Consider the following 57,671-nt stretch of genomic DNA (forward strand, 5'->3'; position numbering starts at 1 on the left):
ACGTTAATCGCGCCGCCAATACGGGTAGCAATCTGAGCGAATGGCATCAGGCTCATGCGGTTGCCTGCGGTCAGGATCGCCACATCACCGGTACCGCCCTGGCCGCTCTGGCAGCAAGAGACGATGGCGACATCAATCGGGTGCATCCCAATCTTTTTACCGACGAAGAACCCGGTCGCGACCAGCGCAGAGACGGTGCTCACAATCACCAGCAGGTTGCTGATGGTGAACGCAGCCACCAGTTCGTGCCACGGGGTGATCGCCACACCGACGGCAAAGAGGATTGGATAGGTCACAGAGGTCTGGAAGAATTTGTATACCACCTGAGAGCCCTCAAGCAGACGCGGGGAGGCGCCGTTGCAGAGCTTCACCAGCACCGCCATAAACAACATGCCAACTGGTGCAGGCAGGCCAATCAGCTTGTGGCCGAGCATCCCGAGCATGTAGAGCAGCACCGCCAGCAGCGCACCAGAGGCAATAGTGGTGACATCGGCTTTTCCAGAAAACGCAGGCTGAGCCACGGTTGCATCAGCATTGGCGCGGTTTGGCATCAGCTGGCCTTCACCGGTCAGATGCGGGTAGCGTTTACCGAGCTGGTTCAGGCAGCCAGAGATAATGATGGCCGTCAGACCGCCGAGCATCACCATCGGCAGCACGCGGCCGAGCGCAACGCCCTGGTCCATATGCAGCAAGGTGGCATAACCAATCGAAAGCGGAATAGCCCCTTCGCCTACGCCGCCGGCCATGATTGGCAGAATAATGAAGAAGAAGATCTGGAAGGGTTCAAGACCCAGCGCCAGGCCAACGCCCATCCCGACAATCATGCCGACGATTTCACCGCACAGCATCGGGAAGAAGATACGCAGGAAGCCCTGAATCAGCACCGTACGGTTCATACTCATGATGCTGCCGACGATAATGCAGCAGATGTAGAGATAGAGGATGTTGGTGGATTTGTAGAACTTGGTTGTGGATTCGACCACCACGTCCGGCAGCAGACCATAATAGACCAGCGCAGACGGGATAAAGGTGGCGCAAATCGCCGCCGCGCCCAGCTTGCCGATAATCGGCAGGCGTTTGCCAAATTCACCGCAGGCAAAGCCGAAGAATGCCAGCGTCGCCACCATCACCACGATGTCGCTTGGCAGTTTGCCACCCAGACAGTCGATGGCAATCAGCGCGCCCGCCAGAACAAACAGTGGCAGAGGAATAATCCCGACTTTCCAGGTATCCATAATATGCCACCAGCGCTCCTTGAGCGATGGTCGCTGAATATCAATCGGGTCGTGGGTAACAGAGAAAGAATCGTCAGTCGTGCTCATAATAAGCCCCTTGGTTATTTTGTGCGTTCAGCTTAAAGTCACAAAGGCTTACTTTATGTGAGGAATGGCATATTAAAACCGAAGTTTTAATGGCAGCTATGGTTTTAATGGTTTCTTTTATTTAGTGTGATTTATGCCTTATTAATCGCCGTGGTTTTTATGGTTTCTTTTCTAAATTGAACAAACAAATAACATTTATGAATTTCGTTCCAGGGCGATAAACCTTTCAGATAAATCTTTTACAGGCCGTGCTGTGCAAGGGATCACAAGTTTTTGGCAAACCGGGGGCTGGCGCGAGAAAAGATGATATATTGGCGCTTCTCATTGATACCTTGCGTGATAGTTATGAAAGTATCGTTTCAGATTAAGCTGTTTATTTCGCTGGTAGCCTTTTTCTCAGTGCTATTTACTTTACTGGGGGGATATTATTATGTCGACGTTGGCAGACAGCTTTATCAGGAAATGAGTGCACGCGCTAAAATACAAGCTGAAGAAATTGCGCTTATTCCGACTTTACGTAATGAAGTCGAACAAAAAGATATCAAGTCAATCCATGACTTTATGCAAAAAATAGCCGCCCACAGTGATGCCAGTTTTATTGTGATTGGCGATAACAAAGGGCAGCATCTGTTCCATTCCGTTTTTGCTGACCGGGTCGGTACCACGCTTGTCGGCGGCGATAACGAAGAAGTGCTGCAGGGGAAAAGCACTACCACCATTCGCAAAGGCGGGCTGGGCATTTCTCTGCGCAGCAAAGCGCCCATCTTTAACGATGCCGGGCAGGTGGTGGGGATTGTTTCGGTGGGGTATCTCACCAGCTATCTCGATACCATTACAGTGAATAAGGTCGTCAATATTCTGATTGCCGCGGTGCTGCTGCTTATCGCCCTGTTTATCTTCTCGTGGTTTTTCACCCGCAGTATAAAGAAGCAGATCTTCTCCCTGGAGCCACGCGAAATCGGCCTGCTGGTGCGCCAGCAAAAAGCGATGATGGAGTCCATTTATGAAGGGGTGATCGCCATCGATGATGACCTGCGCATTGAAGTGATCAACCAGGCGGCCAGAAAGCTACTGGGTTTAAGCCAGCCCGCCCGGGAGCTGCGCGGCCAGCTGATTAGCCAGGTTATCGATCCTGTTCCCTTCTTCGCTCCACAAACCATGCTGGCGAAAGACACTCACGATGAAATCTGCCGCTTTAACGATCTCACGGTGATCGCCAGCCGGGTCCGCATCATGCTGGAAAATTCGCTTCAGGGATGGGTGATCACCTTCCGCGATCGCAATGAGATAGACACCCTGAGCGCCCAGCTCAGCCAGGTAAAACGCTATGTCGATAACCTGCGCATTATGCGCCATGAGCAGCTTAACCGCATGACCACGCTCTCTGGCCTTCTGCATATGGGCCGCTATGAAGAAGCCATTGGCTACATTCAGGCGCAATCGGAACACGCCCAGGAGCTGCTGGACTTTATTTCGTCCCGCTTTAGCTCACCCACGCTGTGCGGCCTGCTGCTGGGTAAAACAGCCCGTGCACGTGAAAAAGGGGTCGAGCTGAATTTCGATCCGGCCTGTCGGATGGACACCGTGTTCCAGCCCCTGCACGAAGCCGAGCTGATCTCAATCATTGGTAATTTGCTGGATAACGCCATCGAAGCGACGCAACGCTCTGCGCTGCCGCACGCCCCGGTGGAGGTGTTAATTAAACTGAACGAACAGGAACTGATCGTTGAAGTTGCCGATCAGGGCGTGGGCATCACGCCGGAGATCCGTGAGCGGATTTTTGAGCGCGGCATCACCACCAAAACACGCGGCGATCATGGTATTGGCCTGTACCTGATCGAAAGCTATGTCACGCAGGCTGGCGGCTCGATAGAAGTTGCCGATAACATGCCGCGTGGCGCAATTTTCTCATTGTTTATTCCCGCCACGGGAGCCGCCCGGCGTTCCGTACAGGAACTGGAAGATACCGATTATGCAACATGAACTTATCGACGTACTGATTGTTGAAGACGAGAGTGCGCTGGCACAGCTCCACGCCGAGCTTATCAGCAAACACCCGCGACTGCGCCTGGTGGGTATTGCATCATCCCTGGCTGACGCGCAGGTGCAGCTCGAAAGCAAACAGCCGCAGCTGATGCTGCTGGATAACTACCTGCCCGATGGCAAAGGGATCACGCTTATCAGTAACCCGATGCTGACCCGCGCCAACTGCTCGGTGATTTTCATCACGGCCGCAAGCGACATGGACACGTGCAGCCAGGCCATTCGCAACGGCGCGTTTGATTACATTCTGAAACCCGTCTCATGGAAAAGGCTCAGCCAGTCACTTGAACGCTTTGTGCAGTTCGCCGAACAGCAGCGGGTCTGGAAGATTGTCGATCAGCAGAACGTTGATTCGCTGTATCAGTTGCAGGCCAAAAACTATCGCCAGGATAATGGCAGTAAAGGTATTGAAGAGAACACGCTGGCGCTGGTGCAGAGCCTGTTTAACCAAAAATCGGCCCACTTTTTTTCCGTTGACGAGGTGGTGACCGAGACGGGATTGAGTAAAACGACAACCCGGCGCTATCTGGAGCACTGCGTGGAGGCGGGGTTTTTGAGTGTGGAAATGCTGTACGGCAAGATTGGGCATCCGAGGAGGATGTATAAACGGGCAGTATTGTAGGCCCGGTAAGCTTGCGCCACCGGGCAAAACGCCGGGTGACGCTAACGCTTACCCGGCCTACGTTAGCGAGAGGGGTTACTTCAACACATACCCATACAACCGCTTGATCCCGTCGGCGTCTTTTTCGCTGTAAACGCCCTGCAACTCCGGCGAAAAGCCCGGTAACAGGTTAACGCCCTCTTCCAGCGCCAGGAAGTAACGCTGCACTGCCCCACCCCAGATTTCGCCAGGCACCACGCACAGCACACCCGGCGGGTACGGCAGCGCCCCTTCAGCCGCAATGCGCCCTTCGGCATCACGAATACGCACCAGTTCGACGTTACCGCGAATGTACTCCTGGTTAGCATCCTGCGGGTTCATCACTACCGCAGGCAGGCTCTCTTTGCGGAACATCGCCTTTTGCAGATCTTTCACGTTAAAACTGACGTACAGATCGTGCATCTCCTGACACAGCTGACGCAATGTGTAGTCGCGATAGCGCACCGGGTATTTCTGATAAATAGTCGGCAGCACGTCCGCAAGCGGGGTGTCATCTTCAATGTGCTGTTCAAACTGCCCCAGCATCGCCACCAGCTGCGCCATCTTCTCGCTGCTTTCGGCAGGCGTCAGCAGGAACAGGATCGAGTTCAGATCGCACTTCTCCGGCACGATGCCATTTTCACGCAGGTAGTGCGCGAGGATGGTCGCGGGGATGCCAAACTCAGTGTAGTGACCGGTTTCCGCGTCAATACCCGGAGTGGTCAGCAGCAGCTTGCAGGGATCGACAAAATATTGCTCACGGGCATAGCCTTCAAAACCATGCCACTTCGCGCCTGGCTCAAAGCTGAAGAAACGACGCTCGCTGGCGATGGCGGATGTCGGGTGATCCTGCCACGGACGCCCTGCCACCACAGGCGGAATAAAGGGTTTGATCATATGGCAGTTCGCAATGATCGCCTTACGCGCTTCAATACCCAGCTCCACGCACTCCGCCCAGAGCCTGCGACCACTTTCGCCTTCATGAATTTTGGCATTCACATCAAGCGCTGCGAACAGCGGATAAAACGGGCTGGTCGAGGCGTGCAGCATAAACGCGTTGTTAAGCCGCTTGTGCGGGCAGAAACGCGCCTGACCGCGAATGTGGTTGTCTTTTTTATGGATCTGCGAGGTTTGAGAGAACCCGGCCTGCTGCTTGTGCACAGACTGGGTCACGAAAATGCCCGGATCGTTCTCGTTGAGTTCCAGCAACAGCGGAGACGTTTCCGCCATCATCGGGATAAATTGTTCGTAACCTACCCAGGCGGAGTCAAACAGGATGTAGTCACACAGATGGCCGATCTTGTCGATCACCTGACGGGCGTTGTAGATCGTGCCATCGTAGGTGCCAAGCTGAATGATTGCCAGGCGGAACGGGCGTGCCTCATCGGCCTTTTCCGGCGCCGCCTCGCGGATCAGCTCTCGCAGATACCCATCGTCAAAGCAGTGCTCATCGATACCGCCGATAAAGCCGAACGGGTTACGCGCCGCTTCAAGATACACAGGCGTAGCACCGGCCTGGATCAGTGCACCGTGGTGGTTGGACTTATGGTTATTGCGATCGAATAACACCAGGTCGCCACGGGTCAGCAGCGCGTTGGTGACTACCTTGTTGGCGGCAGATGTTCCGTTGAGCACGAAGTAGGTTTTATCCGCATTAAAGACTTTCGCCGCGAACTTTTGCGCGTGCTTGGCAGAACCTTCGTGAATTAACAGATCGCCGAGCTTCACATCGGCATTGCACATATCGGCGCGAAACACATTCTCGCCGAAGAAATCATAGAACTGCCGTCCCGCGGGGTGTTTTTTGAAAAACGCGCCATGCTGATGCCCCGGGCAGGCAAACGTGCTGTTCCCCATCGCCACATACTGACTCAGGGTGTCAAAAAACGGCGGCAGCAGATCCTCTTCATATCGACAGGCGGCCGTTTCCAGTTCCAGAAACTCCTGTGCTTTACCGGCAATAACTGCCGTCACGCCATCAGGAACATCCGTTGGCTCCTGTGAGAACATAAACACCGGTAACTGGAAGCCGGTACGCTTCAGTAACGCAAGGATGCCGCTGCAACTCTCAGCGACCGTAATGACGACTGCCGCCACGTCGGTAAAATCGGTATTGTCCAGCGTCACCTTTTCGCGGTGAGTAGACACGGTGGACACCAGCTCGCGGCTGACGGCAATTTTCATTGATTTCATAAGCGCAAATACCCGTTTCAGGGGAGAAAAGGCCCCGGACAGGGTAAATACCCTGCCCAACGAATGTGTCTGATCGGAATCAGCTCCGACCGCCAGACATCAGTAAAATCAGAACGCGTCTGGTTTTACTGTTGTCCTGCAGTGAGCCAGCGTTACCCTCACCGCACGGTGAGACAAGAGTAGAATAACGTGATACGGACAGGCATTCGCGCAGCGGTAAGCAGTGTCAACATTGGCGGCTCCGTATCAGAAGAGGAGAAAATTCGCGCAATCATGTCACCTTTTATTTTAGGGTGCAAGAAGGAATCATTATGCACTTAATCATCTAAAGCTAAGCCTTTGTTAGCGAGTCCGTGCAATAATAATGCAATATCAATGATTAAATAACAGGAGCTTACTTTGGTTATCGGTCCTTTTATTAATGCGGGTGCCGTATTACTGGGCGGCGTACTTGGTGCCGTATTAAGCCAGCGGTTACCGGAGCGTATTCGCATCTCCATGCCTTCCATTTTTGGTCTTGCATCGTTAGGTATTGGTATTCTGCTGGTCATTAAATGCGCCAACCTGCCGGTGATGGTGCTCGCGACCCTGCTCGGCGCGCTGATTGGCGAATTTTGCTATCTGGAAAAAGGGATCAACAACGCAGTAAGTAAAGCGAAGAACCTGATTACGCGCCCGGGCAAAGCGAAGCACGGCAACCACGAGTCGTTTATTCAAAACTATGTCGCGATAATTATTCTGTTTTGCGCCAGCGGGACGGGGATATTCGGCTCGATGCAGGAAGGGATGACAGGAGACCCCAGTATATTGATTGCTAAAGCATTTCTGGATTTCTTTACCGCCACTATTTTTGCGACCACTCTCGGCATCGCCGTGGCAGCGATTTGCGTGCCGATGCTGCTGATCCAGCTGGCGCTGGCAACCTGTGCGACGCTGATCCTGCCGTTGACCACTCCGGCGATGATGGCAGATTTTACCGCCGTGGGCGGTTTGCTGCTGCTGGCAACCGGGTTGCGGATTTGCGGGATTAAAATGTTCGCGGTAGTGAATATGCTGCCTGCCCTGCTGATAGCAATGCCGCTTTCTGCACTCTGGACGCACTTTTTCGCCTGAGATGGCCGCAAACTGGCGAGAGAGTGTGCAGTCTGTAACGAAAACAACAAATTTCGTTGACGGCAGAAGGTGGATCGGGTTTAATGCGCCCCGTTGCCCGGATAGCTCAGTCGGTAGAGCAGGGGATTGAAAATCCCCGTGTCCTTGGTTCGATTCCGAGTCCGGGCACCACTTCTTCAGAGCCTGTTCGTTAAGAGATGAGATCCTTAACGGGCAAGACAGTAGTCCCCAGACGGCATGATGATGGTATTTGTGTTACCGCATCAGTTGAACACGGGACTTAAATCCAGAGGATGTTATCGCATCCTCTGGATTTCTCACGCCCACAATTTACCCCACGAACGTATTTACCTTCAGATCCTCCTTGTGTCAATCTTTTGTAAATCAAACACCCCATTTTTTTCTATTTTTAATATCATCGACTTAGATTTAACTTAAGATTAGTCTCATGCTGTATCCAGCTCCTCAAGCATATCCCTGACCTTATCCAGATCGCTTTCAACATACTCAAGCGTGACTGCCGGCGTGGAATGGCCCAGCAGGTCCTGCGCCATTTTCAAGTTACGATCCGGTAGCCTCATCAGGTTTGTCGCGATGGTGTGGCGGAACCGGTGTGGACTGACAGCAAAACCACACTCTCGCGACAGTCTCCTGAAAAATGCACGTAGTGGCGGGTGATCCATGTTGCTGGAGACCTGATTCTTCCGGCCATCAAAGCGGGCTACATTGAATAACTGATCCTGCATTTTCGCCCCACGTTCGAGAGAAAGATTGTAGAGTCTTTCGAGCCGTGGACGGAGGCTCTCAGTAATGGGAACCCGGTGTTCCTTATGGTTTTTGGCTCCCTCTGGTCGGAGGTTAATCCACCAGTGTTCAAAATTCACATCTTCCAGGCAAATGTGCAGCAGCTGGTTCTGACGCATACCTGTCCGCCTCAGTGTATCCAGTACCGTGAACCAGAACCAGACTGGCCGTAAGGCGTTCTTCGCCCCCATCAGTCCCAGCCGCTCGTCCTGCTCTCTGGCCTCCATGTACAGATAGATTTTATTCATCTGAACATCGGTCAGCGTTTTTTTACGTTTCACATCGGGTCGGGTAATCACGCCATTGAACGGATTTTCCCGCATGGATACCAGCCCATTATTAATAACATGGTTGAAAATAGCCCTCATGTGGGTCACTTTATTATTCCATGTTATTCTGCTCAGCCCATCTTCCTGGATAATTTTCCGTCGCCACGTTAAAACAAGCTTCTTGTCAACCTGCTCAGGTGAAATACCGTCACCGGTATAGGACATGAATGACCTGACCACCTTCCTGTAACTCCACTCCGTTGCCGGACGTAAAGATTTACTGAAAAAATAGTCATCCAGCACTTCCTCAAATGCATTGTTCATATTCACCTCGTTTATTGTTATTTTAATTTAATGCAACAGCATTAATTTCTTCGTGCAAGCCATACACTGTCCGGTGGACAGGTTCCCTTTCTGTAAATAATGTCAGCACTGAGCATATAACCTGACATTTTGGTATAACGACCGCTTTTGTCCGGCATATCGTATTTATGGTAATGCCACAGGCCTTTACCATTTCGTGAATAATGAGCATCGAGCGTTTCAAAACTTTTTTGCAGTTCCGTTTTATCGACTGACGTATTACTGCTCAGCGATAAATATTTATAAAAACACTCCGGCGATACAATAAATACAAACTGAGCCAGAATATGAGCGAAGCTGTCGCGCTCATTGACACTGACCGTTCCATCAAGGACAGAAGATTTAAGCCAGGTCAGAAACGCTTCCCCTGGATTACTGCTTTCCTGCACGACCGTTGCATCACCTTTCGTTGCCGGCTCTGTTTTAACAGGTACTGTGGTGCCGGAAGCCGGGGAACCGGACATCTGATCAAGCACACTCAAAAGCTCTGTAGTCGATACTGATCCATCCGTGTCGGATTCTTCAGCTTTACCCTCATGGGTCTCAGTATCGCGATTATCAAATGCCGACAGCAATGTAACCTGCTCTGTAACGCCCCCGGCAGCAGCATTATTTGTCCGGGTCTGGTTTGCATCGTAACCCGCTGATGCAGGCTCAATGGAGTCAGGAACCGGTGTTATATTTTTGTTACTGGACGATTGTTTCATATCATCGTCTATTAAATCTGGGAGGCTGTTTTCCCCTGTTTTTTCATGATCATGCAGCCCACTGACCGGTGAAGAAGATACCACTGCTGAAGGTACCGGGACAGGCACGGCTCCTGCAGTAAAAGCAACACTGGCAAGCGCATCACTGATGATACTGTTCAGAATGCCTGACTGTGCTTTCTGACCACTGAGATACAAAAAAAGCGCGCCGGAAATCGCAGGCCAGCGCTGCAGCCAGACTGCGGCAATGTCCGGGATTAACCTGCTGGCAATGTACATACCGTTCATCGCCCCCGCGCTTCCCTGACGTGGACGAACCCGCCAGCCAGCCCCTGGCATTTCCATGCCCGGATACCAGGGTTTACCCCCCGCCAGACTACCTTCTACCTGCGACAGCCAGTCCAGGTGATGAAAAAGTCCCGCCCAGAATACGGCACATAACCAGGCTGGCCCCTGTTCTGACTGTTCTTCAGGTGTAGCTCCCGGAGGTAACATCATGCCACGAACCAGCCTGACTGAACCTGCAGCCACTGACAGGCTGAGGTCAATAAAGCCCCCGGGAGAAGAGTACTGCCCGACCCATGCTGCCGGTATCTCCTGAACACGTCCCGCCAGCTGCTGAAGCGGTTTTAACCAGAATTCATCACAGGCTGCCTGTGACAGCGGGCAATTCTCCCTCAGCATCCTGATGAGTTTCTGTCGTTCCACTGTTTCCAGCAGTGCCTGACCGGGCCGCACGCTCCTGTAGTCTCCCGCCTGTGATGGCTGTACGGAAGACCTGACTCTGACGGTTTGTTCTTCCCTGCCTGACTGGCCCAGACCTGTTAACCACTTTAGCCCCCACATCACCGCCCCTATAACCTAATCCTGAATTGAGGCTACGCTATGGGGGCTATTGTTTTTTGCAAGGCAAAAGCCTGAGTACCTGAGTAAACAAAACGAACTTGCATTAATCCTTCAGGACCAGTTCACAGTTTTCCCGTGAAGTGAATTCATCTGTGTGATTCCTTATGCGCCATCAGAAATCTGACTGGAGCGACAGGAATGCAAAGAGTAGTGGTCTGTGGAATTATCCTCTGCTGGGGCCTGATGAGTTACGGAATAAGCGCACTCATTACGGGGTATCAGGACGGGATGGCATATATCTGGGCGCTTGTCTTATTGTCCCCTTTTTCTTTACGCGCAGTGTACCTGGTACAACGCAGACTCATCAGCCGGCCCTGCATCCTGAGCCACCATAAGCATAAATCCCGGACGTTCGTACACCTGTCCCCCAGTCAGCCAACCGTCAATATTTCATCCAGGCGCGTAGTCTGGTTCTGGAATGGTGTGCTGGACAGCGTGGCAGAAGCCCTCAAAGAAAATGAAAACTCCGTCGTGGTTGCATCCCACCTGCTGACTTCCTGCCGGATTAAACGTATCAGAAGGCATCTTCAGCCTGGCTGTTACCGGAGCCACTTCATACACGTTCCCTTCACACCCGCTGCGCGTGCAGTTATGCAACTCGAAATTCTTCTGGCTCAGTGGCGCTGGCGGGTCCCGTCGAGAACGGTATGGCCCGTTCTCGTCATCCGAAAATCTTTTCATCCGGAAAAATAAAATCCCCTGTTTTGATTTTCAGGTTGTCATCACACTGGCTACATCAATGTAGTCGATCTGAACGATCGATTTTCATCGTTATACATCCAGTGTGACGCGCGATAACGTATCCACAGTGGATACAAAAACAAATAACTTAAGCCAAATTATTGTGTTAGGCGACACCGGGAAACGTTATGAACCGTCTGAACATCACCTCCATTCTGGCCAGCATCACCACTGAACGGGATGAAGAATTGCAGCAGCTGGTCGCCCGGCTTTCCGGCGGAAAGAAAACGTCTGTCAGCCCTGTTGCGATACGTTTTAAACCTGCCGTAAGGGACTTCGTCACCCTGGTATCAGGCCGTCTGGGTATCTCATCAGCTGAGCTGGTTAATATTCTTGTCGAGGGCATCATGCGTGAGACGCTTATCCCCCGGCAGGCTGTAATTACACACATTCATGAACGGTTCTGGCTGCTGATGGATGAACACCGGCTTTCGGTTCTCGATGTGGCCCGACTGCTCTCGGACTGGAACATCGGCCTGAGCGTTCTGGAAAGCCGTGAAAGGACGATGGATTATTTAACTGCACCTTTGCTGAAGCAATTATCGGAGTGGTTTTATGTCAGTCCTCAGTGGCTGGAAGGAAATGATACTCGGCCCATGCATCTGACCGCTTTCAGCGAATGGATGCAAGTTGCCTGGGAAATAAAAAAAAGAGTTCAGGAGTCAACATCTGACGGCACGCCTCCTCCCGGTATATTTCTGGTAAGAGAAAACAAACATTTTTCTTCGGATATGGCAGATGCGGACGGAAATATTTTCATTTTTACTCGCCGCTACAAAACAATTAATGACGTAATGGTCAGTGGCGTTGAATGTGTCGGATATTGCCCGTCCACGGGAGACAATAAGAAACAACTTAATTCATTTTTGAGCATGATCAACATTATTTTCAGGACTCACCTGCTGAACAGCTTCGATATTTTTTATGCTGCCAGTTATTTGATGGATGCACTGAAAGAAGGCGAAACACTTCCAGTCTCTGCACTTCGGAAGATTCAGGAAAATAACAGTAAAGAGTCAAGCCATTTTTTTAAAAACATATGGACCAACAAGGAAAAAAGTCCGTTTCTTTTCCCTTTTAAATATCTGACACAAGAATGGAGTGAATTAACCAGAGAAATAACAGCACTCAGTATTCCGTAAATTACAAATCAGACAAGTTATTTTTATTGGTGCGCCTGCACCAGGGGATTCTTTTGCCTTAAAAACCTTAAATGAGAAAGGAATAAATGATGAAAGCCTCAATTTCAATGATTACACGCAGTATTTCTGTCGCCCTGCTGGTTTCCGCTGTACCTTCAGTCCATGCGGCCACAAGCTGGATGGAAGCACGGGGTGATGCAATGGGAGGTACCGGCATAGCATCAGCACACTACGGTACCGCTGCGCTGTCTAACCCGGCGCTGCTGACACATTTCGGCCCAACCGATGATTTCAGTCTTGTATTGCCGTCTGTGGGCGCTCAGGTCTCTGATCCGGATAAAGCCGTAGACAGCGCTGATGATGTGAAAGACCTGTGGGACCGTTTTGACGCGGCAGTCGACAGTCAGTCCGGCGTCAGTGAAAGCGCGGCCGCGCTGAAAAGTAAACTCAGCGATCTGAAAAACGCACATGCCAGTGGCCAGGTCGGTGCTTCCGTTATTGCCACAGTTCCGAACCAGACCCTGCCGTTCGCCGTCGTGGTGAAATCATGGGGTACCGTCTCCGTCAACGGAAAGGTCAGCGAACATGACCTGGAGTATCTCGATAAAGTGGCAGACGGCACAATTCCATCGTCTGCGGTGGACACTGATGCCCTGACATCCAGAGCTTACGGACGTGCGGCTGTGATCACCGATGTCGGCGTGGCCATGGCACATGAATTCAAAACTGCAGGACAGGCATGGTCATTTGGTATTACACCTAAATACCAGCGCGTTGATCTGTTTAACTACAACGTTTCTGTCAGCAACTTCGACAAAAACGACATTGATTCCAGTGAGTACCGCAATACAAAAACCGGTTTTAACGCCGATGTCGGTCTGGCGACGAACCTGAATGAAAACTGGACTCTAGGTCTGGCCGTTCAGAACGTCATACCGCGCTCAATCGATACCAGAGAAGTTAACGGTGAAAAAGAAACCTTCAAAGTTAAACCTCAGGCCACTGCCGGCACTTCATGGCACAACAGCGTCATCACAACCGCGCTCGATGTCGATCTGACTGAAGCGAGTGGTTTCACCGGTGACCGGAAGCGCCAGTTTACAAGCCTGGGGGCTGAGATCAATGCATGGAACTGGATGCAGGTGCGTGCGGGTTACCGCCAAAACATGGCTTCCGGCGAAGATAATGCCTTCACTGCAGGTCTGGGTTTCTCCCCGTTTGATGTGGTTCACCTGGATATCACGGGTATTGCAGGTACCGATCGCACCTACGGCGCAGTCGCGCAACTTCAGTTTACTTTCTGATTCTGACAGCAGGGGGAATGAGAACGTCCCCCTGCTATTCCCCTGTAAATGATTGAGGATTAGCCCATGTTTAACTTAAATAAATCCATTGTCGTTATTTTTAAAGTATCAACGCTGGCTGTTGCCCTGGTTGTGGCGGGATGCAGCAACCAGGGCGTAAAAACAGATAAAATCACATACCACACTTCCCCGGCTCCGACTTATAAAGATCTTTCCACTTTTCCAAAAAACAATAGCTGGTTAGCCGAAATTAATACACAAAAAGTCCCGGTGGATGTAGACACAGCCGCAAACCGGTTAAAGAAATATTATAAATTCCCCTCAGCTGAAGAAGTCACGATCGCAAAAAACTGGGTATTCCGAATGCAGTTAGCTCAGGCGTGGAGTGGTCTTCTGTGCCAAGAAAATACTATCGGATGGGGTGAACCTGGAACGAAACGGACCACCTGACTATTCGGATGCAAAAAGTGGGGGCTCAGACTGAAATTGTCACCACCTATATGACCTATAACGTTAAAAACGTTTCATCGGGAGAATTAAAAAAACTCTGTGATGAGATCAATGCAGATGACTGCACAGACTGATTCCATCAAACAGTAAATACATTAAAACGCCCGTAATTCGTCAAGTATCACTGAATATAAGACATCCCTACAGCCAGTGGAGCGATGTCTGTTTGAATCGCCACGGGTTTAACAGACACCTCGGAGTCATTTAAGATGGCTTAAAGAGAGGTGCCCATGAGCGGTAAGCGTTATCCCGAAGAGTTTAAAATTGAAGCAGTCAAACAGGTTGTTGATCGTGGTTATTCTGTTTCCAGCGTTGCAACACGTCTCGATATCACCACCCACAGCCTTTACGCCTGGATAAAGAAATACGGTCCGGATTCTTCCAATAATAAAGAACAGTCAGATGCTCAGGCCGAGATTCGCTGTCTCCAGAAAGAGCTGAAGCGGGTTACCGACGAACGGGACATATTAAAAAAAGCCGCGCCGTACTTCGCAAAGCTGTCCGACTGAGGTACGCCTTTATCCGTGATAACACCTGTTGCTGGCCTGTTCGCCTGCTCTGTCGGGTGCTGAATGTTCATCCCAGTGGCTTTTACGCCTGGCTTCAGCAGCCGCATTCACAACGCCATCAGACAGACCTGAGACTGACAGGACAGATTAAACAGTTTTGGCTGGAGTCGGGATGCGTCTATGGTTATCGCAAGATCCATCTGGATCTGCGGGATACCGGGCAACAATGTGGGATTAACCGGGTCTGGCGACTGATGAAACGTGCCGGGATAAAGGCTCAGGTCGGATACCGGAGCCCGCGGGCACGTAAAGGCGAGGCCTGTATCGTGTCGCCCAACAGGCTCCAGCGACAGTTCAATCCGGATGCTCCGGACGAGCGTTGGGTAACGGACATCACCTACATCAAGACCCACGAAGGGTGGCTGTATCTTGCCGTGGTTGTTGATCTGTTCTCACGCAAAATTATCGGCTGGTCAATGCAATCCCGGATGACAAAAGACATTGTCCTGAACGCATTGCTGATGGCTGTATGGCGGCGTAATCCCCAAAAACAGGTGCTGGTTCACTCTGATCAGGGCAGTCAGTTCACAAGCCATGAGTGGCAGTCGTTCCTGAAATCACATGGTCTGGAGGGCAGCATGAGCCGTCGCGGTAACTGCCACGATAATGCGGTTGCAGAAAGCTTTTTCCAGTTGCTGAAGCGTGAACGGATAAAGAAAAAGATCTATGGAACGCGGGAAGAAGCCCGCAGCGATATTTTTGATTACATCGAAATGTTTTATAACAGTAAGCGCCGGCATGGTTCGAGTGATCAGATGCCACCGACGGAATATGAAAATCAATATTGTCAACGGCTCAGAAGTGTCTAGATTATCCGTGGCGATTCATACAGCTGGCTTACTTAATTACTTAGTAATTAAAACTCGCTAATATTACAGACGCAATTACCCTCTTATGATCCATATATAATATTTTATCTCCTTCCACTTATCTTATTCAGTAGTCAGCCTGTCTAAAATTGCTTGTGCTGTATTCACATCAGTAACAAGGGCGTTAATCATCCCCGACCTGATAGCGCCAATAATACCCGCAGCCTTTTCTGGCGTTGCAGCCACACCAATAGTAAGAGGAGTTCTCCGCAATTGCTCTGGTGACGCTGCCAACATCCGTTCTTCTCCTTCCCAATGAAGCGCTTCGCCAGTTTCTGTGACATAGTGTCGAAGCACATCTCCGGCCGCTTGCTTAAGTGCCTGCTCGTCCAATGTTGCAGTGCTGAGCTCACTAGGCTTGGGTGCATGTGTCAGACCAACACCGACAATGGCAACGTCCATTCGATCCCATAGAGAAATAATGTCTTGAACGCTGGAGTCGGTTAAAAAGGCCTCACGAAGTTCGGGAGAGGAAATGTAAGGAGCATGCAGAAAGTACGGTTTACCTTCCATGTGTTCTGCTGCCTGGCGAACAAATTCATTTATTTGGAAATGGGGGGCAGCCTGCTGCATACCACCATTAAGCGCCACAGTGATAATACCAGGAATGCGCGGAAGGCCTGCCTGTGTCACTTCACGTATAGCTCGCCCCCATCCAATCCCTAGTACGGAACCCGCACCAAGGTTAGCCTGCTGCAGGATCGTTGCCAGTGGAACAGCCAGAGAACCCAGAATGTTAGCCGGTGGCGTTTCGACAACCGCGGCTGTTTTTATGCCAAGGCGTTTAATCAAGTCTGTAGACATATCTTCCGGGGACGTCAGATTTATGACTTCGATGCGTATAATTCCCGATGCTCGTGCTTTACTCAACAACCGAGAAACAGTCGCTGTTGACATACCAAGTTTTCTGGCGATATCCACCTGAGATAAATCAGATTCATAGTGTAACTTTGCCACCATATGCATTAACGCTCGGGTGGCGGTTACATCTTGTAAATTAGGCTCTTTCAGTTTGAAATTCCTTTCCGTAAGGTATTACAATGTTTTTTTGTGTAGAGGAATTATTGCGCACTGCCTATGAAAAAGCAACAAAATACATGGCCTAAAAAGGCTGCTAACTCGTTAAATAGCGTGGGTTTGAACCAAGGTTGTACTCGTTATTAAAATGAGATCGTCTTCACAATTTATGTGTGATGGAATTAGTTTAGTACAACCTTTTTTATAGTAAAAGTTTAGATGACGATGATTACCCTTTGATGTTCTTTGAATCGGCACGTCATTATTATCGAGTTAGATCGCTGGGTCGATGGACAAAGGAGATTTTATTAACGTGAGCAGCATAAAAACTACCTCTTCTATGCCTGATACATACGATTCTGGTCATGAGCCTTTCGCTTTAAATTCAAGCAGCCAAAATCATTACAAAAGAGTTGTTCTGGTAAATGGTGTTCCTGCTTCTGGTAAAAGTCGCATTACAGAGCAACTATCGAATTTAACAGGGTGGCTACAACTTTCTCTCGATGGAATAAAGAACCCCTTTCTACAACGAATACCCAATGTTACCAGAGAGTTTAATCGAGTTCTTGGACTGGCAAGTTACCAGACAATGTGGTCCATTGTTGAGGGAGCCCCTGTACAAAGCACATTCATTTTGGATGCATGGTTTGGGTTTCAGCCAAAGGAAGTACTTCAACAATATCTATTCAGTTCTGGCGTCACGCACCTTGTTGAAGTTTGGTGCGAAATTCCCGGAGAACTCGCCGCAGCACGTTATGAATCAAGATTAAGTCAACGATTGCCAGGACACCCGGGAGAAGAATACATACCGGAACTCATTGCCTTGGCTAGCCGTGCCGTTCCTATGCAGATAAGTCCGGTATATAAAGTCGATCAAACTCAACACCATGAAATAGAACCACTATATCAATGGATATTGGATTCATGGGGTTTTCCTGACATGAAAAAATAGCACAAAAGATTATCACGAAACAACTTAGATATAAATTCCGATTAATCAGTTGCGACACACCGCATTATTATGTTATGCATGTTTATTTTTCTCAAAAAAAATCTGCCCTCCATAAGCGATACATTATTCCAACCGGGATATCACAGGGGCAATTAGGCATAATTTATTTAAGCCAGAATCTATTTTTTAATTTAATACGATTATTTGAGGTAAATAGTGAATACACGTAAACAATTAACTAATGCTATTCGAGCCTTGGCAATGGATAGCGTACAGAAAGCCAAATCCAGTCACCTAGGTGCCTAGATGGGGATGGCGGATATCGCCGAGGTCCTGTGGCATGATTTCCTGAAGCACAATCCGGGCAATTCGGCCAGGACAGACCGGGACAGCTTTATTTTCTCCAACGGTCACGGTTCAATGCTGATTTACAGCCTGCTGCACCTGACTGTCTACGATGTTTCACTCAATGATTTGCAGAGCTTTCGCCAGTTACACTCCAAAACGCCGGGTCACTCGGAAGTGGGTTACACCGCTGGCGTGGAAACCACCACTGGCCCGCTGGGTCAGGGCATTGCGAATGCGGTGGGCATGGTGATTGCTGAGAAAACTCTGGCGGTGCAGTTCAACCGTCCGGGCCACAACATTGTTGACCACTTCACGAATGCCTTTATGGGCGACGGTTACATGATGGAAGGCATTTGTCATGAAGTGTGCTCACTGGCCGGGACCCTGAGACTGGGCAAACTGGTTGCCTTCTACGACGACAACTGTATCTCCATCGGTGGCCACATTGAAGGCTGGTTCACCGATGACACCGCAGCACGCTCGAAGCCTACGGCTGGCACGTGGTTCGCGGCGTTGACGGTCAAAATGCAGACTCCATCAAACGTGCGGTAGAACGAGTTTATGAGCTTTATCAGATACAGAGCAATGGAGGCTTGTGAAATCAGTCAGGACTCAAGATCAGAAGCCATAAGCACATGCAATGCAATGCAATGCAATGCAATGCAATGCAATGCAATGATTGTATGAAATAACAGAAATAAATTTCATGCCCATCCCAGATAGTGTACGTGATGAGAGTACATTCTTGGGCGACAACTCATAGCCATTCATTCACATCAGGTCAAACAGATCCCGATGTGAAAAGTGAGATACAGCATCCTTATGCTTCCTAGATGGGAATAATATAACAAATTGATATTATTTATCATTTTATTCATTTCGACATATTTCCCTGCACGGATGATGCTACCTTAAAAAGGTTCTCTTTTTATACATGACCTGTGGAGTGAAAGTGGTCTGCATGTATCGGTCACCACATGTACAGAAATTTAAGACTTGGATCACATCTTGTAGAGGATGATCAATTTATCTATTGCCTGAAAAGAATTTCAGAAATATATTTCACATCAGATGTTCGATAACACAACCCATGGTTCGATGACTAGAAGGCATGAGTAAGAGGCATCATATAATGAAAGCAGGTTATTACGTTGGTGACAGAAAATATCAGGTTCGGGACATTCAGGAACTGATACCCGGTGATAATGATGTAAAAATAAAAGTTGCATGGTGTGGATTATGCGCGACTGATGTGCATAAATTTAATGGTAAAAATGGTGCAAGCCCAGTAATCCCCCCAATTATTTTAGGGCATGAATGTTCTGGTATTGTTGTTCAGGTTGGCAAGGCTGTAACCCGATTCAAACCAGGTGATAGAGTCGCCGCAGACCCCAGTTTTCATTGCGGGCATTGTGAATTCTGTCAGCAGGGACTGGTTAATTTCTGCAAAAACCGTCATGGCGTTGCAAAAGGTTTTGCCGAATATATATGTCCCCCAGAAAAAAATGTTTATCCAATTCCTGACTCATTAGATCTCAGAACGGCTGCGTTTGCAGAACCTTTATCATGTATAGTTCACGGCTTAGATTTAATTAATATCAAAAGTGGCTCAACTGTAGCTATTTATGGCCTCGGAGCAATCGGAAGCTTGCTCGTGCAACTGGTAAGATATTCAGGTGCAGCAAAAATCATAGTAATCGAACGGGAACCAGAAAAACTCCTCCTTGCTAAGCATCTAGGAGCTAATATTGCGGTGGATGATGTTGAAATCCTTAACATCTATAAAGACATTAATATCGACTATGTTATAGAGTGTATTGGTAATACCAAGACAATGGAACAGTCCTGTGAAATCGCAGGGAAGAACGCCAAAATATTATGGTTCGGTCTGGGCGATCCGGAACAAGCGGTAAAAATAAATCAATATAATGCATTTACAAAAGAACTGAGCATTTTCACCTCTTATCTGAACCCTTACTCTACGAAACGGGCAATTGATATTTTATCTTCGGGAATATTAAACACCAAAGACATTATTAGTGCAGAACTAACCCTTGAGAACATCGGTGATGAGCTTGATAATTTGGCATTTTCCAGACAAGGCAAGGTAATGTTGAAGCTATCTGGTGAGCTGTAACAACCTTTGTATCCATAATCCTACACAGTAAATCGTTATATATAATAATTATTGAGGCGAATTATGATAATAGAAGCGGTATTAATAGGCCTGCTTGCCACTGTTGCCCAATGGTGGTTCTTCGGCCCAATAACCAAGTGTTTAGTGTATCCGCTCACTACGGGATTATTAGTCGGTATCATTATGGGTGATCCCATTCTCGGTATGATGGCTGGTGCGAACATCCAGTTGATTTATTTAGGCTGGATCTCTGCTGGCGGTACAATTCCAAGCAATACTATGGTCGCCGGTATTTTAGGTACCTCGATGACTATTTTATCAGGCGCATCTCCTGCGCTGGCTGTTACCTTCGCAATTCCATTCAGTATGCTGGGCTTGCTTAGCCATCAGTTGTATATGACATTCAACTCTTTTGCTATCCATAAAGCGGATACCTACTTAGAAAAAGGTAATCTGGATGGCGTCTGGTTCATGAACTTTATCCCGTCATTCTGCTTGAGTTTGCTACTGAACGGTGTACCAGCTTTCTTGTTGGTGTTCTTTGGTAAAGACTGGGCCATGGGTCTGCTGAACATGGTTCCAGAGCGTTTCATTCACGCACTTGAAGTTGTCGGTGGAATCATGCCTGCACTCGGTATCGCAATGTTGCTTAGCTTCCTTTATAAGCGTGAAATCATTGCCTTCTTCTTTGCAGGATTTTTCCTTACCATCTATCTGAAACTGGATACGATGTCCGTGGCCATCTTTGGTTCCGTCATCGCAACTCTTGTCTACATTGCAAGTACACGTCGCCAGGCTTCTGAGGCTGATGACGCATTCTCAGGCAACACTAACGAAGCAGATACCCCAGATACAACGTCAGGTATCAGACTGAGAAAACGTGATTTGGTGAAAACATGGCTGTATACGACTTCAACGGAGGCTTGTTACAACTATGAACGCCTTCAGGCATTAGGTGCCGCAACACTGATGCTGCCAGTAGTAAAAAGACTCTATCCGACGAATGAAAAACGTGTCGAAGAGCTTAAGAAGTACATGGTTTTTTATAACTCAGAAGTGTTCACTGTCGGACCGGTCATCAATGGTATAGCGGCTTCAATGGAAGAAGCTCGTGCAAATGGCGGTGACGTTTCTGCTGAAGACATCAATGCCGTTCGTACGGGCCTGATGGGACCAGTAGCAGGAATTGGTGATACAGTTATGCAGGGTATTCTGTTCCCAATTCTCGCGGGTATCGGCTGTACGATGGCACTTGACGGCAACCTGTTAGGGCCAGTGTTCTTCACCGTTGTTTTTGAAGTCCTGATTTTTACCTGTGGTTATAACATGTTCATGCTTGGCTATAAGCAAGGTAAAAACTCAATCCTGCGCATTTTGAAAAGTGGAACCATCGACAAAATCACCAACGCTTTCTCGATTGTGGGCTTAATGGTTGTTGGCACGATGGCTGCGAGCCGCGTGAATGTGATTACCCCCGTAGTATTGAGTTCTGGTCAGGACAAAGTGCTGACATTGCAGGGCGTTCTGGATAGCTTGTTACCTGGGTTGATTGCTTTAGTGCTGACACTGGGTATCTGGAAAATGCTGCAGAAAAAATTCAATGCTATCTACATTATTATCGCAATCTTTGTTGTCGGTATCCTGACGTCATATCTTGGCATACTGGGAATTAAATAAGTCTGTAGGCGGAGGCGATTCAGATGATTCATATTGTAGTTGTCAGTCATGGTTATTTTTGCCGTGAAATTAAAAATAGCCTGGACATGATAATCGGAGAAACCTCCGGCATTACAAGTGTTCCACTGATTCCGGGGGAAGCCCCGGAGTCATACCGGGTAAAACTGGAAGAGGAAATTGACAGAGTTTATACAGAAGACGGCATTGTCGTACTCTCAGACATTCTGTCAGGAACCCCATATAATAGCGCATGCTTCTTGGCAAGAAATTATAAGATGGCGATTTTTAGCGGTATGAACTTACCTATGCTAATTACGATTGCCCTCGAAAGAGAAAATAACTCATTGTCCGAACTGGTTGAATTACTGAAAGATGAAGATGTTATTGGCATAAAATCAATTATTAACAACCAAATGGGGAAAACTCATGGAAAATCTAGCGTTAACCAGAATTGATGACCGTCTGATTCATGGGCAAGTAGTCACCGCTTGGATGAAATATACCTCTGCCCGTAAAGTTATTGTCATCGACGATCAGGTAGTTAAAGACGAATTCATGATGTCTGTTCTGGAAATGGCTGCACCTAAAAATATCTCTATTGAGATTCTTTCCGGTGCGCAAGCCGCCGAACGTCTGAAAGAGAAGCTTGCAGTTCCTACAATCATTCTCGTGAAAGGACCCGCTATCCTGAACTATCTGATGGATAATGGTGTGGATATCCCTGAGGTTGATCTGGCAGGGATGGGCGCGAAACCGGGCCGCTCAGTATTGTTGAAAAACATCTCGGTCAATAAAGATGAAAAAGATGAATTCCAAAAGATAATTGACCGTGGTGTGGAGCTTTTTATTCAAGTTATGCCAAATGATAAACGCGTCAGTGTGGCAGATCATTTACATAAAATTAATTAGTAAGGAGAGATAAATGAGCTTAATTCTCGAAAGTACAGTATCAGTAATACTCGGCGGAAGCGGCGGGATTGGTGCTGCCATTGCGAAGGATTTTGCATCTAAAGGCGCAAAAGTTGCCATTTTCGATCTTCATGAAAAAGCAGCGCAAAATCTGGTTGATGAAATTAAAAGTGGGGGTGGAGAAGCCGCTTCTTACAAAGTTGATGTGACGAATAAAAAAAGTATTGAAGATGCTGCCGACCAGGTTGTCGAACAATTCGGGGAAATCAATTCGTGGATCAACTCTGCGGGTGTATCAAAAATGGCTCCGTTCCTGGAAAGCTCCGAAGAATTATGGGATATCACCCTAAATGTAAACCTGAAAGGGACATTCTTTGGTTGCCAGGTAGCCATTACGCACATGCTAAAAAAAGGCAAAGGGACAATTATCAATATCTCGTCTCTGTCTGGAAAAAAAGCCAGTTCCTGGCAAACGGTATATTGCGCAAGCAAATTCGGTGTACAGGGCCTGACACAATCTATTGCTAAAGAATATGCTAATAGTGGTATCCGCGTTAACTCCATTTGCCCTGGGATCGTTGAGACTACGATGTGGGACAGCCTTAAACTGGATTACGCGAAGAAACGTGATCTGAAACCAGAAGAAGTCATGCCTTACTTTACCAAAAACATCCCAATGCAGCGCCTTGTTGCGCTCAAAGATGTAACGGATACTGCTCTGTTCCTGACTACAGACCAGTCCAGCTATCTGACTGGGCAGTCAATAAACTTAGTCGGTGGGGAATGGATGGATTAAGGATGTGTTTTATTAATCGCATCTGACCTGATATTCCCTGGTTACCTGGTCAAAGCCAGGTAACCAAACCGTAGCAGATTCAATACGTAATTTTGACGAAATATTTGAAGAAGTGTACGGGAGACGAAAATGTACTATGACTTGATTCGAAGCGAACTGAATGAATCAGCATTGACGCTTGAGAAATTTCTGCAGCAAGACGCCAACATTCATAATATTCAGAAAGCAGGGATGATGCTGGCTGATAGTTTTAAGAACGGTGGAAAAGTTCTGTCTTGTGGCAATGGTGGCTCACATTGCGATGCCATGCATTTTGCTGAGGAGTTATCAGGTCGTTACCGCGAGGACCGCCCAGGATACCCTGGTATTGCGATTTCAGATCCCAGTCATATCTCCTGTGTCAGCAATGATTTTGGATACGATTATGTATTCTCGAGGTATGTCGAAGCAGTAGGTCACCAGGGCGATGTTTTACTGGGTTTCTCAACATCCGGGAATTCTGTCAACGTGATAAATGCCATCAATACAGCAAAAAGCAAAGGCATGAAAGTAATTGCTTTAACCGGCAAAAACGGCGGTCGAATAGCTGGTAGTGCAGATATTGAGATAAGAGTCCCTCACTTTGGTTATGCTGATCGCATTCAAGAAATTCATATTAAAGTAGTGCATATACTTATTTTATTAATAGAACTTGAGATGACAAAAAAAATAAACACCTGAGTGATTAGCCTCAGTAATATTCAATATTCATCAGGGAAGCCTTTATCTAATTCCAATGGTGAATATAAGTTATTATTTAGCACGTCAAAATTACAAGCATTGAAAATTAACGCGCTTTATTATAGTGATGGGTATCTTAAACACGTAACAATAAGTTACGTCTTTAAGATTACCTGTTCTAATTTTATTAAGTTTGGAATAATTGCAAAAGTAATTTAAGTCTGTAACTGAGATGTACTCATCATCATCTTAAAATTATTTGTTGGTATATCATGAAAAAAGTCATTATTGTAAATGGAATACCTGCTTCAGGGAAAAGTTATATTTCCAGATTGGTATCGGAACATTACGGCCTTCCGATCCTGAGCATTGATGAAATAAAAGAACCTTTCATGGTGCAGTTTTCGGACATCATCGATAGACCGTTTAACAGAAGACTGGGGCATTCTGCTTATGAGTCGATGTTTAAAATTGTTGGTGCTGCTCCAGAAAATATCACATTTGTCATGGATGCCTGGTTTGGTTTTCGAGAGAAAGAGGTGCTGGCCAATTATCTGTCCCTTGCCGGAATAGAGAAAGTTTTAGAAATATGGAGCCAAATTTCACCAGACCTTGTTGCTCAGAGATATCAGTCCCGATGTGGGGAAAGAATTAAGGGGCATCCAGGTGAAGAATATATTCCGGAGTTAATTGCTCTGGCAAGAAAAGCTGTACCAATGCGTCTGGGAGACACATTGGTTGTTGATCAAGATGCCGGAATAGAACCGGAAAAAATATTTAGCTGGGTGAACAACCACCTTAATTAATGAATTTATTTAATTATCAGTACATGCAAAATGAGGAGTAATTATGAATAAAATGACAACATCTGAACGCCGCGGATATCAGATGATTTGCGACAACACCGGCTCAATGATGGTTGTTGCTTGTGACCAGCGAGGCGGTATGCGTACTCTCCTGGCATCTGACCCTGCCGAGCAGGCGAAAATCGGTAACGATGTGCTGGGTCTGACCAAATACGACATCACCAGTTATCTCGCTTCCGAGGCGGGCTGTGTGCTTGTAGACCCTCTTTGCGCTGTACCGGGCATTGTTGATGAAGGCGTTCTGCCACGCGACACTGCGCTTCTTATTGGTCTCGATGCATCTGGCTGGAAAGAATCACCGGAAGGCTACCGTATCTCCACTCTGGTTGACGGAATTGATGCGCGAAAAGTACGCGAATTAGGTGCGACTGGTGGCAAAATCATGGTTTATCTGCGTACAGATACACCTCAAGCCAACAGCGAAAACATCCAGACGTTGCGAGATGTCATTGCTGACTTCGCCCAGGAAGATCTGTTTTTGGTTGTCGAATTCCTGACTTACAAACTGAATGATGAATCTCAGGAAGACTTCGAGAAAAAAATCCCTTCACTGATCCAGGAAGGCTGCAAAGTTTGTATTGACTGTGGTTCCAAAGTACTGAAAATTCCGTTCCCGGGTTCAGAAGAAGCATGCCGCAAAGTTACTGATATTTGCGGAGATATCCCTTGGGCCGTTCTGTCTGCTGGTGTTGATCACTCGACATTCCTGGGCCAGGTCGATATCTCCCTGCGCAACGGCGCATCCGGTGTAATCGCTGGCCGTTCACTGTGGAAAGATTGTATTTCCCTGGACCGTAATGTTTCTAAAGAGAAACTATCTACCGTTGCAGTTTCTCGCCTCAATGACATCCAAAAGCTATTGTTGAAGTACAGCAAAAAAGCTGACTAATCACGTTTCTTTATCAGGTTGGTTGATTAACGTCAGCCAACCTTTTTTATTGGAGTTAAGCTATGACCATGATAAATCCAGAACTGGTGATTTTTGACTGCGATGGTGTTCTGGTGGACTCAGAGATCATTGGAATAAACCTGACACTTGATGTTCTACGCACCTATGGCTGCACTATTTCAAAAGAAGAATTTTCGGCATACTACAGCGGAATGGTCTGGAATAGTCTTATCAAAAAAATCAATGGTGACTTCAATGTCTCAGTCCCCTCTGGGGCTAATTATGACTTTTATGATCGTTTAACTCAGTCGTTTAAGGAAAAATTGTGCCGCATTGATGGTACGATGGAAATCGTTAGTAATATAACAAAAGCAACCTGTATTTGTTCTAACTCAGGTATTGAACAAATCAAATTCATGCTTGAACTCACCGGACTTAGGGAGTTCTTTACCGATACCGTGTTTTCAGCAACGGTACTAGGTGAATCGCGTTGTAAACCTAAGCCAGATGTATTCCTCTTAGCTGCTGATCATTTTCAAGTCCTTCCTGCGAACACAGTGGTTATCGAAGATTCAGTAACCGGTGTGACTGCTGCAAAAGCCGCTGGTATGTATACGGTCGGATTCATTGGTGGTTCTCATACCTATCCCCAACACGCAGAAAGGCTCCGTGCGGCCGGAGCTGATGTGATTATTAAATCAATGTATGAACTACCTCACTTGATTAGTCTTTGAGTAAATCTATTAAATTTTCTGATAACTGTCAGTTAATTACACTTTCTTCTTGGTAGAAAATCATACTTCAGTACAGAGGATACTATGACGAGGTCGGAGAAGAGTTTTTCAATTGCCGGGGTGTGGAGGGCACGAATATATGCTCTGTTGGTTGCCAGATTAAATCTTTTGGACCGATAAGATGAAATGAAAATGACGAAACATGTTACATTTAACGTATTCATAACCTCCTCAGTATGCTATAGCAGATCAAGCAATAGGGAAGTGAATATAATGATACGGATGCACAGGGTCAGTCGCACCGAGCTATCCGCTGTTTAACGTTTCATTGTGAGCGGAGGGCCAACAAGTCGTAATACCAGGTCCGGTGACTTTACATCAGAGACTGGAGTACACTCTTTATTCCTCCGCATTTCACCATCCGTATTCGTTCTGAAAATGAAATCAGCAATTGATGGATTTTATTGATTCTTTTCATTTTTATTCACTTCAAAAATTTTTTTGTAGGGTGTATGACTGGAATAAATAACAGTACTACATTCAGGCATGGCTATAAAAATGGAGTGACGGAAAAAATATCTGGTATGGCAGGCTCCATCCTGCCGATGAGAATCAGACTGGTTCAGATATATTATCTGTTATCCGCAATATACCCCAGAGAGGTCAGGTAAATTTTATCAATGCAGGCCTCCAGTTCTGACATGTTTTTGTTAAATTTCATAAACTCATCAACAAGCCAGAGTATCTCGGCATGGGTAATTCTGGGAAATAACTTCCGTTTCTGCGCCGTATATAGCCAGTTAATGGTGAAGCTTTTTCTCTGATTATCAGATTCAAAGGGGACTAATTTTTTTCGTAACCGCAGGGCAACTAACAGACAGTAATAAAAGTGGTTAATGTCCAGTAAATCTTTTTGCAGGTTCATCACTTGGATTCATGAATTGCCCCCTAAGGGGCAATAATTTAGTTAAAGAAGCGATACAGCCGCATTAAAAACACGGTCTGCAGTGATACCAAAGACTTCAAACAGCTGTTCAGCAGGTGCCGACTCCCCAAATGTCGTCATTCCGACAACAATACCGTTCAGACCAACATATTTGTACCAGTAGTCAGCAATGCCAGCTTCCACCGCAACGCGGGCAGTAACCGCCTTCGGCAGCACGGACTCACGGTAAGCAGCATCCTGCTTATCAAACGTATCAGTTGATGGCAGAGATACCACTCGTGCCCGTACCCCCTCCGAGGTCAGTTTCTCCCATGCTGTAACGGCCAGCTCGACTTCAGAACCTGTGGCTATGATAATGACTTCCGGATCCCGGTTGCTGTCTTTCAGGATATAACCGCCACGGGCAATATTTGCCAACTGCTCCAGGGTGCGATCCTGCTGTGCCAGATTCTGACGGGAGAGGATCAGCGCGGTAGGACCATCATGGCGCTCAACCCCATATTTCCATGCCACCGCCGACTCAACCTGGTCGCACGGCCGCCAGGTACTCATGTTCGGGGTCAGGCGCAGCGATGCCACCTGTTCAACCGGCTGATGCGTCGGACCATCTTCCCCTAGGCCTATGGAGTCGTGAGTGTAAACCATCACCTGACGTTGCTTCATCAGCGCCGCCATACGCACCGCGTTACGGGCATATTCCACAAACATCAGGAAGGTGGAGGTGTACGGCAGGAAACCTCCGTGCAGGGAGATACCGTTCGCAATCGCGGTCATCCCGAATTCACGTACACCGTAGTGAATATAGTTACCAGCGGTGTCTTCGTTGATTGGCTTAGAGCCGGACCACAGAGTCAGGTTACTAGGCGCCAGGTCAGCTGAGCCGCCCAGGAACTCAGGCAGCAGAGGACCGAAGGCTTCAATGGCGTTCTGCGATGCTTTACGGCTGGCAATTTTCGCCGGATTCGCCTGTAGCTTCGCGATGAATTCATTAGCCTTGGCATCGAAGTCAGACGGCATGTCACCTTTCATACGACGGATGAATTCAGCTGCTTCCTGCGGGAAGGTTTTCGCGTACGCCGCGAACTTCTCGTTCCAGGCCGCTTCTTTAACCTGACCGGCTTCCTTTGCATCCCAGTTCGCGTAGATATCAGCCGGGATTTCAAAGGCCGGATGATCCCATCCAAGATGTTCGCGCGCAGCAGTAATTTCACAGTCCCCGAGAGGAGCACCATGGACATCATGGGTTCCAGCTTTATTAGGGGAACCGAAGCCAATAACGGTTTTACAGATGATAAGTGTAGGCATGGTCGTGATCGATTTTGCTACATTAATGGCCGCACGAATGGAATCTGCGTCATGACCGTCAACGCCGCGGACCACATGCCAGCCATAGGCTTCAAAACGCTTCGCAGTGTCGTCTGTGAACCAGCCTTCAACGTGACCATCGATGGAGATGCCGTTGTCATCATAGAACGCGATCAGTTTACCCAGTTTCAGGGTACCGGCCAGGGAACATGCCTCGTGGGAAATGCCTTCCATCATGCAACCGTCACCCATAAAGGCGTAAGTGAAATGGTCAACAATGTCGTGGCCCAGCCGGTTGAACTGTGCAGCCAGCGTTTTTTCCGCTATGGCCATACCTACCGCGTTAGCGATCCCCTGTCCCAGAGGACCGGTTGTGGTTTCAACGCCTGCGGTGTAGCCCACTTCCGGGTGCCCCGGGGTTTTCGAGTGCAACTGACGGAATCTTTTCAGCTCCCCGATAGGTAGGTCATAACCGGTGAGGTGCAGCAGGCTGTAAATCAGCATGGAACCGTGGCCGTTAGACAGTACAAAACGGTCGCGATCGGCCCAGGACGGGTTCTGTGGATTATGATTCAGGAAATCACGCCACAGGACTTCGGCTATGTCAGCCATGCCCATCGGGGCACCCGGGTGACCGGATTTGGCTTTCTGTACGGCATCCATGCTCAGAAATCTGATTGCATTTGCCAGCGTTTTTCTATCTTTCATAACCAACCTCTGTCATTTAAGTGATCATAACTATTCATAATTACCGCTCAAAATAACTGTTGCGCGCACGCCAGCCAGTCGCTTTTAAATGGACGTTTAAGCGAAGTCACGGCTTCCGTAATATCGTGGTGAACCAGTTGCTCATTGCAGATACCAATGCAACGTCCACCGTAGCCCTGTAATAACAGTTCAACAGCATATGACCCCATCCGTGATGCGAGAATTCGATCATAGGGTACCGGTGCCCCGCCTCTCTGGACGTGACCCAGAATGGTGGCTTTGGTTTCCCGGCCGGTTTTTTCCTGAATGTATGTCGCCAGAGCATTCACATCACACATATGTTCCGTAATGACAACCAGCGCATGTTTCTTACCTTTCGAGATCCCAAGATGGATTTGTTTAATCAAGTCATCCGGGTTGAATTCTATTTCCGGGACGGCAACAAATTCACATCCACCGGCAATAGCAGAGGAAAGAGTCAGGTCACCACAATGCCTTCCCATGATTTCAATGATATAAATCCGTTGATGGGAACTGGAGGTATCGCGAATACGATCTATCGCTTCAACTGCGGTGCTCAGCGCAGTCATATAACCGATCGTATAATCGGTACCCGCGACGTCGTTATCGATGGTGCCGGGTAAACCAATACACGGGAAGCCCATTTGGGTCAGGCAATGAGCTCCCATATAGGAACCGTCCCCCCCAATAACCACCAGGGCATTTATGCCACGTTCTTTCAGATTATTTATCGCGACCTGTCGGATGCGTTCTTCACGAAATTCCGGAAAACGGGCTGAACCAAGAAATGTCCCGCCACGATTGATAACATCGGAAACACTATAACGATCCAGTTGGATCATTCTGTTCTCATGCAGTCCCAGATAACCGTCATAAATACCGAACACCTCCAGCCCCTCAGATAAGGCTGAGCGGGTGACGCTGCGTATGGCCGCATTCATTCCGGGGGCATCACCACCGCTTGTGAGAATACCAATCTTTTTAATCACGGTTGCTCCTGAATCATTATTTGTTTACCTAACTGATGGCAGCGCCTTCAGAAAAAATCGTTTCATACCCGCCACAGCGCAGAGACCGGTTTTCCTGACAATCAGGACTGCTCAGTGAATGGTGAAAAAACCTACCCGAAGACGCTGGCATCAGACTGGTAAGGCCGGTAACTGATACCGGCCTGATAAGGGTGTTACTGACGGCGCAGACCATACGCATCTGCCGCCCGCAACGCCGCAAGAATGCGTTCCGGAGTCACCGCGTAGGGCTCATTATGCATTGTCTCCCCTTCCTGGCAGGAAGCCGTAGCCACGGCCAATAGTTGATCGTCTGTCACATTACTCAGACCAATCTGTGCCAGTGTCGTTGGCAACCCGACGGATTCACAGAAGGTGTATACAGTGTCAATGAGCTCTGGTTCCCTGTCAGTCAGCATCAGCATTGCGAGTGTGCCGAAAGCTACTTTCTCGCCGTGCCAGTAACTGTGTGTCTCAGGTAATACGGTCAACCCGTTATGAATGGCGTGAGCCGCAGCCAGGCCCCCGCTTTCGAATCCGAGACCCGACAAAAGCGTATTCGCTTCAACGACATGTTCCAGAGCCGGGGTGACCATCTTCTGCTCACAGGCAGCTTTAGCGAGCACCCCGTATTTCAGCAACACGTCAAAGCACATACGCGCAAGGCCAAATGCGGTCATCGGCCCTGGGCGAGTGGTCATATTACCTGCCCCCTTAATACGGCAGTCTTCTGCTTCAAACCAAGTTGCCAGGGCATCACCCATCCCGGAAACCAGGAAGCGTGCAGGGGCGTTTGCGATAATCTGGGTATCAACCAGAACCAAGGTAGGGTTCTGTGGGATCATCAGATAACGTTTAAATTTGCCTTCCCGGGTATAAATCACCACCAGTGAGCTACACGGAGCATCGGTTGAGGCAAGTGTCGGAACGATAACAATAGGCAGGCCCAGCGCTGCACCTGTCGCTTTGGCTGTATCGAGGGTTTTCCCTCCCCCGATACCGACAATAACGTCAGCTTCAAAGGTTTTGGTTAAGGCCGAAATGCGTTCAATCTCTTCATCACAGCATTCACTACAAAAAACTTCAGACTGGGTGGCAATTTTATTGGTCAGCAAAGCATCGATACGCGATCCAATGAGTTTATTTACTGTGGGATCCTGAACGATAAATGCACGTTGCCCAAGGCGTAAAAGCTCTTCTGCAAGACATTCATCAAGCGCATTAGCACCCTGTACATAACGTCCCGGGAAAATTGCTGTAGTTACCATAATAATTTCCTTAAGTAATTACTTGTTGGATTGTTTAAAAAATTTTGCGATGACGTCCAGCTCCGCATTATTAACAACGACTGAGTATTTTTCACATAACGGCGTGATATGATTCATCAGTATGTTGTTGACAGGAGAGTCAGGCTTTTCCATATGCTTATGGGAATTATTATTTTTGGTTGATGAAAGACGATCAATAAGGCAAGCCATATGCATGCAAATACCGATAATCATATTGCTTGTAACATCAATATTAAGGTTTTCGGCACATTGCTGAATGAAACGACGAATATCCGGGAGGATATCTGCCGGTGAGATAGCATTCAACATGCTCTGCAGGGGTTCTATCATCAGTTGCGCCGTAGTCTCAATATCAATTAACTGCTGCAATTGATTGATACCGGTATCAGTTGATACGATGTTGACATTAAATACGGGTACCGCCAACGAAATGTCTAAAGGAGAAATTGCAGCAATAATAATATGAGTTGAGGAAATTTGTTCATACTCATGCATAAATTGATGTGTCTCAGTAAATTCAACCGGAATCACATCGAGATAGTTTTTCCTGTATGAAAAAGACTCCTCAATAATATTCTGAAGTACTTTCGCGGATCCTTCACCGGAAGTACAGATAGTGAGAATGGCAAGTTTTCGTTCTGCATCCCCTGCTGGCGGCACTGCTTCAGTTGACAGTTCAAGGATACTGAATACATTCAGTACCTCATTATACAGGTCATCCGCTTTCAGGCCGGAAATAGATTTTTGAACGGCCTCAATAACATGCAGGGTGCTGACAAGCTGAAGTGTTCTCGTTCTGATACCGGTATGCTCTTCAATCACTTTACCGATATGAGTCAGAGATCCCATATCCACGAGAAGTAGAACATCTGAGATATGCTCTTCACTGTTGATAAAGTCAATAATATTGTCCGTTATCAATTGAGGTTTAACATCCAGCGGCAGATTAAACCCGTGAGCAATGTTGACTCCCATCAGATGGTTTGCCGTCTCTGCAATGGAAGAGGCTGCGGCTTCGCCATGCATGACAACAATAACTTTAGTATGTGTATTTTTCCGGTTGCTGACCTCATCATAGAGTAAGATCATGGCCAGGAATCCCGCCTCATCAATTGGCAGGGTAACTTCAAGCTGACGTTCAATTAAACGCAATGAATCCAGCGCCAGGTTAAACAAACGAGGAAGTTCGACGCGAATTTTATTAAGGTTTGGGTGATAGATTTTTTTATTAGCTTTCACCCTATCAAGAGTACTTTCAATATGTTTAGCTAGTGCATACTTAAATTCCGGGCGGAAGTTTTTATGCAACTCAGTTTCACATAGCGTGATGATATCATCTGCAAGCGTGAGGATATTTCCGCTGATTAAATTTTCAATTTTATAGTTCGAGTGCTTATTGGCATGATTATAATTCTCCCTGAAGAATGTGGTGATAGCATTCTCGACATCAACCAACTCAGGCATACTTTCTGGCGAGGAACTGTCAAACAATTCGTGTAAGGCATCATAAACCGTATTGTCATTTAACTCCCCAGTATAATCAAAGGCCTGATCAGGGTAATAAATGGATGCCGACGTTTTGGCAGGCATATAACCATTCCATATCTTCCGGTGTTCAACATTGTCAAACAGAGCAGATTTAACATGATCAGGAAGAATACGACTGACAACTGAAATAGTTGTTTTTTTGCCTGATATATATTCAGCATATGCATTTGCACAGGAGAATTTTATATCAGTACGAAGCTGGCCAATATTATTCTCGCACTCATAACTCATAAATGCATTCAGGCTGTTTGCCGACACATGAATGGGTGCATTCAGGTGTTGTGCTTCAGCATTGATAAAGAAATTAACAAGATTATTCCTTTCCTGGAAAGTTCGCTCTTTCAGAGAAGGTAATCGTATAATCATCGGGAAGCGGCGGGTAAATGTTCGCAGAAGATGAGACTCTGGTTTTTCTGTTGTCGCGGCGAAAATACGTACATCAGCCTGTCGTAACGTATCCGTTTCTCCCATCCGACGGAAAGTTCCTTTATCGATAAAGGTAAAGAACATTTCCTGTCCTTCGGGAGGGAGACGATGCACTTCATCAAGAAACAGGATCCCGCCATGGGCTTTTTCAATTAGTCCCACCCGGTTCTCATCCAGACCGGTATAAGCTCCTTTTTTACTGCCAAAGAGCTGAGAAACCAATAACTGAGGGTTATTGGCATAGTCAGCGCAGTTAAAAACGATTAGATTAGAGTCATGTTTAACTAGCTGATTATCTTTTGCAAAATCGTACAGTAACTCAGCAAACATGGATTTACCGACACCAGTTTCCCCCAGAATAAGAATGTTCATGCCATTCGGTGGGTAGAGTACAGCAGCCTTAGCCTGCTCGATTGCGGCATACAGGCTTGGATTATCCTGACTGAATTTGCCCAGTATGGACAGTTCTTGGGTTTCTTTAATTTCAGGATTCGGAGTCTTAAGTGCAGATATCGGTATATCTACACTTTGTTGCGTTTCAACAGGAAAGAAGCGAACAGGTTTTCCGTGAACCTTTTTCACTTTTCCGGCCAGTGTCAGTTTATTCAGCTCATGACTGACATTTGCTCTAGAATAACCAAGTAAATCAGCAAGTTCCTGAGCAGTCACCCCGCCAGGTGCCTGCAACGACTGAAGTTTCTTGAAAATACGGTCAATTCTCATCACAAATGTTCCATCCAACGTATATATAACTCACTAAAATATGTATTAATTTTAATAGTTTTAAAGTCAGGGTTGTAACGCTTTTAACATGTATATGTCATTAACATTTGGCATGAGAATCAGGAGGAGAGGCTACCCCCTCCTCCTTATAGGTTTACTCAAGATTCGCGTGTCGGGAGAACATTTCCTCATCCGTCATGTTTTTGCGTACCTTGATAGTCAGGATTACGCTTTCACAGGCGAGAAGCAGTAATTGCTCAAACAGAGAACCAAGGGGTTGGATCGTTTTCACCGTTCCGGTACCCAGGTTACTTTTTTGCGTGGAGCCCGGCAGCACAATGGTAGTGGAGGACAACTTACCGATTGTGGAGTCAGGGTAAATAGTGATCAGGGCAATATTTGCCTCTTTATCGGCGGCTTTCTTCGCCATGGTCACCAGACTGCCCGTTTCACCCGAGCCGGAACCAATAATTAACAGGTCCCCTTTCTGGATAGACGGCGTAGTAGGCTCACCCACAAAAAATGCAGTGTAGCCGAGGTGCATCAGACGGTTTACAAACGCCCGAACCATAAAGCCTGAGCGTCCCGCACCGGCAACAAAAATACGATTTGACTTTTCAATCAGGTCTGCAAGGTTGTCGACGTCTTCCTGCTTAACCAGTTTTACAGACTGCTGCAGTTCTTCAACAATCGATACAAGCACGGTGTCAGCCATATTATTTAGCTCCCATCATAATCTGTTTGATTGCTGCCGCTTCAGCACGCGGATCTTTCTGATGCGTAATGCCGGTACCGACAATCAGAATGGCAGGTTTAAGGTCGACATATTTTTGTGCCGTACGTGAACTGATCCCGCCAGCAACAGACATCTGTGCCGTCTTCACGTGCTGAGCCATCACGCGAAGATCGTCGATTGGCTCACGTCCTGCGGCCTGCTGGTCAGCCCCGGTGTGAACGGCCAGAATGTGGGCGCCAGTGGCTTCCATCTGGGCAATTCTGCCTGGCATGTCCTCGACGCAGATCATATCGACGACGATTTTGCGATTATATTTTTCGGCAACCTCAACACAGCCTTTGACGGTTAATACGTCAGTCACCCCCAGCACAGTGGCATATTCAGCACCGGCCTCAAACGCCAGTTCGGCTTCATAATACCCGGCGTCCATGATTTTCAGGTCGGCAAGGACTTCTTTTTCAGGGAAGAAACGCTTAATTTCACGAACGGCACGCATACCCTCATCGATCACAAACGGTGTGCCAACTTCAATGATGTCGATTGAGTCATGAACTTGCTCAATCATACGAAGTGCTTTAACTAAATCAAGATCATCTAATGCAAGTTGTAATTTCATAATCTTCTATCCTTTTATTTCAATGATTAAATTTCTTAAATTCAGCCAGGACTTTAGTGAAAACTGAAGAACCAGGCTCAAGTCCGGTGAAATGAGTAATTGATTTTTCGATACCATTTGCAGAAATATAATTCTGCAACTCTACCGCCTGGACATCTTCAGGATTTTTGAACAGGAATACTGCGGCAATAGATTTAGGTAAATACTTCACTTCACCAACGAGTGACTCATAAGCTTCACACGGTGCAACCAGACGATCCGTTTTATCCAGTTTACGGATAGGAGATCGGCAGACACGTTTAATATCATCCTGTACCACATCCATCGTGAAGCGTTTAATATTTTTCTTGATGAAATGATCCAGCTCATCAAATTCAAAGCCGAATTTTTTAATTAACGCATCGGCTGCTTCATACATCATACCTTTGACATCTTCAAAGATATCTTTATCTGCAAAAGCCTGCTGAACATACTGATATCCTTTGATGAATCCTAAATATCCGGCGGCTGCGTGCCCGCAGTTACAGATATAAAGTTTTCTTTCAAGGTACATGGTCAGGTTGTCAGTGTAATCCGCACCTTTAATCGGTTCAGATTTAGTATCGACCAGACGATTCTGCTCAATGACCAGCTCAAACATCGTATCAATATCAAGATATTCCACACCCTCTCTGACATTCGTTAGCGCCAGACGGTCAACCGAAACGTTGGCGAAGCAGGCGATGGCATCCAGCTCTGCTTCTGTGATGATATCGGTGTGCTTCAGAACTTCTTTCCGTAAGCGATCAGAAGCGTAGAGGGCATTCTCACAGGCCAATACGTTGACCTTCGGCATACCTTTCAGTTTTCTCTCTTTCAGTCCTTTAGCAAGAATGGCTGAAATTTTCGGGAGATTATCTGCCCAGACAGAAGTGGTAATCAGATCCGCGGCCACGACGGAGGCTACCACGTCTTCAGGGCTCGTTACCGGAGAGACAGCATTAACATTAGTGATCGTTTTTTTCTCATAACCTTTATCAAGAAAATAAATATCGTAGGAATTGGTAGCATTCAGGCTGTCAACGATTTTCTGACCAACTTCCACAAATGTGATATGGTAGCCGCTGTTGTGTAGCAGGTCGCCAATAAACCCACGACCGATATTTCCCGCTCCGAAATGAACTGCTTTCATTCTTCATACTCCTCGAAAATTTTCACAATTTCTTCTGCAGATCCTGCATTCAGTAATTTTTCGACATTGTCTTCATCGGAACACACCATAGCGATTTTCCCAAGGATATCCATGTGGGTTCCATCTTTACCTGCAATACCAATAATGATTCTGGCCTCATCATCTTCACTCCATTTTATTCCCTGAGGGAGGCGAATCAGCGATATACCAGATTTAAAGATCAACCCATCAGAACCTGCGATACCATGAGGGACAGCAACGCCGTTGCCAACATAGGTAGAAATTACCCCTTCACGTTTGAGCATCGCATCAATATATCCGACATCGACATAACCATTATCAGAGAGTAATTTACCAACGGCAATTATTGCATCTTTTACAGAATGGACTTCTGTAGTCAGATTGATGTTTCCGGCGTTGAAAATTGTCATATTTTCCTCTTGAATTATCCGTTTTTCTGCACGTGCTCTAAAACACGATCATATTGTTTAGCTTCAATAAAATTCTTAATGGAAATAAACTGAGTTTGCGGATTTTTGTTATTCTGGCGCGCCCGGTTTAGTAAGTCAGCGTGTGTCACAACTAGATCCGTGTCTTCAGGAATACTGCTGACTGATGCATTCGCCACAGTTACGTCCAGCATAGCTTTTTTAGCCCTCGTTCTCAGAACAGAGGCGCCCATTGCACTGGAGCCCATACCTGCATCACAGGCCACAATAATCTTGTTGATTTTTCGATCTGTCAGATGTTCACCGCCGGCGATGGCCTCATTTTCAATACCTGCGACTGCAGCAGCCGGTGCCGTAGAAATGTGTGCTGCGGGGGTGTCCTCCTGATATTCTTCCCCGTCTTCAACGGGAGATTTATCAAGTTTCAACAGGATCCCGGCAACAATGGCAGAAACAATCAGGCCTGCGAAATATCCGGCCAGGTTAACCGTGAAGTAACCTTTTGGTGTCATCATCGCAAAGGCAATAACGCTACCCGGAGACGGGACCGCTACAGTACCGCCATCGAAGGTCTGGAAAATAAACAGGGAGGTCATGCTACCCAGAATCGGTGCAAGAACCAGCTTCGGTTTCATCAGGACATACGGGAAATACACTTCAGCGATCCCACCGAACATGACGATGATCGTCGCAGCTGGCGCAGTTTTACGTGCCAGTCCTTTTCCAAACAGACAGTAGGCCACCATGACACCCACTAACGGACCACTATTTCCTTCCACAAGGAAAAGGATTGAACGGCCATGCTCTACGACCTGTTGAATACCGAGTGGAGCCATGATGCCGTGGTTAATGGCGTTGTTGAGGAAGAGAACCTGGGCTGGCGCAACGAAGATACTCGCCAGTGGGATTAGGCTATGACTCAAAGCCCAGTTGACGCCAGCAGACAAAAAGCCAAGGATAAGCGAGAAGATGGGTTCAACGGCAGCATAGCCGATTACCATCAGGATCCCACCAATGATCCCGATGCTGAAGTTATCAACCAGCATTTCAAACCCGGGCTTGACGCGACCAACCAGCCAGCCGTCGAACTTTTTCATTATCCAGGCGGCCAATGGCCCCATGACCATGCCGCCAATTAGCATAGTTACAGAGGAACCAATAACTACCCCCATGGTTGCCAGAGCGCCGATGACCCCTCCACGGCGACCATGTATTGCGTAGCCACCGGTATAACCAATCAAAACGGGTAACAAATAGGTGATTGTAGGGCCAACGAGTTTGGCCAGATACTCATTCGGATACCAGCCCGTGGGGATAAATAAGGCGGTGATAATACCCCATGCAATGAATACACCTATATTCGGCATGACCATTCCACTGAGGAATGCGCCAAGCTTTTGAATCTTTAACTGTAAGGTATTCGGTGATGAACTCATTTTTTATTACCTTTTTGAGGTTGGTTTGAATTCTTAAGTCCGTGTTAATATTATTGGTTTTCAGTTATTAAATTTAATAACTGATCGCCGTCCATAGTTGCGTATATGTAGTACGGGATAACGGTTACTTTCCCTTTCAGCTGATACTGAGAGGGAAGGTCTTCTTCCAAGAAAGAAAGATGAGGCCCGATTAAAATATGATCGTAGGTCTCGATCTCTTTGGTTAAAGATGTTTCAGGGCATACCGACACTTCAATGCGTAGTCCTTTTTCCTTCACAGCAGCCCGCAATTTTACAGCCATAAAACTACTGGATGCTCCTGTACCACATATCAAAGCGACTTTAATCATTATCAGTTCTCAGATTGGAGAGTTACTCACCGAGTCCACCGGCAATACCGTCACTGATCGCTGCCAGCGCATGTTCCGCATCGACACCATCCAATGTGACGAGAATTTTATGACCACATTTAATCCCACAGGTCATTAATTTCATCAGGCTTTTGGCATTGGCTGGTTTTCCCTGGGCTGTCAGGTTGGTGATGGTAATATCGCTTTCATACTTTTTTGCGATATTGACAAGCACGGCACCAGGCCTGGTATGAAGACCACTTTTGTTGGCGATTACAAATTCGGCTTTCAGCTGCATAGCATTTTCACTCATCTTTAATTTCCAATAAAAATTGAATCAGTTTCCATAAGTAATGCAGATAACGTGCCAATATTTTTTAAATCTTTATAATCAAGTAATTAAATCAATGTGTTTCATTGCTGGGTCGATGTGTTTCGTCATGATGGGTGATCTATTTCACAAACAAAACGAATGCGTCAGTGTGATTGACTTCACATCTAAAACACTTCTTTCTGTTTGTGTTCAGCAGTCAGTCCTACTGAAGCGAGCAAATAGAGGCGGGTAACGGGGGCAAGGAAAAAGTGAGCTATCTTTTAGCTTGCTCCCGTTCGTCATTCCGTAACACGGGGGAACAGATTGACGGCAGCTTCCGGCTGAATGATGACTTTTACCTGATGGAGGTGAAATGGCATCAGAACAGGACACCGGCGGCAGACTTGCACGTATTCGAAGGGAAACTCTGTACCAAAGCAGCAGGGAGGCGGGGGGAGCCATCAGCTGGATGGGGCTTACTTCGCCCAGTCTTCCAGCACCAGACCCGGCGCCCGCTCAAACTCCCGTACATTATTGGTCACCAGCACAGCCCCGGCCGCAATGGCGTGCCCGGCGATGGCCGTGTCGTTTGGTCCAATCGGTGTGCCGGCGGTGCGCAGCGCCAGTTTGATGTCGATGGTGGCGTCCACCGCGGCGCGGTCCCAGGGTAGGATAGCATCGAGGCGAGCGCAGAACGCGCCAACCAGCTGCACGTGACGCGGCGAGGCCTTCGGGCCGGTGGCCCCGAAGCACATCTCTGAGTAAGTGATGGCCGAGACTACGATGCGCTGGTTGCGCAGTATCGCCTGCTCCAGGCACTTCAGCACCTACGGTGTGAAAAACTGTCCACGATATTTATCACCCAGCTCGAGTTTCATGAAAACCCCTCCCAGAAAATCTCCTGGAGAATCGTCAAGCCCGCCGACAACATGGGCCAGCAGCTTTGCCATGCTGAGAACATCCTGCTTTTCATAACGCGCAACAATACGCAGATATTTCTGTTCCCGCTTTTCGCAAAAGCTGAGGGCATTCTGAAGAGCAATGACGCTGCAGCTGACAAAGTCCTCGAAAACCTGATACCGGTGATGATAGCGGGCTGTCTGGTTAAAGAGGAAAATAAAAGCCTTTTCGTGATCAATGACACCTTTCATATTCGTTCTTGTCTCCGTAACAGGAAACACAGTCCTCCCGGGAAACAGTGTTTCCCGGGAGGGTAAAAAAAGGGCCACAACTTACGTTGTGGCCAGTGGGTTCAGCGGGTCTCCCCGGTCATTCAGTCTGAGCGTCAGGCACGCACGCTGCCGTACTGATTTGTCGTTACCGGGGCCGGCACGACAGGAGTGAGATCAGTGACCAGGTACATCCGGGCACCGGCACCTTCCTCAGGCATAAGTCGCGACACATCTTCCGGATAAGGGCCACTGTCAACATGATCTCCCTGTTCAAAGCAGTTGTACCCGAACGAACCGACATCAGGCGAAGCCCAGTAATGCCGGATTTCGCAGTCAAATAGCCGGGACATCTCCCCCATCACCTCCCCTGAGGGTGGATACCACGGAGAAACAAACGTCAGCACCAGCGTGTTCATCGTCTCGCGACTCCAGCAGGCCTGATGCCCCGCCGGGAACTCCATGCCAAAAAGCTGCTCATACAGTTCCGACGTCGTGTTGAGGGCACGAAACAGCCCGCTGTTGCCGTTCAGCTCTGTTGCAAGACGTGACGGCATCACCATCAGCATATCGCAGGGGCACGTCGTCTCCGGCATGATACTGAGCCAGTTCCAGCGCTCCTCCGGATCAAACGAGCCGCCTGCACCGGCGACACCAAACCAGTCAGCGTAGTGAACGGCCATCAGCTGTGTCATTATCTGCCGCGCGCTGGCCGGTATACTTTCCCATTTCAGGCTGTCCACCCCGGACTGAAGGTAGATCCGCTCCATACGGGAAATGACCTGGCTGTCAAGCCACGCATCCTTTTCCAGCAATTCAAGAAAATGCTGGAATGCCAGGTTAGGGGGTACTGATGACACGACACCGGCAGCAGTAAGTAAAGGGTAAGCAACATACTCCGTCGCTTTAGTGGATCTAAGTATCCCGGCACATCCGGCCAGAAACAGCTTTATCCCCTGCTGTATGGCATGACGGTAACGCGGCGTTTCTGTGCCGGCGATCCAGGCCTGCATAACGTCAACACAAACAGATTTTGCGGTAATTTCCAGACGGTTTTTGCACCATGAAAACATAGTGTGTACTCCTCTTTCGTTAAAAAAGAGGACATCTCCCTGAGGAGATGCCCTCAGGGGACGTATGGCCGGAGCCATAAGATTGTGGTTAAGCAGCCTGTTCCAGTTGACGGTTCAGCGGCTGCAGAAGAAATTCCGAGGCTTCCCGGGCAAACCGGCAGGCACGGAAAAATGCTTTTTTGTCGTCACGAAGCACCTTCAGCCAGCTGGCCAGGTAGCTTTCATGCTGCACATCACCGTAGATACCCAGCTCTGCACAGAGAAAGGCGCTGCCGGTTTCCGCGATAAGCTCCTCGAAGGCATAAACCGGATCACCGAATTTACGCGACGACGACGTTATCCCTTCACGGTTCAGGCGACTACTGTGCCCGGTTGCATGAACCAGCTCATGCAACAATGTGGACCAGTAATCCGCTTCAGACACAAACTGCAACGTTGTTGGCATCACAATCCGATCGGTCGATGGCTGATAATATGCACGGTTCTGGCGGTAAGACGTGCACGCCACGCCTGTCGCATTCAGTATTGCCAGCATCTGCTCTTGCTGATGCTCACTGAGTATTGAACCACAGTCATCTTCTGTCGTTGTCGCGTGCTGCATACCTGTGACAGCGTCCGGCAGCCCGTCGCACTGGGCAACATTGAAGAGCTGCAGTGGTTTCAGAATTGCAAGCGACTCCATCACAGGGCTACCGTCCTTATCGAACAGCTTGTTGTCATTATCATCCGTCGCCTGCTTTTCAAAAGGCTTGTAGATAATGGCCATCGAGCTGGATTCACCCTTTCGAACCTGGCCACCCACAGCCTTCGCCTGCTGATATGTCAGCCATCGATCGGAATTAAACCCCCGCTCTTCAGCTGACATCCACAACAGTGGAATATTCACGCCGCTGTAATGGCGGCCGGTTGTGGCATTCACCGGTAAAGCACTGCCATGCACATTCTTTGCAGAACGCCACGGTCGGCGCCACGGTGGAACCCCTTTTTCCAGGGCAGCAATGATTTTGTCGGTGACCTGCTGATATAGATCAACTTTCTGAGCCGGCGCGGCCTTCCGGCCGCGAATGGATTTGTTCATACGGATGCAACCTGTAAAAAAACGGGCGCATCCTTCCTGGTGGCGGAAGAATACGCCACAAGGAGTGGAAAAGAGTGTAAAGACAGGCAGAAATGCGTTTCAGGGACGACTACCCATATAACGGCGTGAACCGTCAGACATAACCTCACTGATGCTGCTGCGAACACTGCGGACAGCACTCTCGAACATTACGCGGTCGGCCTGCTTTGCCCGTTTGCAGTCAAGACGTATTACTCGGTCAAGCACATGCAGCGCCTGTGAGCGCCAGCTGAGGCGCTCTGCATTCCCCACACAGGCAGGTAAATGACGAAGCGACTGATCGTAAAGCCAGCAAATATTGCTGCGATATTCCTCCACCAGGACATACACCTTTTCAGGCGGACGAGTCTCTTTACGAATGGTCATACCTGCCCCTAGAGGGCCAGTGGAAGGCATCATAAAAAGATCGTGGTGTTCATTCAGAACCGCATCGAATTTGCTTTGTTCCATAAAGGTCTGAAAAGCGTAATCCTTCTCAGGAATTAACATGTCTGCATTTTCCGACCAGTTTGCATCTTTAGTGGGATTACAGCCTTCCGCCCATGCCCTGAGCCATTCTCCGGGGTTTCTGTCATCCGGAACCCGGATGTATATCCCGAGATTTTTCTCAAGCAGCAGTGGCCTTTGCATACCGCCTTGCTGCGACAGCAGAGGACGAAGTTCGGTTGATGTAAAGCGAATCATCTGGACTCCTTAAACTGTAAGGAGGAGACCTCCCCGGGAGGGAAGATCCCTCCGGGAAGTGAGTAAAATAATCAGGAATGATTTAGTCGAAACGGTAACGAAGCCCTGCCAGCTGCTGCGCCATCTCGCGTCCGGCCTTCATGGCCATACGCGCTGACGCAAACCTGCCTGCAGTAGCACACTGCTGGTAGCAGAAATCCCGCGAACTGTATCCCGTACGACGGGAGATCACCGCCTTAAAAACACCGTTATCCGGTATAACTTCCGGCCGAAAACCACTGTGGCCGCTGCGGTTCATGATCCACTCTGACTGACGTGAATTCATCGCCGTATACAGGCGGTTCAGCCGTGTTGTTGCAAGGGTGATCAGTGAAAGAAGTATACTTCTCATGGATTTCTCCTTTGGTTAAAAAAGCGGAGAAATCCTCACCGCGGCTGCTGGGAGTTTTCCCCGCATGGGTGAGCTATCAGTATTTAAATGTCTTTCGTGAAAGACAGGACAATGTTGTTAAAAGATGAAACTAGCAATCCCGGTCGCATTCACGCCAGTAATCCCGTGCGTGATTGGTTCCCAGCATAAAACCGTAGCTCCATGCATTAGTGTCACCTTCAGCGTCAAAACGTTTCCCCGTGAGGACAACATCATCGACAAACTTACGCAGAGAGTCAGGGATCAGGTTCATCTCAAGGGATTCACCTATAACACTGGCAAGGTGAATGGTCTGACTGCAGCGTTCCGGAAAACCATCCAAATCGACACTATCCGGAATACCACAAATATTCAGCGCATTAGCTTTCTGTAACATCCCTTCAATATCCGACATCACGGAAATGAAATCCGAAGTTGAATGGGTATTGGCACCAAGTAGATCAGCAGTAATAGCGAAAGGAGTCATAAAAGGTTCCTTACGAAGAGTGGAACCCTGCCCTTTCGGGAACAGTGTCCCGTTTGGGTGAAGTCAATAAAGCGTAAACCGCGTTCAGAAGTGAGAAACCGCTTCGGCCTCCCGTTCTGCAGCTTCGCTGAATCCGCTCTGACAACCTTCCTGCCATTGCGTGGCATCGAGCTGCGTACCGGTAAGAGAAAGATGACGAATGTACCAGCATGGCCTGCGCACCTTCAGTCCGTAATACTCGCGCTCTCCGAAGAAAATACCGGCGTGATAAACAGTAAACTCAACGAGTTCATCAGGATTGATACATTCACGGTAAGTACGGGCAAGTTCAAGTTCCCTGCCTACCAGGAGTAACGTTTTAGCATCATCAGTGAACCAGAAAAACCACTCGGCCAGAAGCGTACGTGGAGCAATGACGCTCACGATACGCTCAGCAAATACAGCTGTATGGTAAATAACGCGAAGGAATAACATGGTGTAATTTTCCTTAAAAAAGGAAAACAACCACCCGGTCGGGAAGCGTTTTCCCGCAGGAGGCCTGGCTACATGTTCTGTCTGCGACAGAACAATTTACCCGGTATGATGTTGAAAGAACCTTAACTCGCACGAGCCTCTGTTTTCAAAGGTTAAACAGATTTAATAAACCACCCGAAGGCGCCACTCTCAGGTTCCGTGGCATTGGCATGTGATTACCCGAAGGCGCCTGTCTCAAATCACTCAGGCATTGGCAGTTGTCATGATGACAACGGTTAGCAGAGAAAATGTACTCCAGCGCACATTCCAAATCAACAACGTTACAGTGAATTTTATAAAGATGCCCACGACACTTTCACCGTCTCGCAACGTTCGCCGAACTAGGCTTCTGCCATGATGGAATCGGGATCACACTGCTGAGAGTAGGTTCCGTTTTTAAGCAACGTTGCTAAAGTCACTGAAATAGGAACGCTAAATTCACCCGCCCTGATGTTTTCAATGCTGTCGGGATCACACATCAGTAATGAACCCGTAAATATAAACCCTTCCTCTGAAATGGCGGTCTCGTAACTGAAATCCATACCGTCATCAAAATGCCGATTAATTGTTGCAAAAGTATCTATCTCATTAACAGGCGAAAAGCATTATTAATAATCAGTCCATCAGTGACTGACAGTAAACATTTCTGATGTAGGTTCCGCGACCATCACCATGACCGAGATCCATTGAAGTCAGTGCCAGTGATTCTTCTTTCGAATACCCTTGAGCAAGATGATATCGAAAAGCATCTTCAGCAAAACTGTAACGTAAACTGTGCGGCGTCTCATTTCCGCCGGTCATTTCTGTGCGGAGCGTATTTCTGTAAAAATCCATCGCTGATTTTAAATCGGGTTTATCAATAATTTTACCGTTATTGTTTTCGGCGTATTTTATGGCACGACTGACCGCCCCAATAACTTTTTCTCTGTCCACAATTGTCGTCATTCTTGCGCGTCCCCCTTTAGTGCCGAAAATCACTTTCAGCGTTTTATCACCTCGCATTAATGCTGCCTGCCAGGTCTTTAAAGATTTCGCTGACTGAATAACTTCTTCATTTCTCAGTCCAATATAACGCGACAGGCACACCGCAACGGCAACGCCCTCGTTCTTTTTTTCAATGCTGTCCATTATCTGAAGGTAGCGTTCTTCCGGAATGGATTTTTTGGTGCCCCTGCGACTCGTGTCGGAAATACCCAGAATTTTATTATTTAAACGGTCATGAGTGGGGTCGGCCATTTTATGTTTGCCAGCATTACGGAGCATGACTCTTATCGCTGACATTTCATTTTGCCGTGTCCGCCTGGAGACTTCATCAGATGAGCGACTATTCATATACATCTCAATATGCCGGACCTTCAGTTGTGACACCGAGCTTATCTGAATATTAAGCGCAGCCAGTCGCTCAGCAAACCGGTGCATAATTCTGGAATAGTCACCCTGCTTTTTAAAGCTTCCTCCGCTTTTACGGATTTCGGCGACGAGCTCCTGTTTTAGCAGTTTTTCACGCCTGGACATCTGTACCTCCTTAACAGTTTTACACGTAAAACATCATTACGGGCAGATGTCGTTTTCTGCCGTTCCGTGAAAACGGCAGAAAACGACACCCGCATTACCCTGGCGACACGGTTTGGGTTCGCGCATCCTGCGTCGTAATGAGTACCTGAGCACCAGGGAAGTGCAAAGTGTTGAGGTTTTGAGAGGTATCAAATCAGTGTTCTACACTGACCGCAGCTTTCGCTGTACCTGTTTCCAGGTCGCCCCCGATATCACCCTCCGATGATATCGCCGATTCGGTATCTCATTACATAACTATTCCTTAATTAACAATGTGATAAATCGTATTTGTTTTGCGATTTCACTGGGTTGAAAAAAATGTGTTCGTCTTCTCACTTCGTTTCACGTTGTAATTCGTGACGAAACAGGCAAGTAACACGTGTTAAACATGACTTCGTAATGAACATCGTGCGCGCGTCACTTGGTACTCGTTTCACTCGTACGCAAGTGACGCCGCGCTCCTCTGCTCTCAATGCAGCCGTGGAAGATGCCCAAATGTTCCAAATGGTCATACCCACGCCGCAAAGTTCGCAACGGCCATCAGCGTCATAAAAAGAGAAAACAGTAAGAAGTAAGAAAATTGCGGCCAACCAACGGCTGCAAGACGTATCCGGAAGGCAGATACAGAAGTAGAAGGGACCTTCATCGCCAGTATGCGATCTTCGTTTTCAAAGGTTAAACGAAGGTACCACCCGAAGGCGCCACTCTCAGGTTTAATGTGGCATTGGCATGTGATTACCCGAAGGCGTCCCTCTCAAATCACCGGGACATTGGCATGTTGCTTAATGCAACGGTATAACGGGGAGATAGTAGATCGAACCGTGATCCATTTTCAAGTAGCTTATGCCGTTAACGTATATGCTGAGTTTGGTTCCAAACCCGGAGATTCGTGGTATTCTCCCCCGAATACGGATGATTAAGACGACTCCAATCAGGTGATAAATATGTTCAGGACGCCTCCGGTAAATACCATTTCACATATAAATGATATTACTCACACTCGCCTTATAAATTACAAAAAGATCTTTTTAGTTTTGGATGACTCCGAACTTCATGGTGTTTACAGCTGGAATGAAGAGATTGCATCAAAAATGATGTATCTGATTGGCATGATTGAAGTAACACTCAGGAACAGGATACACGCAGGAATTAGCAAGTTAATTTATAACAATCACAGAATATATTGCAATTCCATTCCATCAGGCAATGCCACGTCATGCGACTGGTATAATCACCTTAACCTAAGCCAGAACTATGAACTTAAACGTGCTTTCAACAAAGAATTGAATGACAGGCAGGGTAATGCTTTAACTCCTCCTCCATCACCACATAAAGTTATCTCATCAATTGAGAATGGGAAGTGGTTTTATATAATGAAAGTCAAGAAAACACTCAATTCTAATAAAATTGCATGGAATGATGTTTTCCCTGATGTATTCGTGAATTATCCGACATCTCTTTCCGGTACAGATAACCAAGCAAATAAAAAAAGAAACACCGTTCTAAACAGACTCAAGTCATTTAATAAAATACGTAATCGCTGTGCTCATTTTGAACCTGTCTGGAAATTTGGATCTTTAATCTCTGAGGAAGACGGGAGTGTACTTAAACCAGAGCCGATAGATACAATCACATGCTTGGCCAGATTGAAACTAGAATATAATAAAATGACCGAATTGCTGAACTGGTTATCTCCGGATATGTCTGCTTATTATGAAAGCACCCGTACACATCAAGAGCTGACCTTTCTTATCAGCCATGGCGGACTTAAAAATTTCAGAGAGAGTGAAAAAGTGAAAAAAATGAATCTATCCAAGATTAGCCGCATTCATAATATCAAGAGACATTTGCTGAAAAAAGAATCCGTTCTATTGCAGTACAAAGGGAAAGTTGTCGGACGTTTTCATCCATGGTAAATGCGAAAAAGCCACCCTTTAGAGGTGGCTTTTTCATTACTTCCTTTGCATCTCCGATGCATCTCACATACACGCCTTCGGTAAGGAGACTGTCATGGCAACGAGACGTCTACGAAAACAATGGTACCTATGAGCTCCCCCCATGTCAACTTTCCACAACATGAGACAGCAACAGTAGTGCCAGATACGATACGCAAGGAGTACGGCCAACAGAAGCGTTAAGCGCTGGACAGAAACCAAGGTATTCCACTCAAAAAACATACAATAATTTGCTTGCGTAACAGTTTTTTAGTAGCTTAGTTCTATCACACTTAGAGCAAAGGAGCCGTCACGATGAGTGAAAGTGGATTCGATGATGACGACTTAAGTCTCACTCTGGCCCGGTTCGTCGGTAAACGCCGTAATCTCGTTTGTGATGAATCCAAGCTGAAGTGGAAAAAACCTGAGCCAATTGCACTAACAAGCGCAACCAATTCATTGGGGATTAGTGTACTGAATTCTGTAGCATCCGCAGTTTCTAAAGCGCAGAAAAATTATGATGATACCGAATTCAGGAAAAATAGGCCGTGGCTTTGGTATAGCTGGGAACGCAAAGAAGATTTTAAATAAAACGGTGGTAATGACCACCCTTTTGGTTTTGACAAATTAACTTACTTAGACCTTGTTTATTCCACCTTTGATACCACCTGAAGCTGCATCAATAGCTATTCCTTGTGCTTGTTTTCCTGCTTCAGAACCAGCTTGCATTGGCATTTTTGCACCATCACTTAGATGGCTTGCCATCGTTCCGATGCGGGCTCCAGCCCATCCAAGCATTCCCACCCAAAAAGCCGGAAACACAACATACATCATCCCCAGAACCAGGTTCATAATCCACCCATCAGCTGTTGAACTGAAAAAGGTGGCGAAAGGCACCGAGCTGTTTGCAATCCCCTGCTCCGCCATATTGTCATAAAGAATGGTGATCAATCTGTCATCCAGCCAACTTGCCAGCTCCCACCAGAACGTAATGAACTGAAGAGCGAAAAACGCGAACGAGATAGTAAAAATGGTTTTCGGATCGTAGGCGCTGAACATCAGCAAAACTGGAATGACCATGATTATCATCATCAGCAATAATGCCTGAATCATTGGCAGTGCCTGTTTCAATGCATCAAAACCTGGTAAGGCTTCTGCCTGTTTAAGGCCAAGGCCAATAGAAGAAGTAAGTCGCGTAAGATTGCCGACAACGCCAGTGGTTGTATCATTACTCCCGACAGCATAAGTGGTGCCACCACCTGACAGATCCGCATTGCGGGGGCTGACAATCCAGCGGAGCGCAATTTCCTCCCATTGCTGCCCGGGGAACTGACGTTGCATCTCCTTGCGGGTATTATCACTAAAGCTGGCCAGCACTCTTTTACGAAGCCCGGACGAGCCATCAGACCACCACGTCTTACACGATGGAAATCCACCCGCGCCGGTATCCGGATAACCACTGTCCCTGCTGCTGTCGTAGGGCCACTGGCTGCGTGGCGTCATGGCCGTGTAGTAATCATAGTATCCGGAAGTGTTCAGGAAGTAGCTGCTGCCGATCCATCCCACCGAGTTGATGGTGGCATCACTGAGCTGGCTGTTGCTGTTTTTTAGCCTGAAATACGCCCTGGAGTAGCACTGGTCTGCAAACTCCTGCACCTCCTGCAGCAATACAGGATCACGCAGCTTCGTGTTCTGAACGTCAAAACGCATCTGCCGCAAATTAGTACCGCATGGGATTGACGCAATCATCGCCTGCGTCGTGCCCTTCGACATCATGTGCAGAAGATACCACCAGACCGGGACTTCCGCCGTACGACCGTCAAAATCATTGACAAGTCCTTTGTAGCCCGAGTTCTGCAGTGTCGGCACGCTGACACCACACTGTTTTGCGCGCGAATTGTCGAACTTAATCGTGCTGATATCAACCGGCAGCAGCGGAATGCAGCAGAAGAGCATGATCAGGTAGGACACATACAGCGCGTGCTCGATACGGGGAAGCGCAAGAAGCCCTTTGTTCCCTTCGTCGGCCCCCTCTTCCCTGACTTTCAGCCAGACACCCAAAACCCTGAAAACCAGCGGCAGGGCAAAAAGCCCCGTGTTGCCAAGAATCCCCCAAAGGGCATTGTTCATTACCCAGCCGAAAAGAACGAGAAAGTATTCCAGAAAACTGTTTGCGGTCATCGCCCTCTCCTTACACAACCGTTGTCCACGCCACATACTCAGTGGTGAGCAGGAAAAATACCCCAAACAGTTTCATACGCATCAGCCGTGGACGTGCATCCGGCCAGCGCATAGTTGCCTGTGGACGGACTTTCATAATCCAGACTGCAGTGAGAGCTGCGTAAAGGGTCAGTCGCCAGGCAAACAGCCCCCACCGGCTGTCATGCAGCCAGCGTCTCGTGACGTGGCCATCAGGATCGTACGCCATAAAAACCGCTGCAACGGCAAACATGCCAGCCGTCATCAGCAGGATAAGTAACATCAGGAAGAGAATGCGGCCGGTACGGCCGTTGAAAGAAAAGAGTCTCATATCAGTTCGCTCCGGAAGACTGAGGCTGGCCCATCTTACTGAAACCCTGATCTTCATTACCGGCTTTCTGCTGCAGACGGTTATCCTGATTCCTTGCCCCCTGCCGTTCCAGAGCCGTCAGCAGGCTGTTATTACTGATGGACTTACGTAACTCCATCTCGTTACGCAGTGCCGCCAGTTCGCGGTCAAGCGCATCGATACGGCGATCTCCTTCGGCAATGGCCTCCGGCTGCTCTGCGGCATTCGGCTCCGATTCACCGGTGGTGAGCATCCTGCGCATGGTAAGCGCTGTTTCAACGGTGTCTGACATCGCCAGCTCGCCAGCAAGTCGCTGGACCAGGGCTGCTTTGTCCGGATCGTCACGTAAAGCCTGAATCACACCACGGGTAACAACCAGACTGCCGGTTTTGAGTACGCCGAGATTATCCGTGGTGGGCTGTAGCTGACCATAAACCAACTTCGTCAGTTGCTCCAGGTTCTCTTTGGTGGCATCTTCAAGGATCGGGGAAAACCCCGTGCCGGCGACGGCGCTGCCCGGCTGATTATCCGTGCCACCGCTGGTGCATTCACTGGTTTCCCGACAGGTCCGAATCGAGCGATCGCCCAACACTTTTACAACGGCCGCGGCGGCTTCTTCAGAGGATTTATAGCGCTGGCAGGCGGTACCATTGCAGCCTGAAGAGCCAACACTGCTGTTACTGGTCACCGGTAAACTATTCATCATGTTATAGCCCGCTTTGGCCAGATCCCGCGTGGGCTGAATGGCCGGCTGCCCTTTGCCCCCTCGTTTCTGCCCACCAACCCATGTCACACCTTCTTCACCGGTGGCCTTCTGCAGTTTCTGATCGCTGGAAACCGCATCTCCGCCACTGGTGGCCACAATATCCTTGTACTCCTCACTGACGGCTGCCTGCTGCCATTTGCTGCCCATGGTGTAATCAGCCAGCTTCTTCGACATGTTCTGACAGTTCAGCATCGCTTTATCAAAGCTCAGCCCGGCCTGCATCAGCCCATTGGTGAGCATTTCATACAACCCGGGGTTCGCGCGCTGAATGGCCATTGCCGGCATACTCATGACGGCACCCGTGGCATCCTGCATGACATTTCCCATCAGGTCCTTAAACCCGCTGGTTATGCCGTTCAGTTGGTTGCCCACTGTCGTTTTAATATCAAAATTGCCACACATCAGGTCACTGCTGAGACCGGCGTTAACGCCGATCCGGGACATATTGTTACGACTGGGAGGTGGAGAAATAACCGAACCGCCCCCGATGGAGTAAAAGAGTCCGTCGCTAATCGCGTTGCCGCTGACAGACGCGCCCGATGAAGACAAAGAGAGATCCGCTGCCAGTGCCGGCAGCGCAGCAAAAACCAGTAAAAGACCTGCTTTTTTCATGTTCTGAACCTTTATGAGAAATCGGTGCTGGAGAGGAAGGTCTGACCGCGACGTTTGCAACAGCTGTACGGTTGCCACAACGCCCAGGCATAGTTACCGTCCTGGGCGGTTTTGCCGCCAGCGTCGGGAAAGACGGCGCAGCTCTGTGAGAGTTGTGGAGAAAGGCGCTGCCATTTGTGGTTTTTCGTGCCGGTATTTTCTTTTACCGGCTCAGGTGGCCAGTAACCTGGCGACTTCTGCCCGGTAAGCGGGTTGTAGACGTGGAGCTGACCAGAACGGGTGATGATGTCAGCAACTCGCTGAACGACCACGGCAGCAGATTTGTAACTGTCCGTCTGGGTGACAAATCCGCTGCGCGGGTAAACATTGCCCCACATCTCACCGGAAGTGACCTTGCCGATTTCCCGTTGGCCGGGGACGAGTGCTTCGGGATACAACATCTCCGGAACCCCGGTTCGCCAGACCAGTGCATCAAGAGAACTGTTGAAATAAGGCATGAACGGCGTCGCCGCGCTGGCACACGAGTAGCCCGGAACCATACCACCGATAATTTTCGCCGCAGGATGGCCATAAGCATCGCCGTAGTAATAATGCAGGTTCTGCTTACGTTCTCCGGGAACCTTCATCTCCTGACGGCCACCGCCCGTAATGACACCGGTTACATTCTCAAGGAGTGAACCTTCAGCTCCGCTGGCAGTGTCACTTACAGCCGCCATTTCAGTCCATGGGTTATCCCCCGGATTGAGGTAAACCGAGACCACCGCTTCCGGAATGAAATGCGTCACTTTTACCGACGTTTTTACCGTACAGCCAAAGGGGGTGCACAACAGCCAGTAGCAGATACCGCTGACGCGCCAGCTGATACAGTCAGGGCTTGCGGCACTGGCGAGCAGGCTTGCCGTATTGACACTGGCCATGGAGCCGGAACACACGAGCAGCGTGGCGATCGCAAGCCGGCGCGGACGGGAGGAGAACGGTTTCACTGGTTCTTCTCCTTCCAGGCGGTGAGCTGCCGGGTTGCCTCATTGACATCCGTTGTGCCGTAGACAACAAACTGGTCGTCAAAAACCACGGCCGGGTATTTTTCCAGCCCGACAGACCAGGCCCGGGTGACACCGGCATAAATATCAGCCAGCTGCTGCTGACGCTGCCGGAAATCAGGTGAAGCGATCACTGCCCGGGCCCGTTGCTCAGCAAGAGCCGGGTCGGCAGACAGTTCGCCGAAAAGCGTTGCCTGCGCGCGTTCGGGTGCATCGAGCTCAACAACAGTAACCCCCGCACCGGGGTTGGCGATGACAGGATGAGAGGCGTCGGTATATATCACGGTGCCGGCACGGGCGCCGACCGAAAGGAACAGTGCTGCCAGGCAGTAAAATGGAATTTTCATGAAAAACACTCCCTGAGTGTGAAAAACCCACTCAGGGTGCGTTCTGTTTACGGAATGGTCAGTAATTAATTATGACGGGAAAAATGATAATTAATCCTGCCCCGTTGATTCATTGTCCGCACGCCAGCGCAGATAGTCAGTTTCACACATAAACCCCGCTGCAGTCGCGTTACGTTCAATCATCCAGGGCGTCTCACCGTCTTTCACCAGGGGTAGCCATTCTGCCGGCATGACGGCAATGGTCGCCTCTGTCTCGTTCTGAGTGCGCTGGCACTCCCATGCCCCCGAATTTTCCCATGCGCGCAGGTGCCAGGTTTCCAGCTCTTCTTCCGTTGAATACGTTTCATGCATCATGAACTGGACAATACCATCACTCTCATCCATGCCAGTATGCTCCTCCGCATACCATGCCGCGATATCATCAGCCATCTGGCGCATCTCCTCATCGCGTTCCGCCTGACGTCGTTTACTTCTGTTCAGCCCTTCTGCAATCACGGCAGTCCAGTCAGGATAGGGGACCTGTATATGGGGGCCGCTTGGAAAACGGAAAATATCCTACGCTAAGCCTGTTTTTTAAGCAGGAATGACAGGCAGCATTGTGCCAAAAGCGGAAGTTGCTAAAACGGTTTACTGTGGCCAAAGGAATCAGGGTCATCAACCGACATTACTAACTGAAGGTTCTATCTAATATTGGGGGCAGGTCAGAATGTCCCGGAACGCTATGCGGCCAGTGGAGCAAGCCGGCGTTTCCGGTTCGCTGAGTGGGGCTTGACGACCCGGCAACGCTAGGGAGCCGAGCGGGCCATTGAGATGTCGCTGACATCGAGGAGAGAAGAACAGGAATGGATGGGGCATTTACTGCATCTTGCAGCAACCAGGATGTAGGTTATGACAGAGTATGTAGTTCAAGTTGGTATGCCGGTCCAGCCTTTTTCATCTTAGTGATGACCCCGCCCTTCATCTCCTAAACCCTGATTCACGATGAAACGTGCGGCAAAAAGTCTCATTCAGTTACCTGATCTAACATCGCAAGTAGGAAAAAAGCGGTGACGAAACTCGTGTAATACCAGATGCCTTCAACAGGTAATATTGACTCCACTTTATCACCAGCAAATATGCCAAGAAAACCAAAAGTCATTAAGATTAAAATACACACAGGGATGAGTTTAGCTTTGCTGTAAACATCTGCATAAACCAAGCCAAAATAAATTAAAAAACACATGCTTGCTGAATAAAGTATTTTGCCTGATAGAATAACTAATGCCTTAAACATTCTTACCCCTTCTGTATCACCAGAACTGAGAGAAATGACAAAGTCTCCAAAATCCAGTGAGAAGTCGCCATAACTTACATAGCAGGCGCATAGCATTGGCAAGACGATTACCTTACATAGATCCTTAAGATTCTTTATGTCGGTTATTTTGGGTAGAATATCCATTTTTATCCTCAATGAAACTAAGCACACAGGAAAGTGAGAATTAATCAATTAAAAAAGCAGCCTGCTATCAGGGTTGATAACCGTGAACAGGGAAATCAAACTATATTTTGGCTAATTTCATTATACACATTCACAGCGTAAAGCTTACATTACTATTTTACGATAATGTTAAGGTCGTTCTCGGACACGATAATCATCACTACCGGCAATCCTTCTGCGCTCATTTTTATATGAAGTGTTTCAATGAGCTTTTCATCATCGCGGCTCGCGCACGCAGAATATCCCTGAGGGTGAGAATGCCACTCGCCGACATAGTCCACGACATGTGCCGTGAGATGTCGTGCCTTTTCCAGCGCTTGCTCCTGCCCCATCTGCCCACGAACAAAATGTGTAGGCGAAGCAACGCTATCGGATGGGGCCGGGATCACATCAACGAGAACAATGCTTCTATTTTTGAGGTCTGTAATTCCCAGAATGGCACCACCGGTTTCGTTTGGAAGCGCCAGCTTTCTGATTTCACGGAGCTTATTTACCAAACCCTGATCAACCTTCACGGTCCACTGCCCCTGGCTAACTGATATCACGGTAAAGAGAGAAATATCATGTGTACTAACAGCACCAGAATCTTCATCAGATGACCATATGCACAATCTGGCATCTTTCCTGAGCGCAGTTTGACGTAGTTGTCGGGATAAAATACCGGCATGAACGTGTATGGACTCATTTGACATACGCACAGAGATATCCCTGCAGCCACCGCCAACCCAACGATCGCCATAATGATGTTGCAAATGATGGGTTCCCCAGTCCTCATTCAGAATGGCACGATAATATTGCCCCTCCAGCGCATCGATTCGCTGTAAACGATCTTCATCCTCCATAATCATCACGCTGGACGATCCCGATGGCGTAAGAAACAGACTGACGGTCCGGGGGATATCCTCTTTTACCGCTAGAGTTCTTGGCACTTCAAAGGTTGTGCTCACATCAACAACAATGCTTGCGTCTTTCAGCGCTGAGGAAATGGCATCATCCTCATCAAGAATACTTTTGTTTATTGCAACAGGTGCAGGCTCGTGCGGATAAATTGATTCTGCCAGCGCTCTAACAACATCAGTTTTAGGGCGCCCCAAAAAAACATCGAAACCTGTATGCCGACAAAGATTATGGGGTAGAAGCTGATCCGGGTCGATTAACGTCCACGTTCCCCATCCTTCGCGTATCCATATATCTGCAAGGCAACTGCCTAAAGCACCAACTCCCGCCAGAACCCCTTTCAATGAGGCAGTCGAGGGAGCGATGGCAGACATATCTCTGGCGTATGACGCATTCAGTCCAAAACGAATTTCAGTCTGAGTCAGCGGGATAGATTCCCATTCCGTACCCCGACTCTCAGCCAGAAGAAGTTTCACACGGTGCTGGGAGCCTTGCGCATTTTTCGGCCCCAGTAAGTCCAGTGCACATGCCAGATCGTAACGTGAGGCGTTAACGTAATATCCGAGCACATCTGTTCTCTGCACGCATCCATCTTTGATACGAGGGACCATCAGTAAAATCAGTATACATTCCCCGTGATCGCTTTCTTTTTTTATCGGACCCACGAGTGACTCAAACACGGTGTCTTCTAGCGTTTGCAATAAGTCACTCCCCCAGGCCTTCAATTGCTCATGCAATTTTCCCAGCGTCTGAGGGAAGGATGAAACATTGTTTGCTTCTACGGGTGGGACGCTTATCGGGAGCAAACGAAAAGGTTTGACGCCACTCCCCTTAACCTCTGGCACGGCCTTGAGCGTGACAGGTAGCCCTTCACTCATGCACTCAAGGGTGAGTTTGTGTTTGTCAGAATTAAAGTATTCCGCGTAATTGGACGGCAAAATAAGCTGATACGGGCTCAGATAAAACAGCTGTTCCAGGGGCTGGTCATCTCTGTGAAGCTTAAGCTCCGCAGATTCTCTCAGCCACCAGAAAACTCTCTCGATGAAGCGCTGAGGTGTCCAACTCCGCTCGACCGTACTCCAGACCGTATCGTAAAGACAAAGCGTTCTGGGCCTGCCATTAAGAGATGCGTGCTGATGAGACAGGACAGGAAAGTCTTTGCGGAGTGTATGGACCAGAACAGGAATGCGATTATGTGGGTTGATTTCAATGGCCAGACGTTCTTTTCGTCGGATCCCGGCAGGGTTATTCACTGCAACGGTCCCATCACCGGCATCGACAATGACAAATTCAGCCCGTTTGTTATGCAGTTCCAACACGCGCAGTTCAACGAAGTGCATGTAAGGATGCGCCTCACACGCATCCAGTATTAAAGTCGTGTTGGGGTAAAGGTCGTCACGCCCCGATTGTTCGAGGCGCACTCCTAGTTCATAATATTCGATCATTGAACTCCCAGACCG

Annotated in this window: 53 protein-coding genes, 1 tRNA gene and 3 pseudogenes (2 of these 57 cut by a window edge); 22 read left to right on the top strand and 35 right to left on the bottom strand. The window is 48.1% G+C overall.

The features are described from left to right. Positions 1-1,322: the 5' portion of a 2-hydroxycarboxylate transporter family protein gene (locus tag N1249_RS18380; protein WP_259831906.1), read on the bottom strand. The gene continues 40 nt to the left of window position 1, outside the view; only the first 1,322 of its 1,362 coding nucleotides appear in the window; its start codon is at positions 1,320-1,322; its stop codon lies beyond the left edge, outside the window. Between the two features lie 345 nt (positions 1,323-1,667). Here N1249_RS18380 and N1249_RS18385 point away from each other — a divergent pair, with 345 nt between their 5' ends. Together N1249_RS18385 and N1249_RS18390 are read left to right on the top strand one after the other, a co-directional pair. Continuing rightward, on the top strand, positions 1,668-3,305 hold the full coding sequence (locus N1249_RS18385; RefSeq protein ID WP_259831907.1) for a sensor histidine kinase: 1,638 nt from the start codon (positions 1,668-1,670) through the stop codon (positions 3,303-3,305). Then, positions 3,295-3,987, top strand: a complete 693-nt coding sequence (locus tag N1249_RS18390; protein WP_259831908.1) for a response regulator — start codon at positions 3,295-3,297, stop codon at positions 3,985-3,987. Before N1249_RS18385 ends, N1249_RS18390 begins: the two co-directional genes overlap by 11 nt. Before the next feature lie 75 nt (positions 3,988-4,062). Here N1249_RS18390 and N1249_RS18395 read toward each other — a convergent pair whose 3' ends face one another. Next, positions 4,063-6,198, bottom strand: a complete 2,136-nt coding sequence (locus tag N1249_RS18395; RefSeq protein ID WP_259831909.1) for an ornithine decarboxylase — start codon at positions 6,196-6,198, stop codon at positions 4,063-4,065. A 399-nt stretch (positions 6,199-6,597) separates the two neighbouring features. Here N1249_RS18395 and N1249_RS18400 point away from each other — a divergent pair, with 399 nt between their 5' ends. Together N1249_RS18400 and N1249_RS18405 are read left to right on the top strand one after the other, a co-directional pair. Next, complete coding sequence (locus tag N1249_RS18400; RefSeq protein WP_259831910.1) at positions 6,598-7,311, top strand: DUF554 domain-containing protein; 714 nt, start codon at positions 6,598-6,600, stop codon at positions 7,309-7,311. Positions 7,312-7,406: 95 nt separating this feature from the next. Further along, a tRNA-Phe gene (locus N1249_RS18405) sits at positions 7,407-7,482 on the top strand. Between the two features lie 275 nt (positions 7,483-7,757). Here the strand turns inward: N1249_RS18405 and N1249_RS18410 are convergent. Both N1249_RS18410 and N1249_RS18415 read right to left on the bottom strand, forming a co-directional pair. Continuing rightward, complete coding sequence (locus tag N1249_RS18410) at positions 7,758-8,708, bottom strand: site-specific integrase (RefSeq protein ID WP_259831911.1); 951 nt, start codon at positions 8,706-8,708, stop codon at positions 7,758-7,760. Between the two features lie 41 nt (positions 8,709-8,749). Further along, positions 8,750-10,162 (bottom strand): helicase/relaxase domain-containing protein, encoded by a 1,413-nt coding sequence (locus tag N1249_RS18415; RefSeq protein WP_259831912.1) that lies wholly within the window; start codon positions 10,160-10,162, stop codon positions 8,750-8,752. 1,067 nt (positions 10,163-11,229) lie between these two features. Between N1249_RS18415 and N1249_RS18420 the strand changes: the two genes are divergently transcribed. The 4 genes from N1249_RS18420 to N1249_RS18435 all read left to right on the top strand — a co-directional run bounded on the left by N1249_RS18420 (position 11,230) and on the right by N1249_RS18435 (position 15,435). Then, positions 11,230-12,243, top strand: a complete 1,014-nt coding sequence (locus tag N1249_RS18420) for a hypothetical protein (RefSeq protein WP_259831913.1) — start codon at positions 11,230-11,232, stop codon at positions 12,241-12,243. A 107-nt stretch (positions 12,244-12,350) separates the two neighbouring features. Beyond that, positions 12,351-13,547: a conjugal transfer protein TraF gene (locus N1249_RS18425; RefSeq protein ID WP_259838217.1), complete on the top strand. Its 1,197-nt coding sequence runs from the start codon at positions 12,351-12,353 to the stop codon at positions 13,545-13,547. A 66-nt stretch (positions 13,548-13,613) separates the two neighbouring features. Next, positions 13,614-13,997 (top strand): hypothetical protein, encoded by a 384-nt coding sequence (locus N1249_RS18430; RefSeq protein ID WP_259831915.1) that lies wholly within the window; start codon positions 13,614-13,616, stop codon positions 13,995-13,997. Positions 13,998-14,287: 290 nt separating this feature from the next. Next, a protein-coding gene (locus N1249_RS18435; protein ID WP_259831916.1) for an IS3 family transposase occupies positions 14,288-15,435 on the top strand; the annotation gives its coding sequence in 2 pieces (ribosomal slippage) (positions 14,288-14,525 and positions 14,525-15,435; 1,149 coding nt in all). A 123-nt stretch (positions 15,436-15,558) separates the two neighbouring features. Here the strand turns inward: N1249_RS18435 and N1249_RS18440 are convergent. Next, positions 15,559-16,461: a sugar-binding transcriptional regulator gene (locus N1249_RS18440; protein WP_259831917.1), complete on the bottom strand. Its 903-nt coding sequence runs from the start codon at positions 16,459-16,461 to the stop codon at positions 15,559-15,561. Between the two features lie 391 nt (positions 16,462-16,852). On the opposite strand from N1249_RS18440, the gene N1249_RS18445 reads away from it, so the two are divergent. The 11 genes and pseudogenes from N1249_RS18445 (at position 16,853) to N1249_RS18495 (ending at position 26,540) form a co-directional block, all read left to right on the top strand. Further along, entirely contained in the window at positions 16,853-17,464 is a 612-nt protein-coding gene (locus N1249_RS18445; RefSeq protein WP_409193181.1) for an AAA family ATPase, read from the top strand. 216 nt (positions 17,465-17,680) lie between these two features. Continuing rightward, positions 17,681-18,366, top strand: a pseudogene (locus N1249_RS18450) (transketolase); the annotation flags it as partial. A gap of 578 nt (positions 18,367-18,944) precedes the next feature. Continuing rightward, on the top strand, positions 18,945-19,949 hold the full coding sequence (locus N1249_RS18455; protein ID WP_259831919.1) for a zinc-dependent alcohol dehydrogenase family protein: 1,005 nt from the start codon (positions 18,945-18,947) through the stop codon (positions 19,947-19,949). Between the two features lie 63 nt (positions 19,950-20,012). Beyond that, positions 20,013-21,626, top strand: coding sequence for a PTS system mannose/fructose/sorbose family transporter subunit IID (locus N1249_RS18460; protein WP_259831920.1), 1,614 nt, complete (start codon positions 20,013-20,015; stop codon positions 21,624-21,626). Between the two features lie 23 nt (positions 21,627-21,649). Further along, positions 21,650-22,081, top strand: a complete 432-nt coding sequence (locus N1249_RS18465) for a PTS sugar transporter subunit IIA (protein ID WP_259831921.1) — start codon at positions 21,650-21,652, stop codon at positions 22,079-22,081. After that, positions 22,053-22,535, top strand: a complete 483-nt coding sequence (locus tag N1249_RS18470; protein ID WP_259831922.1) for a PTS sugar transporter subunit IIB — start codon at positions 22,053-22,055, stop codon at positions 22,533-22,535. The genes N1249_RS18465 and N1249_RS18470 overlap by 29 nt, the downstream gene beginning before the upstream one ends. Before the next feature lie 13 nt (positions 22,536-22,548). After that, on the top strand, positions 22,549-23,331 hold the full coding sequence (locus N1249_RS18475; protein WP_259831923.1) for an SDR family NAD(P)-dependent oxidoreductase: 783 nt from the start codon (positions 22,549-22,551) through the stop codon (positions 23,329-23,331). Between the two features lie 129 nt (positions 23,332-23,460). Further along, a complete protein-coding gene (gene lpcA, locus N1249_RS18480; protein WP_259831924.1) occupies positions 23,461-24,051 on the top strand; it encodes a D-sedoheptulose 7-phosphate isomerase in 591 nt (196 codons plus the stop codon). Positions 24,052-24,323: 272 nt separating this feature from the next. Beyond that, positions 24,324-24,857 (top strand): ATP-binding protein, encoded by a 534-nt coding sequence (locus N1249_RS18485; protein WP_259831925.1) that lies wholly within the window; start codon positions 24,324-24,326, stop codon positions 24,855-24,857. 43 nt (positions 24,858-24,900) lie between these two features. Beyond that, positions 24,901-25,806 carry a tagatose-bisphosphate aldolase gene (locus tag N1249_RS18490; RefSeq protein ID WP_259831926.1) on the top strand — a complete coding sequence of 302 codons (906 nt, stop codon included), beginning with the start codon at positions 24,901-24,903 and terminating at the stop codon, positions 25,804-25,806. A 62-nt stretch (positions 25,807-25,868) separates the two neighbouring features. Next, positions 25,869-26,540, top strand: a complete 672-nt coding sequence (locus N1249_RS18495) for an HAD family phosphatase (RefSeq protein ID WP_259831927.1) — start codon at positions 25,869-25,871, stop codon at positions 26,538-26,540. Positions 26,541-27,171: 631 nt separating this feature from the next. Here the strand turns inward: N1249_RS18495 and N1249_RS18500 are convergent. The 12 genes from N1249_RS18500 to N1249_RS18555 form a co-directional block, all read right to left on the bottom strand. Further along, entirely contained in the window at positions 27,172-27,468 is a 297-nt protein-coding gene (locus tag N1249_RS18500; RefSeq protein WP_259831928.1) for a hypothetical protein, read from the bottom strand. A 39-nt stretch (positions 27,469-27,507) separates the two neighbouring features. Next, positions 27,508-29,499: a transketolase gene (gene tkt, locus N1249_RS18505; protein ID WP_259831929.1), complete on the bottom strand. Its 1,992-nt coding sequence runs from the start codon at positions 29,497-29,499 to the stop codon at positions 27,508-27,510. A 47-nt stretch (positions 29,500-29,546) separates the two neighbouring features. Beyond that, positions 29,547-30,509, bottom strand: a complete 963-nt coding sequence (gene pfkA / locus N1249_RS18510) for a 6-phosphofructokinase (RefSeq protein WP_259831931.1) — start codon at positions 30,507-30,509, stop codon at positions 29,547-29,549. Positions 30,510-30,703: 194 nt separating this feature from the next. Further along, positions 30,704-31,795, bottom strand: a complete 1,092-nt coding sequence (locus tag N1249_RS18515; protein WP_259831932.1) for a glycerol dehydrogenase — start codon at positions 31,793-31,795, stop codon at positions 30,704-30,706. A gap of 18 nt (positions 31,796-31,813) precedes the next feature. Further along, complete coding sequence (locus N1249_RS18520) at positions 31,814-34,513, bottom strand: sigma-54-dependent transcriptional regulator (RefSeq protein WP_259838219.1); 2,700 nt, start codon at positions 34,511-34,513, stop codon at positions 31,814-31,816. Positions 34,514-34,667: 154 nt separating this feature from the next. Beyond that, positions 34,668-35,228 (bottom strand): 6-phospho-3-hexuloisomerase, encoded by a 561-nt coding sequence (gene hxlB / locus N1249_RS18525; protein WP_259831933.1) that lies wholly within the window; start codon positions 35,226-35,228, stop codon positions 34,668-34,670. A gap of 1 nt (position 35,229) precedes the next feature. Next, positions 35,230-35,865: a 3-hexulose-6-phosphate synthase gene (gene hxlA, locus N1249_RS18530; protein ID WP_259831934.1), complete on the bottom strand. Its 636-nt coding sequence runs from the start codon at positions 35,863-35,865 to the stop codon at positions 35,230-35,232. A gap of 19 nt (positions 35,866-35,884) precedes the next feature. Beyond that, positions 35,885-37,036, bottom strand: coding sequence for a mannitol-1-phosphate 5-dehydrogenase (locus N1249_RS18535; RefSeq protein ID WP_259831935.1), 1,152 nt, complete (start codon positions 37,034-37,036; stop codon positions 35,885-35,887). Beyond that, positions 37,033-37,467: a PTS sugar transporter subunit IIA gene (locus N1249_RS18540; RefSeq protein ID WP_259831936.1), complete on the bottom strand. Its 435-nt coding sequence runs from the start codon at positions 37,465-37,467 to the stop codon at positions 37,033-37,035. Before N1249_RS18540 ends, N1249_RS18535 begins: the two co-directional genes overlap by 4 nt. Positions 37,468-37,481: 14 nt before the next feature. Further along, entirely contained in the window at positions 37,482-38,921 is a 1,440-nt protein-coding gene (locus N1249_RS18545) for a PTS mannitol transporter subunit IICB (RefSeq protein ID WP_259831938.1), read from the bottom strand. Positions 38,922-38,971: 50 nt separating this feature from the next. Beyond that, positions 38,972-39,271 carry a PTS sugar transporter subunit IIB gene (locus N1249_RS18550; RefSeq protein WP_259831939.1) on the bottom strand — a complete coding sequence of 100 codons (300 nt, stop codon included), beginning with the start codon at positions 39,269-39,271 and terminating at the stop codon, positions 38,972-38,974. A 22-nt stretch (positions 39,272-39,293) separates the two neighbouring features. Then, on the bottom strand, positions 39,294-39,584 hold the full coding sequence (locus tag N1249_RS18555; protein ID WP_259831940.1) for an HPr family phosphocarrier protein: 291 nt from the start codon (positions 39,582-39,584) through the stop codon (positions 39,294-39,296). A gap of 293 nt (positions 39,585-39,877) precedes the next feature. Here N1249_RS18555 and N1249_RS18560 point away from each other — a divergent pair. After that, positions 39,878-40,083, top strand: a pseudogene (locus N1249_RS18560) (DUF3644 domain-containing protein); the annotation flags it as partial. Here N1249_RS18560 and N1249_RS18565 read toward each other — a convergent pair. The 9 genes and pseudogenes from N1249_RS18565 to N1249_RS18605 all read right to left on the bottom strand — a co-directional run bounded on the left by N1249_RS18565 (position 40,061) and on the right by N1249_RS18605 (position 46,551). Beyond that, the gene (locus N1249_RS18565; RefSeq protein ID WP_259831941.1) at positions 40,061-40,411 is read right to left on the bottom strand and encodes a type II toxin-antitoxin system VapC family toxin; all 351 of its coding nucleotides are present in this window, start codon (positions 40,409-40,411) and stop codon (positions 40,061-40,063) included. The pseudogene N1249_RS18560 and the gene N1249_RS18565 sit on opposite strands and share 23 nt — an antisense overlap. A 3-nt stretch (positions 40,412-40,414) precedes the next feature. Beyond that, positions 40,415-40,735 (bottom strand): annotated as a pseudogene (locus tag N1249_RS18570) (SAM-dependent DNA methyltransferase); the annotation flags it as partial. 134 nt (positions 40,736-40,869) lie between these two features. Then, entirely contained in the window at positions 40,870-41,826 is a 957-nt protein-coding gene (locus N1249_RS18575; RefSeq protein WP_259831943.1) for a DUF1281 domain-containing protein, read from the bottom strand. Between the two features lie 88 nt (positions 41,827-41,914). Continuing rightward, positions 41,915-42,904 carry an ArdC family protein gene (locus N1249_RS18580; protein WP_259831944.1) on the bottom strand — a complete coding sequence of 330 codons (990 nt, stop codon included), beginning with the start codon at positions 42,902-42,904 and terminating at the stop codon, positions 41,915-41,917. 99 nt (positions 42,905-43,003) lie between these two features. Continuing rightward, complete coding sequence (locus N1249_RS18585) at positions 43,004-43,627, bottom strand: hypothetical protein (protein ID WP_259831945.1); 624 nt, start codon at positions 43,625-43,627, stop codon at positions 43,004-43,006. 82 nt (positions 43,628-43,709) lie between these two features. Further along, positions 43,710-44,018: a hypothetical protein gene (locus tag N1249_RS18590; RefSeq protein WP_259831946.1), complete on the bottom strand. Its 309-nt coding sequence runs from the start codon at positions 44,016-44,018 to the stop codon at positions 43,710-43,712. Positions 44,019-44,148: 130 nt separating this feature from the next. Continuing rightward, positions 44,149-44,523 (bottom strand): hypothetical protein, encoded by a 375-nt coding sequence (locus N1249_RS18595; RefSeq protein ID WP_259831947.1) that lies wholly within the window; start codon positions 44,521-44,523, stop codon positions 44,149-44,151. 84 nt (positions 44,524-44,607) lie between these two features. Next, on the bottom strand, positions 44,608-44,997 hold the full coding sequence (locus tag N1249_RS18600) for a hypothetical protein (RefSeq protein WP_259831948.1): 390 nt from the start codon (positions 44,995-44,997) through the stop codon (positions 44,608-44,610). Positions 44,998-45,651: 654 nt separating this feature from the next. Then, entirely contained in the window at positions 45,652-46,551 is a 900-nt protein-coding gene (locus N1249_RS18605; RefSeq protein WP_259831949.1) for an integrase domain-containing protein, read from the bottom strand. A gap of 983 nt (positions 46,552-47,534) precedes the next feature. Here N1249_RS18605 and N1249_RS18610 point away from each other — a divergent pair. Then, a complete protein-coding gene (locus tag N1249_RS18610; RefSeq protein WP_259831950.1) occupies positions 47,535-48,506 on the top strand; it encodes an Abi family protein in 972 nt (323 codons plus the stop codon). A gap of 333 nt (positions 48,507-48,839) precedes the next feature. Beyond that, positions 48,840-49,115, top strand: coding sequence for a hypothetical protein (locus N1249_RS18615; protein WP_259831951.1), 276 nt, complete (start codon positions 48,840-48,842; stop codon positions 49,113-49,115). Between the two features lie 45 nt (positions 49,116-49,160). On the opposite strand, the gene N1249_RS18620 is transcribed toward N1249_RS18615, so the two are convergent. From N1249_RS18620 to N1249_RS18660, 9 genes are all read right to left on the bottom strand, one after another. Next, the gene (locus N1249_RS18620; RefSeq protein ID WP_259831952.1) at positions 49,161-50,705 is read right to left on the bottom strand and encodes a conjugal transfer protein TraG N-terminal domain-containing protein; all 1,545 of its coding nucleotides are present in this window, start codon (positions 50,703-50,705) and stop codon (positions 49,161-49,163) included. Positions 50,706-50,715: 10 nt separating this feature from the next. Then, positions 50,716-51,054 carry a hypothetical protein gene (locus N1249_RS18625; protein ID WP_259831953.1) on the bottom strand — a complete coding sequence of 113 codons (339 nt, stop codon included), beginning with the start codon at positions 51,052-51,054 and terminating at the stop codon, positions 50,716-50,718. A 1-nt stretch (position 51,055) separates the two neighbouring features. Next, entirely contained in the window at positions 51,056-52,450 is a 1,395-nt protein-coding gene (locus tag N1249_RS18630; RefSeq protein ID WP_259831955.1) for an integrating conjugative element protein, read from the bottom strand. A gap of 11 nt (positions 52,451-52,461) precedes the next feature. After that, positions 52,462-53,433 (bottom strand): TIGR03756 family integrating conjugative element protein, encoded by a 972-nt coding sequence (locus N1249_RS18635; RefSeq protein WP_259831957.1) that lies wholly within the window; start codon positions 53,431-53,433, stop codon positions 52,462-52,464. Continuing rightward, positions 53,430-53,837, bottom strand: coding sequence for a TIGR03757 family integrating conjugative element protein (locus N1249_RS18640; RefSeq protein ID WP_259831958.1), 408 nt, complete (start codon positions 53,835-53,837; stop codon positions 53,430-53,432). Before N1249_RS18640 ends, N1249_RS18635 begins: the two co-directional genes overlap by 4 nt. Positions 53,838-53,927: 90 nt before the next feature. Further along, positions 53,928-54,266 carry a hypothetical protein gene (locus N1249_RS18645; protein WP_259831959.1) on the bottom strand — a complete coding sequence of 113 codons (339 nt, stop codon included), beginning with the start codon at positions 54,264-54,266 and terminating at the stop codon, positions 53,928-53,930. Between the two features lie 574 nt (positions 54,267-54,840). Next, positions 54,841-55,275, bottom strand: coding sequence for a hypothetical protein (locus N1249_RS18650; protein ID WP_259831960.1), 435 nt, complete (start codon positions 55,273-55,275; stop codon positions 54,841-54,843). 152 nt (positions 55,276-55,427) lie between these two features. Beyond that, positions 55,428-57,656 carry a ThiF family adenylyltransferase gene (locus N1249_RS18655; RefSeq protein ID WP_259831961.1) on the bottom strand — a complete coding sequence of 743 codons (2,229 nt, stop codon included), beginning with the start codon at positions 57,654-57,656 and terminating at the stop codon, positions 55,428-55,430. After that, positions 57,653-57,671: the end of a metallohydrolase gene (locus N1249_RS18660; RefSeq protein ID WP_259831962.1), read on the bottom strand. 1,163 nt of this gene lie beyond the right edge of the window; 19 of the gene's 1,182 nt are visible here — the last part of the coding sequence; the start codon falls outside the window, past its right edge; the stop codon is at positions 57,653-57,655. The genes N1249_RS18655 and N1249_RS18660 overlap by 4 nt, the downstream gene beginning before the upstream one ends.

The organism is Enterobacter sp. CP102 (assembly GCF_025152625.1).
In the GTDB taxonomy this organism is placed as follows: Bacteria; Pseudomonadota; Gammaproteobacteria; order Enterobacterales; family Enterobacteriaceae; genus Enterobacter; species Enterobacter soli.

Bases quoted from the DNA above. Each gene is read 5' to 3' on its own strand.
- N1249_RS18385 (WP_259831907.1), top strand. From the start codon at position 1,668: ATGAAAGTATCGTTTCAGATTAAGCTGTTTATTTCGCTGGTAGCCTTT.
- N1249_RS18390 (WP_259831908.1), top strand. From the start codon at position 3,295: ATGCAACATGAACTTATCGACGTACTGATTGTTGAAGACGAGAGTGCG.
- N1249_RS18395 (WP_259831909.1), bottom strand. From the start codon at position 6,198: ATGAAATCAATGAAAATTGCCGTCAGCCGCGAGCTGGTGTCCACCGTG.
- N1249_RS18410 (WP_259831911.1), bottom strand. From the start codon at position 8,708: ATGAACAATGCATTTGAGGAAGTGCTGGATGACTATTTTTTCAGTAAA.
- N1249_RS18420 (WP_259831913.1), top strand. From the start codon at position 11,230: ATGAACCGTCTGAACATCACCTCCATTCTGGCCAGCATCACCACTGAA.
- N1249_RS18425 (WP_259838217.1), top strand. From the start codon at position 12,351: ATGATTACACGCAGTATTTCTGTCGCCCTGCTGGTTTCCGCTGTACCT.
- N1249_RS18430 (WP_259831915.1), top strand. From the start codon at position 13,614: ATGTTTAACTTAAATAAATCCATTGTCGTTATTTTTAAAGTATCAACG.
- N1249_RS18440 (WP_259831917.1), bottom strand. From the start codon at position 16,461: ATGCATATGGTGGCAAAGTTACACTATGAATCTGATTTATCTCAGGTG.
- N1249_RS18445 (WP_409193181.1), top strand. From the start codon at position 16,853: ATGCCTGATACATACGATTCTGGTCATGAGCCTTTCGCTTTAAATTCA.
- N1249_RS18455 (WP_259831919.1), top strand. From the start codon at position 18,945: ATGAAAGCAGGTTATTACGTTGGTGACAGAAAATATCAGGTTCGGGAC.
- N1249_RS18460 (WP_259831920.1), top strand. From the start codon at position 20,013: ATGATAATAGAAGCGGTATTAATAGGCCTGCTTGCCACTGTTGCCCAA.
- N1249_RS18465 (WP_259831921.1), top strand. From the start codon at position 21,650: ATGATTCATATTGTAGTTGTCAGTCATGGTTATTTTTGCCGTGAAATT.
- N1249_RS18470 (WP_259831922.1), top strand. From the start codon at position 22,053: ATGGAAAATCTAGCGTTAACCAGAATTGATGACCGTCTGATTCATGGG.
- N1249_RS18475 (WP_259831923.1), top strand. From the start codon at position 22,549: ATGAGCTTAATTCTCGAAAGTACAGTATCAGTAATACTCGGCGGAAGC.
- lpcA (WP_259831924.1), top strand. From the start codon at position 23,461: ATGTACTATGACTTGATTCGAAGCGAACTGAATGAATCAGCATTGACG.
- N1249_RS18485 (WP_259831925.1), top strand. From the start codon at position 24,324: ATGAAAAAAGTCATTATTGTAAATGGAATACCTGCTTCAGGGAAAAGT.
- N1249_RS18490 (WP_259831926.1), top strand. From the start codon at position 24,901: ATGAATAAAATGACAACATCTGAACGCCGCGGATATCAGATGATTTGC.
- N1249_RS18495 (WP_259831927.1), top strand. From the start codon at position 25,869: ATGACCATGATAAATCCAGAACTGGTGATTTTTGACTGCGATGGTGTT.
- tkt (WP_259831929.1), bottom strand. From the start codon at position 29,499: ATGAAAGATAGAAAAACGCTGGCAAATGCAATCAGATTTCTGAGCATG.
- N1249_RS18515 (WP_259831932.1), bottom strand. From the start codon at position 31,795: ATGGTAACTACAGCAATTTTCCCGGGACGTTATGTACAGGGTGCTAAT.
- N1249_RS18520 (WP_259838219.1), bottom strand. From the start codon at position 34,513: ATGAGAATTGACCGTATTTTCAAGAAACTTCAGTCGTTGCAGGCACCT.
- hxlB (WP_259831933.1), bottom strand. From the start codon at position 35,228: ATGGCTGACACCGTGCTTGTATCGATTGTTGAAGAACTGCAGCAGTCT.
- hxlA (WP_259831934.1), bottom strand. From the start codon at position 35,865: ATGAAATTACAACTTGCATTAGATGATCTTGATTTAGTTAAAGCACTT.
- N1249_RS18535 (WP_259831935.1), bottom strand. From the start codon at position 37,036: ATGAAAGCAGTTCATTTCGGAGCGGGAAATATCGGTCGTGGGTTTATT.
- N1249_RS18540 (WP_259831936.1), bottom strand. From the start codon at position 37,467: ATGACAATTTTCAACGCCGGAAACATCAATCTGACTACAGAAGTCCAT.
- N1249_RS18545 (WP_259831938.1), bottom strand. From the start codon at position 38,921: ATGAGTTCATCACCGAATACCTTACAGTTAAAGATTCAAAAGCTTGGC.
- N1249_RS18550 (WP_259831939.1), bottom strand. From the start codon at position 39,271: ATGATTAAAGTCGCTTTGATATGTGGTACAGGAGCATCCAGTAGTTTT.
- N1249_RS18555 (WP_259831940.1), bottom strand. From the start codon at position 39,584: ATGAGTGAAAATGCTATGCAGCTGAAAGCCGAATTTGTAATCGCCAAC.
- N1249_RS18575 (WP_259831943.1), bottom strand. From the start codon at position 41,826: ATGTTTTCATGGTGCAAAAACCGTCTGGAAATTACCGCAAAATCTGTT.
- N1249_RS18580 (WP_259831944.1), bottom strand. From the start codon at position 42,904: ATGAACAAATCCATTCGCGGCCGGAAGGCCGCGCCGGCTCAGAAAGTT.
- N1249_RS18585 (WP_259831945.1), bottom strand. From the start codon at position 43,627: ATGATTCGCTTTACATCAACCGAACTTCGTCCTCTGCTGTCGCAGCAA.
- N1249_RS18590 (WP_259831946.1), bottom strand. From the start codon at position 44,018: ATGAGAAGTATACTTCTTTCACTGATCACCCTTGCAACAACACGGCTG.
- N1249_RS18595 (WP_259831947.1), bottom strand. From the start codon at position 44,523: ATGACTCCTTTCGCTATTACTGCTGATCTACTTGGTGCCAATACCCAT.
- N1249_RS18600 (WP_259831948.1), bottom strand. From the start codon at position 44,997: ATGTTATTCCTTCGCGTTATTTACCATACAGCTGTATTTGCTGAGCGT.
- N1249_RS18605 (WP_259831949.1), bottom strand. From the start codon at position 46,551: ATGTCCAGGCGTGAAAAACTGCTAAAACAGGAGCTCGTCGCCGAAATC.
- N1249_RS18610 (WP_259831950.1), top strand. From the start codon at position 47,535: ATGTTCAGGACGCCTCCGGTAAATACCATTTCACATATAAATGATATT.
- N1249_RS18615 (WP_259831951.1), top strand. From the start codon at position 48,840: ATGAGTGAAAGTGGATTCGATGATGACGACTTAAGTCTCACTCTGGCC.
- N1249_RS18620 (WP_259831952.1), bottom strand. From the start codon at position 50,705: ATGACCGCAAACAGTTTTCTGGAATACTTTCTCGTTCTTTTCGGCTGG.
- N1249_RS18625 (WP_259831953.1), bottom strand. From the start codon at position 51,054: ATGAGACTCTTTTCTTTCAACGGCCGTACCGGCCGCATTCTCTTCCTG.
- N1249_RS18630 (WP_259831955.1), bottom strand. From the start codon at position 52,450: ATGAAAAAAGCAGGTCTTTTACTGGTTTTTGCTGCGCTGCCGGCACTG.
- N1249_RS18640 (WP_259831958.1), bottom strand. From the start codon at position 53,837: ATGAAAATTCCATTTTACTGCCTGGCAGCACTGTTCCTTTCGGTCGGC.
- N1249_RS18645 (WP_259831959.1), bottom strand. From the start codon at position 54,266: ATGGCTGATGATATCGCGGCATGGTATGCGGAGGAGCATACTGGCATG.
- N1249_RS18650 (WP_259831960.1), bottom strand. From the start codon at position 55,275: ATGGATATTCTACCCAAAATAACCGACATAAAGAATCTTAAGGATCTA.
- N1249_RS18655 (WP_259831961.1), bottom strand. From the start codon at position 57,656: ATGATCGAATATTATGAACTAGGAGTGCGCCTCGAACAATCGGGGCGT.